Below are 57,063 nucleotides of genomic sequence, written 5' to 3'. Positions count from 1 at the left end.
CTGGATTGGGCGGATCAATGGTTCTGGTTTGCCGTACTGGGCCTCGTGCTGGCCGTACCGGCCTGGCGCTGGCTGCCGCCGCCTGCTGTCAGTGTGCCGGGTTCGGGTGGCCATGCGATGCAGGACAACCCGCCGAGCAGGCGTTTTATCTGGCTGATGATGGCGGCCTATTTCTGTGCCGGTTACGGCTATGTGGTCAGTGCGACCTTTATCGTCACCATTGTCGAGCGTGAACCGGATCTGGCCGGCATGGGGCAGTTGGCCTTCCTGGTGGTCGGGCTGGCGGCTGCGCCTGCCGTGATGGTCTGGGACCTGATTGCGCGGCGGATGGGCTATCTCGGAGCCCTGCTGCTTGCCTACCTGGTTCAGGTGGGAGGGATTGTCCTGCCGGCAATTGATCAAAGCCTGACTGTCGTCCTGATCAGTGCCGTACTCTTTGGCGGTACCTTTATCGGCTGTGTGAGTCTGGTATTGACCATGGCCGGGCGCCTCTACCCGTCAAAACCAGCCCGCCTGATGGGGCGCATGACCCTCTCCTATGGCCTGGCTCAAATTTTCGCGCCCGCGTTGACCGGTGTGATGGCGGAACACTTCGGCGATTATGCCCTGGGTCTATGGCTGGCAGGCGGGTTTTTAACCCTGGGGGCGGCGTTGATTCTGCTGCTGAAGTTCACTGATCAAACCGCCGCCGAGCTGGATAACACCAATCGAGCCAGTGCCTGAACCCGCTGAATCCTTAATACCTTGATCGTGCCACCATGTCCGGTGGCGTGATCACTGCTGGCAGGTCTGAGCAGTCTGCTTACGGGGTAATAGCCAGCTGCCCAGTACGTTACCCACCACCGTCATGCTCAACATCACCAGAATCATGGGCAGAGGGGTGCCATCACCCAGTAAGCCCACCAGTGAACCGGCCAAAGCCCCGCAGCCGAAGCCACAGGCCCCGATTAGCGCCGTCGCTGTTGCCGCCGAGTGAGGGAAAAACTCGCTGGTGCCGGCCATGCCGTTGGCGATAACAAAGCCCTGCACACCAATAAAGACCATGATCAGAGCAACGATCACCGGCAGCGGGGCATCGAGTACGACAAACGAAAGTGTCAGCAAGAGTGCGCAGGCAAGCTGAATGCGCTGCCCCAGCTGAAGCAGTTGCTGGGTGCTGAAACGGTGCAACAGACGAATATTGAGCTGGTTGCAGCCCAGCAGGGTAATGATGTTCAACCCAAACAGCACCGTATAGAGCGCCGGGCTGGCGCCGTAATAGTCGATATAGCTACCGGGTGAGCCGGTGATGAAAGCAAACATTCCGGCGTAGGCACAGGCCACCGAGCATAAATAGCCCAGTGCCGAGCGATGCGTCAGTACGTTCAGATAGGCACGGAACGGGTTGGGTTGAGGCGTGCTGCTTTTGCGGCGTGTTTCCGGCAGGCGCAGCATCAGCAGAACCAGAATGATGAAGGCATAGGCTGACAGGAAATAGAACACCAGCCGCCAGCTGCCAAGCTCCAGCAGCAGTGTTCCCAGGACCGGGGCCAGCAGTGGTGCCAGCATCAGAATACTGGCCATCTTGCCCATCGCCTGTGCACTTTCACGGCCCGAGTGACGGTCACGAATAATGGCCATGGAGTTCACGACACTCAGGCCACCGCCAAACCCCTGCAGGATTCGTGCGGTCCAGAGTGCAGAAATGCTGTCGGCCAGAGAGGCGAGCAGGGCACCAATAAAAAACAGACACAGCCCGCTGAACACCGCTACGCGACGCCCGTAGCGATCAGACAGAGGGCCGCCTGTCAGTTGTCCGCAGGAAAAGCCGCCTAAAAACAGGCTGACCGAAAGCTCAACGTCGTGAATGGACACCCCAAGGCCTTCAGCAATGGATGGAATGGCCGGCAGGTAGGCATCTGTCGATAGAGGGCCCAATGCTGTAAGACCGGCAAGCATGAAAATCAGGCCCGGAATATGAGCTTGAGGTGTTGTCATGGTGAACCTGTAAAAAAAACAGGGCTGTCAGTCTGGACTGGCAGGCCCGAAAAGAAGGGAGTAACATGAATGTAGTGTAATATACATTACATTAATCCTGCCTGTCCATTGATCCATGCAGGTTCTTTGGCGGGCTGTGCTGTTATAATGCGACAGCATTTCAACAAAGACAGACTCATGAGTAACGATCAAACAGGGCCAGCGACCCACCCTTGTGGGCTGACCCCCAAAGGACTGGAGCGTCAAAAACGCATTCTGGATGCTGCACGTGAAGTGTTTATTGAGCAGGGCTACGACAACGCCAGTATCAACGACATCATGTGCCGTGCCGGCGGATCCCTGAGCACGCTCTACCGCTTGTTTGGCAACAAGCTGGGGCTGTTTGAAGCAATGATGACGCAAACCTCCAATCGTGTTTTCAGTGCCTTTGAGGCGGTGGAATGTGCCATCAAGCGCCAGGAAACCCCCGAGCAGGCATTAAAGCGTTACGGGCATCTGATGCTGGAGCGTGTCCTCTCGCCGGAAGCGGTTGGACTGTATCGACTGGTCATGACCGATTGCAGCAGTGAGCGGGAGCGGATCCAGGCGCTGTTTTACGAACAGGGACCCAAGCGGATTAACGATAAGCTCAGTGCCTACCTGCAGTCACAGGTTGATCAGGGCGTGCTGAAGATCCGTGATACCGATCTGGCTGCGTTCCAGTTTCTTGAGATGGTGAAGGGCAACTTTCAGCTGCGTGCCATGTTGGGCATGCCTATTGGCGATCATGAGCGCGATGACGCGGTAGATCAGGCGGTGGAGCTCTTTCTTTATGGTGCAGCCCCGCGTCAGGGCGGCTGATCCGGGTGCAAAGCTGTTGTCGTCGCAGCAAATACGGTATCTTAGGCGGCAATTTTGTACCCGAAAGTACCGGTTACTATTTTCTGTTTCCAAAACAACGGCACCGAATCGAATATGATTATCAAACCGAAAATCCGTGGCTTTATCTGTACCACTACCCACCCGGTTGGCTGTGATGCCAACGTGCGTGAGCAGATTGAATTCACAAAGGCACAGGGCAAGATCGAAAACGGTCCCAAGCGTGTGCTGGTGATTGGTGCATCCAGCGGTTACGGCCTTTCCTCCCGCATCGCGGCAGCCTTTGGCAGTGATGCTGCAACCATCGGCGTGTTTTTTGAGAAGCCGGGTACCGAGCGCAAGCCGGGCACCGCGGGCTGGTACAACGCCGCTGCGTTCGACAAGTACGCCAAGGAAGCGGGCCTCTACGCCAAGAGCCTGAACGGCGATGCGTTCTCCCACGAAGCCAAGCAGAAAACCATCGACTTGATCAAGGAAGACCTGGGTCAGGTGGATCTCGTGGTCTACTCGCTGGCCTCTCCGGTACGCAAAATGCCCGACACCGGTGAAGTGGTGCGCTCAGTACTTAAGCCGATTGGTGAGCCGTACCGCTCTACCGCCATCGACACCAACAAGGACGTGATCACCGAAGCCGAGATCGAGCCGGCGACGGAAGAAGAAGTGGCCAACACGGTTACCGTGATGGGCGGCGAAGACTGGGAACTCTGGGTCAATGCGCTGGAAGACGCCGGTGTACTGGCTGAAGACTGCAAAACCGTTGCCTACAGCTATATCGGTACTGATATTACCTGGCCGATCTATTGGCATGGTGCGCTGGGCAAGGCCAAGCAGGACCTGGATCGTGCGGCAGGGGAGCTGAATGACAAGCTCTCCGGCGCTCATAACGGTCAGGCAAACGTGGCTGTTCTGAAATCTGTTGTGACACAGGCCAGCTCCGCCATTCCTGTGATGCCGCTATACCTGTCCATGGTGTTCAAGGTGATGCGCGAGCAGGGTCTGCATGAAGGCTGCATGGAGCAGGTACACCGTCTGTTCAAGACCGGCCTGTACGGTACAACTGCCCAGATGGATGACGGCAACCGTTTCCGCCTGGATGACTGGGAGCTGCGCGAGGACGTACAACAGGCCTGTCGTGACCTCTGGCCGCAGGTGACCAGCGAGAACCTGTTCGACGTGACCGACTACCAGCTGTACAAGGATGAGTTCCTGAAGCTGTTCGGTTTCGGCATCGACGGCGTTGACTATGAAGCCGATGTGAACCCGGAAGTGCAGTTCGACGTTCAGGACATCTAACGCCAGGCGAGCTGTGATAAAGAAGCCCTGCGGGTTACTCGACCCGTGGGGCTTTTTTGTGCTTAGAAGCAGGTACTTGCGGTGACTTCCATCACCCGAATCGCACCTGCTTCAAGGTTCTTGACCAGATTTTGCCCCATTGCCTTGAAGCGCGGTCCCAGTATCAATACAGGTGACAGAGGGGCGCGGACGGCCTTGCCTTGTGTTTCCTTATTGAGCTGCCGGCGGCGCCATTCCAGCGCGTCTTCACTCCAGTCCTCAAGCTGGACCTGATTGAAGCCGCAGTCGTGCAGGCGTTGCTCAAACGCAGTTTGAGACAACAGATGCGACTGCTGAGGGGTTTCTGCCCAAGGCACCGGGTACTGCATCTTTTCCGGGTGAGGGCCTTCCAGCACCTCATGCATGATCAGTTGACCGCCGGGTTTGAGGATGCGCCTGCACTCGGTCAGTACCGCCGTATCATCCGGCATGTTGAGCAGGCTGTGCTGAAACAGCACGCGGTCCATACTGTTGTCAGCGAAGGGCAGGTGGTGAGCGTCAGCGGTGAGTATCTCGGTATTGACCGGTGTATTAAGACAGTGGTTGAGCCCCTGGTTCAGCCGGTTGAGCTGATGAGTAATATCCAGCCCGATCATCTCGATACCGCGCAGGGCGGCTTGTCGCATTAACCCGCCTGCGCCGGAGCCAATATCCAGCACGCTCAACGGCTGTGACGGGTCCAGGTGCCTGAGCAGGCGTTCGGAAGCCTTGATGCCGCCAATGTGCAACTGATCCAGCGGTGCCAGCTGGTACAGATCGGCACCCTCGGGATAGTGGGTTCGGACCTGTTCTAGCAGGGCAGTGGTATCAAGTTGCTGTTCGTAGTGCTGTTCAATGCTCATGATCAAAAACGCCGGCTCAGAGGGAGCCGGCGTTTATCTCCTGTTACGTCAAAGATTGATCAGTCGTCCAGACCCAGCTCCTCGATGGAGATCTCGCGCATCTTGAACTTCTGAATCTTGCCGGTCACGGTCATCGGGAATTCCTGCACGAACTTGAAGTAGCGCGGAATCTTGAAGTGGGTGATCTTGCCCTTGCAGAACTCGCGCAGATCTTCGCCTGTCACGTCTTCTGCATCGGCATGCAGTTTGACCCAAGCGATCAGCTCTTCACCGTATTTCTTGTCCGGAACACCGGTAACCTGCACTTCAGACACGGCCGGGTGGGTGTACAGGAACTCTTCGATTTCCTTCGGATAGACGTTTTCGCCACCGCGGATCACCATGTCCTTGATACGGCCCACGATCTGAACGTAGCCTTCTTCATCCATGGTGGCCAGGTCACCCGTATGCATCCAGCCCGCTTCGTCAATCGCTTCGGCAGTGGCTTTTTCGTTGTTCCAGTACTTCAGCATGACACTGTAACCACGGGTGCAGAGTTCGCCGATCTCACCACGGGGTACGATCTGGCCGGTACCCGGATCCACAATCTTGGTTTCCAGGTGCGGCTGGGTGCGGCCGACGGTTGAAACGCGCTTTTCGATGCTGTCATCGGCGCCGGTCTGGGTTGAAACCGGGCTGGTTTCGGTCATGCCGTAAGCGATCTGAACCTCTTTCATGTTCATTTTGTTGATCACCTGCTTCATCACCTCGGTCGGGCAGATGGAGCCGGCCATGATACCGGTGCGCAGGGTGGACAGATCGAAGGTTTCAAACTCCGGGTGGTCCAGCTCGGCAATGAACATGGTGGGTACGCCGTAGAGAGCGGTGGCTTTCTGGGAGTGCACAGCCTTGAGGACGGAGGTCGGCTCAAAGCCTTCATCCGGGTAGATCATGGCAGCACCGTGGGTGACACAGCCCAGGTTACCCATCACCATGCCGAAGCAGTGGTAGAGCGGCACCGGAATGACCAGACGGTCTTCGCTGGTGAAGCCCATGCTCTCGGCCACGAAGAAGCCGTTGTTCAGGATGTTGTGATGGGACAGGGTGGCGCCTTTGGGGAAGCCGGTAGTACCCGAGGTGTACTGGATGTTGATCGGCTCATCGAACTGCAGGGTAGCCTGAAGATCGGCCAGGTCCTTTTCACTGACCTGATCGGCCAGTTCCAGCATGTCAGCCCAGCGCCACATGCCGGCGTGCTTTTCACTGTCCAGATTAATGATGCATTCCAGTTCAGGCAGCTTCTGGGATTTCAGCTTGCCGTCGGCACAGGCCTTGAGTTCCGGGGCCAGTTCAAACAGCATGCTGCGGTAATCAGAGGTCTTGAAGCTGTCTGCCGTAATCAGGAAGCGGGCGCCGGACTGGTTCAGCGCATATTCCAGCTCATGGGTACGGTAGGCCGGGTTGATGTTGACCAGAATGGCGCCGATTTTGGCTGTTGCGAACTGGGAAATGGTCCACTCGGAGCAGTTCGGGGACCAGACGCCCACACGGTCGCCTTTCTTGACACCCAGTGCCAGCAGGGCGCGGGCACAGCGGTTCACCTGCTCCTGCAGCTCACGGTAGGTCCAGTGAATATCCTGATGCAGGACAATCAGGGCGTCGTTGTCAGGGTACTGGTTGGCGATTTCGTCAAACTTGTCGCCAATGGTCATGCCGATCAGTGGCTTGTCGGCGGTGCTGCTGGTGTAGCTTGGCAGAATGTTGCTCATCGTTATGACTCCCGTTTTTTTTCTTATCCGGTCTGATGAAAAATCTCAATTCTCAACGGAAACGTGCGTGATATTCAGGGTTCGGCTGCATGTCGACTGCGCTGGCCACGCGGTTTGTCATGTTGTAGAAACCGGCAATGTTGGCGATATCCCAGATGCCGCGCTCGCTGAACCCGGCATCTCGCAGGGCCTGGCGATCATCTTCAGTTATCTCCGCGGGTGTGGTGGTCAGCTTCCAGGCGAAGTCGAGCATGGCGCGCTGGCGCTGATCCAGCTCGGCAACTCGGTAATTCATCACCATCAGCTCGCCCAGAGCCGGGTCGCCGGAGTATTCGCGAACAGCAGCACCGTGGGCGGTCATGCAGTAATAGCAGTGGTTCTCGGACGAGACGACCACGGCGATCATCTCGCGTTCCAGAGGGCTGAGCTCGCTCTCCCCGAACATGAGTTCGTTGTAAAAGCGGGTGAATACCTCGAACTGCGCCAGATTATGGCTGTAGGCCGTGAGGACATTGGGCACCATGCCCAGCTTTTCGTCACATTTGCCGAAGTACTTCTGTACGTCATCCGGCAATTGGTGACGTTCAGGTACCGGCAGTTCCAGAGCGGTTATATGGTCAGGCTGTGACATCCTTCCTACCCCTGATTATTGTTATGCGGGTTTAAAGACTGAATGGCGCTTCACTGGCTGCACTCGCCCAGCGCCTGCGCAACCTTGGAGCCATTATGACGCCCAAGCTCACGCGTAATCCAGTGACCGGTATCAACCACGGATTGAAGATTGATGCCGGTCTCGATTTCCAGGCCCTCCAGCAGGTAAAGCACGTCCTCGGTGGCCACGTTGCCCGATGCACCGCGTGCGTAAGGGCATCCGCCCAGGCCTGCAGTTGAGCTGTCGATCACTGCGACACCTTCTTCCAGCACAGCGTACAGGTTGGCCAGTGCCTGCCCGTAGGTGTCATGGAAGTGTGCGGCCAGCTTTTCCATCGGAATCTGGCGCGCCACGGCTTCCAGCATCTTCTTGGCTTTCAGAGGCGTGCCCTTGCCGATGGTATCGCCCAGCGATATTTCGTAGCAGCCCATATCCAGCAGCTCACGGCTGACGGCTGCAACCTGCTCGGGGGCTATGTCACCGGTGTAGGGGCAGCCCAACACGGTGGATACATAACCGCGCACGCGAATGCCGGCCTGTTGCGCCTGTTCAATGACAGGGACGAATCGCTCCAGGCTTTCGGCGATGGTGCAGTTGATGTTTTTCTGGGTAAACGCTTCCGAGGCGGCGCTGAACACGGCGACCTCGGATGCCTTGGCTGCAATGGCGCCCTCGATCCCTTTCAGGTTCGGTGTCAGGGCCGAGTAGGTGACACCCGGCTGGCGGTTGATGCCGGCCATGACAGCAGCGGCATCTCCCATCTGAGGCACCCACTTGGGGGACACGAAGCTCGCCGCTTCAATGTGACGGACACCGGCAGCAGCGAGTCGGTTGATCAGCTCGACCTTGGTTTCAGTCGGGATGATCGGGCCCGGTTCGTTCTGCAGGCCGTCACGCGGCCCCACCTCGACGATGCGCACCTGTTTCGGAAAGCTCATCAGGCCGCCTCCTCATCGTCCAGATCGACGGAGATCAGCTCGGCCCCTTCGGATACCAGGTCGCCCTCGGCGAAGAAGACATCGCTGACCGTACCCTTGGCAGGCGCCTTGATGGCGTGCTCCATCTTCATGGCTTCCATGATGACCAGTGTCTGACCCGCTTCGACCACATCACCCGGCTTCACCATTACCGCGACGACAGAGCCGTTCATCGGTGCCTGCAGGCCGCCTTCACTGGCCTGATCTTCAAGGCCGTACAGCTCGCGGTGCAGAGCACAGTGGAAGGTCTCGCCTTCATGGAACAGCACCAGCTGGTCCTGGTGGAGGTCACCACAGATGGAGAAGCGGTGGCCGTTCACGGTTGCCTGCAGGCGGTCATCCTGCAGTGATGCCCGTACTTCGTAGCTGCTGTCACCGATGCGGATTTCAAAGCGATCATCCTGCTCCAGGATGCTGAGTGCGTGCTCCACATCATCACTGAGCAGCTTCATGGGGCGCGCAAACTGCGAGTTCAGACGCCAGCTGTTCTGACGTGCAAAGGGCGACCAGGGGTCAGCCGGCAATGTCTGTTGCGCCTTGCTGCGCAGCAGGAAGAAACAGGCACTGAGTACCAGCCCCAGGTTCTCATCCAGCTGTGCCGGCGGGAACAGCAGGTCTTCGTGCTTGCCGATAAAGCCGGTATCCAGATCTTCGTTGCGGAAGGGCGCGGAATCGGCCAGTGCGTGCAGGAAGCGGATGTTGGTTTTGACACCGCTGATACGGTACTCCTCCAACGCCTGTACCATGCGGTTGATGGCACGCTCACGGTTATCGTCCCACACGACCAGCTTGGCGATCATCGGGTCATAATGGATGCTGACTTCATCACCTTCCACAACACCGGTATCCACACGCACATGTGCATTCTCATCCGGCGTGCGCAGGTAGCGCAGGGTGCCGGTGGCGGGCAGGAAGTCGTGGTCAGGATCTTCGGCGTAAATACGGGCTTCCAGAGCATGACCGCGCAGACGGATTTGATCTTGCTGCAGCGGCAGGGCTTCACCGTTGGCCACGCGCAGCTGCCACTCCACCAGATCCTGTCCGGTGATCATTTCGGTGACCGGGTGCTCTACCTGCAGACGGGTGTTCATCTCCATGAAGTAGAAGGAGCCGTCCACGTCGTAGAGGAATTCCACTGTGCCGGCGCCAACGTAGTCAATGGCCTGCGCTGCACGGACCGCGGCTTCACCCATCGCCTTGCGAGTCTCCTCGCTGAGGCCGGGCGCGGGCGCTTCTTCCAGTACTTTCTGGTGGCGGCGCTGAACGGAGCAGTCACGTTCGGCAAGGTACACACCATTGCCCTGGCTGTCGCAGAAGACCTGGATCTCCACATGGCGCGGCTGGGTCAGGTATTTCTCGATCAGCATGTCCGGGTTGCCGAAGGCATTTTTGGCTTCACGCTGTGCAGCGGCCAGAGCATCGTCAAATTCGCTCATCGACTCAACCACACGCATGCCCTTGCCGCCGCCGCCGGCAACCGCTTTCAGCAGCAGCGGGAAACCACACTTCTCGGCTTCGGCACGCAGCAGGTCGGCGCTCTGGTCGTCACCGTGGTAACCCGGTACCAGCGGCACACCGGCGTCCTGCATGATCGCCTTGGCTGCAGACTTGGAGCCCATGGCAGCAATAGCGGAAGCGGGCGGGCCGATGAAAACGATGTCGTTGGCTTCGCAGGCCTTGGCAAAGTCGGTGTTCTCGGACAGGAAACCGTAGCCCGGGTGGATGGCTTGCGCTCCGCTGGCCTTGGCCACTTCGATGATTTTGTCCGCACGCAGGTAACTCTCGCTGCTGGGTGCAGGGCCCAGCAGGAAGGCTTCATCGGCCATGGCGACGTGGCGGGCGTGACGATCTGCCTCGGAGTAAACGGCAACGCAGCGGATACCCAAACGGTGTGCGGTCTGGATCACGCGGCAGGCGATCTCGCCACGGTTGGCAATAAGGATTTTATTAAACATGGGAAGCCTCCGTGTCGAGATCGCCTGCATGCGCTGCGCGCTTCGGCATGCGATTTGGCTTTGCCGCCAGTTGCTGATGCAACTGGTCACCACGGTTGGCAATCAGAATCTTGTTAAACATGACTTATTCCTCGATCCAGTTCGGTTTGCGCTTTTCGAGGAAGGCACCCAGTCCTTCCTGGCCTTCGTCGCTGACACGGATATCCGCAATACGGCGGGCCGTATCATCAATGACCGACTGGTCTATCGGTTTCTGGCTCACTGCAAAAATGAGGTCCTTGGCGGCATTCATGGCCTGAGGACTGTTGCGGCGCAGTTGAGCAATGAATCGCTTGCTGGCTTCTTCCAGCAGGTCCGGGTGCGGCACCACTTCGTGCACCAGACCTGCATCGGCTGCGACTCGCGCACTGAAGGGTTCAGCCGTAAGGAAGTAGCGACGGGACAAGCGCTCGCCAATGGCCCGCACCACGTAGGGGCTGATCACCGCCGGAATCAGGCCGATCTTCACCTCACTGAGGCAGAACTGGCTCTGTTCGGTGGCAATGACGATGTCGCAGCAGGCCGCGAGCCCGACAGCGCCACCGTAGGCAGCGCCCTGTACCAGACCGATAGTGGGTTTGCTGTGGTTGTTCAGAGCTTCCATCAGCCGTGCCAGCTGACCGGCATCTTCGAGGTTCTCCTGATGACTGTTGGCGGCCATCCGCTTCATCCAGCCAAGGTCGGCACCGGCGGAGAAGTTGCGGCCGTTGGAGCGCAGCACCAGTACGCGCACCTCGGGGTCGCGGTCGGTGGCTTCAAGGGCCTCGATCAGGGCTGCGATGATGCTGTCATCAAAAGCGTTGTGTACTTCGGGACGGTTCAGCGTCAGGGTGGCAACACCCTGAGATGAGATGTCCAGCAGTACGGCGTTATTGTTATTGTCCATAGCGCATTCCTTCATCTCGGGCCCGCATTACATGCGGAAGACACCAAAGCGTGTTTCGTCAATCGGCTTGTTCAGTGCAGCCGAGAGGCCCATGCCGATAACATCGCGGGTTTGAGCCGGATCGATGACGCCGTCATCCCAGAGACGGGCGCTGGCATAATAAGGATGGCCCTGGTGCTCATAGGTATCGATGATCGGCTTCTTGAACTCGGCCTCATCCTCAGCGGACCACTCTTCGCCTTTACGCTCCATGCCGTCGCGCTTGACCGTTGCGAGCACGCCGGCAGCCTGTTCTCCACCCATGACGGAGATACGTGCATTGGGCCACATCCACAGGAAGTTGGGGCTGTAGGCACGGCCACACATGCCGTAGTTGCCGGCACCGAAACTGCCGCCGATCAGGACCGTCAGCTTGGGAACATTGGCGCAGGCCACAGCGGTAACCATCTTCGCACCGTGCTTGGCGATCCCTTCGGATTCAGCCTTCTGGCCGACCATGAAGCCGGTGATGTTCTGCAGGAAGAGCAGGGGGATCTTGCGCTGGCAGCAGAGCTCGATGAAGTGAGCCCCTTTCTGAGCCGAGTCACCGAACAGAATACCGTTGTTGGCGACGATGCCCACCGGGTAGCCGTGTACGTGGGCAAAACCTGTTACCAGCGTGGTGCCGTAATACTTCTTGAATTCGTCGAATTCAGAACCGTCAACGATGCGGGCGATCACTTCACGCACGTCAAAGGGCTTGCGCAGGTCGGTGCCAACGATGCCGTACAGTTCTTCGGCTGAATACAGCGGCGCTTCCGGCTTGCGCAGGTTAAGGTCGTTAAGCTGCTTGCGGTGGTTCAGGTTCTTGACGCAGTCGCGGGCGATCTGCAGTGCGTGCTGGTCGTTTTCTGCGTAGTGGTCAGCCACACCGGAGGTTTTACAGTGCACATCCGCACCACCCAGATCTTCCGCGCTGACAACTTCACCGGTGGCGGCTTTTACCAGCGGTGGGCCTGCCAGGAAGATGGTGCCCTGGTTGCGTACGATGATGGATTCGTCTGCCATGGCCGGGACATAGGCACCACCCGCGGTACACAGGCCCATCACGACGGCGATCTGCGGGATGCCCTTTGAGGACATGCGTGCCTGGTTGTAAAAGATGCGGCCAAAATGGTCACGGTCCGGGAATACATCGTCCTGACGCGGCAGGTTGGCGCCACCGGAATCGACCAGATAGATGCAGGGCAGGTGGTTCTGCTCGGCGATCTCCTGGGCGCGCAGGTGCTTCTTGACCGTGACCGGGTAGTAGGTGCCTCCCTTTACGGTGGCATCATTGGCAATGATCATGCACTCGACACCGCTGACACGGCCAATGCCGGTGATAATACCGGCTGCGGGCACATCTTCGTCGTAGACGTTATAGCCCGCCATCTGGGACAGCTCCAGAAAGGGAGAGCCCTCGTCAATCAGGGTGTTGATACGGTCACGGGGCAGGAGTTTGCCACGAGAGAGGTGGCGCTCCTGGTATTTGGGGCCGCCGCCCTGTTCAATCTGCGCAACCTTGTCACGCAGGTCGCCCACGGCGGCTGCCATGGAATCGTGGTTGGCGCGAAATTCATCCGCGCGCGGATTTACTTTGCTCTGCAGTTGAGTCATCGAAAGGCTCCTCGCTGCGTCGGGCAGGGGGCTGCCCGACGGCGGTCGGTTATTCTTATTTGTTGAGGAACAGCTCGCGGCCGATCAGCATGCGGCGGATTTCGGACGTACCGGCACCGATCTCATAAAGCTTGGCGTCACGCAGGAGGCGTCCGGTCGGGAATTCGTTGATATAGCCGTTACCGCCCAGCAGCTGGATGGCATCCAGTGCTACCTTGGTGGCCATCTCGGCGGAGTACAGAATGGCGCCGGCGGCATCCTTGCGGGTGGTTTCGCCGCGGTCAGCTGCCTGAGCGACCATGTAGACATAGGACTTGGCGGCATTCATCTGGGTATACATGTCGGCGATCTTGCCCTGTACCAGCTCAAACTCACCAATTGCCTGACCAAACTGCTTGCGATCACGCACGTAGGGCACAACGATATCCATGGCTGCCTGCATGATGCCCAGCGGGCCACCTGACAGAACCAGACGCTCGTAGTCCAGACCACTCATCAGAACTTTAACGCCGCCGTTGAGTTCGCCCAGAATGTTTTCCTTGGGTACCTTGGCGTCCTGGAACACCAGCTCACAGGTGTTGGAACCGCGCATCCCCAGCTTGTCCAGCTTCTGGGCCTGGGTGAAACCTTCGGTGTCACGCTCAACGATGAAGGCTGTGATGCCCTTGGGGCCGGCTGAAGGATCAGTTTTGGCGTAAATAACGTAGACGTTGGCGTCCGGACCGTTGGTGATCCACATCTTGTTGCCGTTCAGCACATAGTGGTCGCCGGCATCGCGCGCGGTCAGTTTCATGGATACAACGTCAGACCCTGCATTGGGTTCGGACATGGCCAGTGCACCGATGTGCTCGCCGCTGATCAGCTTGGGCAGGTATTTGGCGCGCTGCTCATCGTTACCGTTGCGGTGAATCTGGTTCACACACAGGTTGGAGTGAGCACCGTAGGACAGGCCAACGGACGCGGAGGCGCGGCTGATCTCTTCCATCGCGATGACGTGAGCCAGGTAGCCCATTTCCACGCCACCCCATTCCTCTTTAACGGTGATGCCCAGCAGGCCCATGTCACCAAACTTTTGCCACAGATCATTCGGGAAGGCATTTTCCTGGTCGATTGACTCGGCGCGCGGTGCAATCTCCTGGGCTGCAAAGCTGTTGATCTGCTCACGCAGCATGTCGATGGTATCGCCCAGACCAAAATTCAGTTCAGAGTATGCAGAGATCATTGTGTCCACCTTATTGTTATAGTGCCGATGCCCGGGGCTTACTCGGCAGTCATCTTTTTCTGTTCAAGTTCTTTGAGTGCTTCGCGACAGCGCGCTTCGGCGTTATCCAGTTCCAGTTGCACCATGGCGATGTCCTTCAACTGCTGCTCCAGCTCGGCGCGTTTGCCGTCAATGGTCTTCAGCAGCAGGTTGAGCTGCTTCTCACTACCGCTCAGGGAGTCATCCCAGAGGTCGAAGAGTTCTCGGGTCTCGGCCAGTGAAAAGCCCAGACGCTTGCCGCGCAGGATCAGTTTGAGTCGTACTCGATCCTTGCTGCTGTAGATCCGTGTCTGGCCGCGGCGAGACGGATGTAACAGTCCCTGATCCTCATAGAAGCGGATACTGCGGGTGGTTACATCAAACTCGGCAGCGAGTTCACTGATTGAGTAGGTCTTGCTAATCAAGGGTGCAATCCTGTTGTGATCGTTTTTACCGAGGCTAAATGAAGTTTACGTTAACGTAAAGTGTCACTTGTGCTTTTTTTGGGTGGCAAATGTTTTTGTGAAAATCATTAAAGCATTGAAATATAAGGGTATTGATGGCTATTGAGTGTGATGAAAGTACTAGTATTAGACTAAAGTAGTAATTGTATTCCCCTAAGGTAAATTGCTAGTTTGCATTCGTACCTTACGTGAAGGTAAAAAATTCGACGCCAAGTGCGAAAGCCAGCATAAAAACAACAAGAGGCTTGGTTTACACATGAGTGCAGACTATGTTCTCGAGACCCGTAACCTGATCAAAGCGTTTAAGGGTTTCACCGCGGTCGACGACGTTAACCTCCAGGTGACGCGCGGCCAGATACATGCCTTGATCGGTCCTAACGGTGCCGGCAAGACGACAGTATTCAACCTGTTGACCAAGTTCCTGACGCCTACATCCGGTCAGATTCTGTTCAACGGCAAGGATATTACCGCCATGAAGCCGGCTGCTATTGCGCGTGCCGGTGTCATACGATCTTTCCAGATTTCTGCTGTATTCCCGCACCTGACCGTGCTGGAGAATGTACGCATCGCCCTGCAGCGCAAGGAAGGTAACAGCTTCCACTTCTGGCGCCCGCAGGCTGTACTGAACAAGCTCAACGATCGTGCAATTGAGCTGCTCGACTCTGTTGGCCTGGCCGAATTTGCCGATGCGCAAACTGTCGACCTTTCCTATGGCCGCAAGCGTGCGCTTGAAATTGCGACCACCCTGGCACTTGAACCTGAACTGATGCTGCTTGACGAGCCGACACAGGGGATGGGGCACGAAGATGTGGGGCTGGTAGCGGATCTGATTAAAAAGGTTTCTGCTGATCGCACCATTCTGATGGTGGAGCACAACCTGCATGTGGTCTCCAAGCTTGCTGACCGTATTACGGTATTGCAGCGGGGTGCCATTCTGACCGAAGGTGATTATGCCACTGTGTCTGCCGACCCGCGTGTGCGTGAAGCATACATGGGGACAGCCGCCAGTGAAGAGCAGGATCGCATGAATGCAGAAGCGGCTGCCGCCGAGGGGCACAAGGAGGAAGTACAGGCATGAGTACGCACCGTGAAAAACTGCGCATTGCAGATCTGCATGCCTTTTATGGTGAGTCCCATATCCTGCATGGCATCGACATGCACGTGATGCAGGGCGAGCTGGTGACGCTGCTGGGACGTAACGGCTCCGGTCGTTCGACCACGCTGCGGGCCATTATGAATATGGTGGGGCGCAGGACGGGCTCCATTAACATCAACGGTACCGAAACGATCGGGCTTCCGGCCCACAAGATCGCACATTTGGGATTGGGTTACTGTCCGGAAGAGCGCGGCATTTTTTCCAGCTTGAACGTGGAAGAAAATCTGCTGTTGCCACCTCCTGTCCGCTCCGACGGCATGAGTGTGGAAGAGCTCTACGAGATGTTCCCCAACCTCTATGAGCGTCGATACAGCCAGGGCACCCGCCTGTCAGGTGGTGAGCAGCAAATGCTTGCACTGGCCCGTATCCTGCGCTCCGGTGCCAATATTCTGCTGCTGGACGAAATCACCGAAGGCCTGGCCCCGGTAATCGTTCAGAAGCTGGGCGAGGTACTGGTCAAGCTGAAGGAGCGTGGTTTGACCATTCTGTTGGTGGAGCAGAACTTCCGTTTTGCTGCCCCGATTGCCGACCGTCACTACGTTATGGAACACGGTCACATTGTCGAGGAAGTTCAGGCCGATGAGCTTGAAGCCAAGACAGAGCTCCTGAATACCTATCTGGGCGTTTAAAGCCCGTGTGAGACATAAAAATAAAAATGCTCGACAGGAGAGTATCGATGAAAATGATGAAGAAAACCCTGCTGGCTGCATCCGTTGCTGCTTTTGCCTCTACCGGTGCCATGGCCGAGATCTCTGACGGCAAGGTTAAAATCGGTGTTCTGGCAGACATGGGCGGTGTGTATGCCGATATCTGTGGTCAGGGTTGCGTAACAGCAACTCAGATGGCGGTTGAAGATTTCGGTGGTACCGTTCTGGGTGCGCCGATCGAGATTGTCAGTGCAGACGACCAGCTGAAGCCGGACGTAGGCTCTGCCATCGTGCGCAAGTGGGTTGAGAACGAGCAGGTTGATGCCGTGGGCGGCATGGTATCTTCGGCTGTAACCGGTGCGGCGACCAAGGTCACCACCGATGCCAAGAAGATCGCGCTGATCTCGACTTCTGCCTCTAACGCGTTCACCACCAAGCAGTGCTCGCCGTACAACGTTCATTGGACCTACAACGTAGTTGCGCTGGCCAAGGGTACTGTGAAGCCCATGGTTGAAGCCGGCAAGAAGAAATGGTTCTTCATCACTGCCGACTATGCCTTTGGTCACGCCCTGGAAGGCGTAGCGACCAAGGTCATCGAAGAGAACGGCGGTGAAGTTGTAGGTGCTGCGCGCGCTCCGCTGGGCACAACAGACTTCTCTTCTTATATTCTCCAGGCACAGTCTTCAGGTGCTGACGTAGTGGCACTGGCAAACGCCGGTAACGATACCGTTAACTCTCTGAAAGCGGCGTCCGAATTCGGTCTGACCCAGATGATGGATGTAGCGGGTCTGCTGGTATTCACCCCGAACGCTCAGGCAATGGACCCGAACGTGGCCGGTGGCATGCGTACCACAACCGGTTTCTACTGGGATCTGGATGAGAAGACCCGTGAATGGAGCAAGCGCTTCATGGAACGTCACGGCTCCATCCCGGCGATGGGTCACGCAGGTGCATACTCCATGACCATGCACTACCTGAAAGCCATCGAAGCGGCCGGTACCGATGACTCTGATGCAGTCATCCGCAAGATGAAAGAAATGAAGCCGGACGACTTCTTCTCCCGCAATGCAACCCTCCGTAACGACGGTCGTATGGTGCACGACATGTACTATGTCGAAATCAAGAAGCCTGACGAGCGTCGCGATGACAACGACATCTTCAAGGTTGTAAGCACTATTCCGGGCGACCAGGCGTACGCGCCGATGTTGCCGGAGTGCGACTTCAAATAAAAAATAAGCTTTAAACCGCTTAAGCAAGGCCGGCCACTGCCCTCAGGGCAGTGGTACGGACCTCTGCTGCCAAAAATAACTAAAAGCGGCGTGAACGGGACAAGGCTATGGCGACTTTTCTTGGAATCAACCTGTTTGGTTTGTTCGGCCAGTTGTTGGTCGGTCTGATCAATGGATCCTTCTATGCATTGCTCAGCCTCGGGCTGGCGATCATCTTCGGTCTTTTGAAAATCATTAACTTTGCTCAGGGTGCCATGTACATGCTGGGCGCGTTTGCGGCCTGGCTGGCTTTGAACTACCTGGGCATCAACTATTGGGCGGCCCTTGTGGTAGTGCCGCTGGTAGTGGGTCTTGTCGGCGTTCTGATGGAACGGTTCCTGATCCGTCCTATCGCAAATGAAGATCACCTTTACAGTCTGCTGCTGACATTCGGTTTTGCGCTGATGCTGCAGGGTCTGTTTACACACATGTATGGCTCTTCTGGCCTGTCTTACTCTATTCCGGAAGCGCTTAGTGGTGGTACCAAGCTGCCGTTCATGTATCTGCCGGATTACCGTGCCTGGATCATCTGTGCCTCTGTTGTAGTCTGTGGCCTGACCTGGTGGATGATTGAGAAAACCAAGCTGGGTGCCTATCTGCGTGCGGGTACTGAAAACCCACAGCTGATGCAGGCGTTCGGTATCAACGTACCGCTGATCGTAACCCTGACGTTCGGCTTCGGTGTTGCGCTGGCAGGTCTGGCCGGTGTCATGGCAGCACCCATCTACTCGGTAACCCCTGATATGGGTTCAAATCTCCTGATCGTCGTGTTCGCCATTGTGGTCATCGGCGGCATGGGCTCCATCGGTGGCGCTATCCTGACCGGTCTTGGCATGGGCGTGATCGAAGGTTTGACGAAGTACTTCTACCCGGAAGCCTCCAATACGGTGATCTTCCTGGTGATGGTGATTGTCCTGCTGCTCAAGCCTGCGGGCCTGTTCGGCAAGGAAGCGTAAGGGGATAGTAAAATGAAAATTAACAAGTTCTATGTCGTAATGTTGTTGCTGGCCCTGGTGGCGCCCTTTGTGCTCTACCCGGTGTTCCTGGCCAAGCTCCTTTGCTTTGCGCTCTTTGCCTGTGCATTCAACCTGATGCTGGGCTACGTGGGCCTGCTGTCCTTCGGTCACGCTGCCTTCCTGGGGACCGGTGGCTATATCACCGGCTGGCTGATGATGAACTCCGGCCTGACCCCCGAAATCGCCATTTTGCTGGGCACTGCCGCCGCCGGTGTGCTGGGGGCCATCTACGGCAAGCTGTCGGTCAAGCGTGAAGGCATCTACTTTGCGATGGTGACGCTGGCACTGTCCCAGCTGGTGTTCTTCATCTACCTGCAGGCGCCTTTCACCGGCGGTGAGGACGGCATGCAGGGTGTACCGCGCGGCAATCTGTTTGGCCTGATCGATCTGTCAGACAATCTGAACATGTACTACTTCGTACTGGCGATCTTCCTGTTCGGTTTCTGGCTGATTCACCGCACCATTCACTCGCCCTTCGGTCAGGTGCTGAAAGCGATTCGTGAGAATGAGCCGCGTGCCGTGTCTCTGGGCTACAACGTGAACGACTACAAATGGGTCGCCTTCACTATCTCGGCTGCTCTGGCCGGTCTGGCGGGTTCTACCAAGACGCTGGTGTTCCAGCTGGCATCCCTGACCGATGTGCACTGGCACATGTCCGGTGAGGTCGTGCTGATGACCCTGGTAGGGGGCGTAGGCACCATTTTCGGACCTGTCGTGGGTGCAGGTGTCATCGTTACCATGCAGAACTACCTGTCGGGTGGTGAGCTGGGTAACTACATCCACATTATCATGGGCTTCATCTTTGTGGTCTGTGTACTGGCGTTCCGTAGCGGTATCGTCGGTGAATTCCAGAAAGTCTGGAAGCGCAACTTCGGCTAAGCCTTTATCGTCGAGCCATTCGCCTGTCGGAGATGCCCCCGGCAGGCGTTTTTTCGTTTGAATACTGAACTGCTTGGCCCCTGTCCACGTATGGCCTAAGATTCGTCATCTACACACGCCATTCAGCAGGTCACAAGGAGTCAGTATGGGGTATCGCGGGGTCGAAGGCTTTAAGCATGATCAGCAGGATTTGACCGGGGTGCTGATCACCAACCTGGGCACACCCGATGCGCCAACCACACCTGCCTTGCGTCGTTATCTTAAAGAATTTCTGTGGGACCCTCGCGTGGTCGAGGTGCCGCGCCCGATCTGGTGGTGCATCCTCAACGGTATCATCCTGAACATTCGTCCCAGACGTTCGGCTGCCGCCTATCGTGAAGTGTGGACCGATCAGGGATCACCCTTGATGTTGCATACGCTGGCTCAGCGAGATGCATTACGCGAGCGGCTACAGGCCCGGTTTGGTGAAAACCTGATGGTCGAATGCGCCATGCGCTACGGCAATCCCTCCATCAGCAGCGTTATCGATCGCATGCAGCAGGCCGGCGTGAGGCGCCTGTTGGTGCTGCCTCTCTATCCGCAGTACTCCGGTGCTACCACGGCCTCTACCTTTGATGCGGTCGCCGATGACTTTCGCCAGCGTCGTTGGCTGCCCGAGCTTCGCATGATCAATCATTATCATGACTATGCCCCTTATATCGAGGCACTGGCCACGTCAATCGAAGCACACTGGGAAGTCCATGGGCGGCCGGACAGGCTGTTGATGTCCTACCACGGCGTTCCCAAACGCTACCTGTTGCAGGGTGATCCGTATTTCTGTGAGTGCCACAAAACCAGCCGTCTGCTGGCTGAACGCCTGGGTCTGCAGGAAGGGGAGTGGATGACCACCTTCCAGTCGCGCTTTGGTCGTGAGGAGTGGCTCAAGCCCTACACCGATGAAACGCTCAAGTCACTGCCTGGTGAAGGGGTCAAGTTTGTACAGGTCGTCTGTCCCGGTTTCTCGGCAGACTGTCTGGAAACCATCGAAGAGATTGGTCAGGAAAACCGTGAGTACTTCATGGAGGCGGGGGGCGAGCGCTACGAGTACATCCCGGCCTTGAATGCTGATGCAGCGCATATCAATGCACTGGAGGCGCTTGTGCTGGAAAACTTGGGAGGCTGGTCGGCCGGTGCGGAAATCGATGGTGCGAAACGCGCAAAACTTGCTCAGGCTCAAGGCGCGACGCAATAGGCATGCCTGAGCCATAAAAAAGGATTTTCCGAGGTGTAAAATACACCGATTAGCGGCAATGGGATGTCGCATCAGGAGCCCCCGTAAATGGAACTCGCAAACGAACTCAATAACCTGCCGGATGCCGTGTTCATTATCGAACCGGCGACTGCCAGAATCATTGATGTGAACGTGCAGGCCTGTCGCGATATGCATGCCTGCCGGGAAGACCTGCTGGGTAAAACGGTCATGCAGCTTCAGGATGATGTGCATGACCCTGCTCACTGGCACTCTCTGGTGGAAGTGATGCGCCGGGAGCGCAGTTATCTGTTCATAGGTCATCACCGTCGTCTCGACGGGACTCGTTACCCTGTTGAAGTGCATACGGCCTTTATAGAGCGCGAAGGCAGGGAGCTGCTCTGCTCCGTGGCCCGAGATATCAGCACCCGCGTGGAGGTCATGAATCGCTTCGCAGACTGTGAATGCGAAGAGTGGCAGGGGCTGCACGACATTGCGGATGGTGTCTGGGAGTGGAATCTGAAGGCCAATACACTCTATTTCAGCCCGGCCCTGAAGCGGATGCTGGGGTATGGGCCTGATGAAATGCAGCCAAGGCTCGAAACCTGGAAAGACAACATACACCCTGAAGATGCGCCGCTTGTGCTCAGTATTCTTGACGAGCATTTGAAAGGTCTGCGCCATCTGTACGAGGCCGAATATCGGCTGCGAAACCGCAACGGTCATTATATGTGGATTCGGGACCGGGGGCAGGTACGCGAGCGAGACGAGCGCGGCACTCCGCTGCGTGCCGTTGGCCTGGTCAACAATATTACCGACCTGAAACTGATCGAGCAGGACCTGCAGCAGCAGGCCGACTACGACGTGCTGACCGGCTTGTTGAATCGGCGCCGGGGTGAGTTGCTTGCCGAGCAGAAACTGGCGTTAATGCACCGCCAGGGCTGTCAGTTGGGTGTGTGCCTGATCGATATCGACGACTTCAAGCAGATCAACGATATTTACGGACACCTTGCCGGTGATCAGGCGCTTAAACGTGTGGCCGGTTTTATCCGCGATTTCGTGCGTCGTTCCGATCTCCTGTTTCGCTGGGGAGGTGAGGAGTTTGTGCTGATCTGTCCGGATACCGACAAGGAAGGTATGCGCGAGCTGCTCAGCAAGCTCTGCCGCGCAATCGAGTGCATGCGTCTGGACGGCGACCTGCGCGAGCATACCGTCACCATTAGTGCCGGGGTGTCGGTCTATCCTGACCACTCTGCCGACCTGCTGAACCTGATCGCTCGGGCCGATTCGGCACTTTACACCGCCAAGCAGCAGGGCAAGAACAGGGTGGTGCTGCATGAGCATGAGGTCGAAGGCCCAGCCTGCTCAGTCTCCCGTGTAGGATGATCGACCCAGCCGCATGGCACGATAGCGGCTGGGAGATATCCCCATCATCTTCCTGAAAATGCGCGAGAAGTAATACGCATCTTCATAGCCGACCGCCCAGGCCACTTCCTTGATGCCATTGTTGGTGACGTCCAGCAAGTGGCAGGCACGTTCGATCTTTAACTGAATAAAGTGGTTGATGGGTGTGGTGCCCGTCAGCGTTTTGTACTTCTTGATGAAGTGGTATTTGGACAGGCTGACAGCGCTTGCCAGGGTCTCCACATCCAGTTGTTCGTGCAGGCGGGTTTGCATCAGGCTATGCACTTTTTCCAGATCCAGACTTTCTTCCTGCTGCTGGCGGGCAATCGGCTTGAGCAGCGCAATATGTGTCAGCAGTTGCCGCAACTGGTTTGCGCTGTGCAGATAGGAGGCCAGGTGATGGCGTGCCTGACGTGCATCCAGCAAGGCTTCAAAATCAGCAACCAGTCGCGAGTGAATGCCCAACGACAGAACCGGACTTTCCAGGTCGGTTTCCAGTTGGCTTAAAAAATCGTCCGCCAGGCTGCCGTCAAAGTGCACCCAGTAAATACTCCAGGGGTTTTTCTGATCGGTCCAGTAGTGGTGTGGCGTATGCTGCGGTAGCACAATCAGGTCGCCGGGCCTGATGATGCGGCGCTTCTTCTGCGCACCATATTCCAGCCGCCCGCTGCCCTCAAGACAATAGATCAAGAGGTAGTCATCATGCTGCTCACGCGCCATTTCATGCCCGCGTGCCAGCTGATAATAGCCCACACCCAGCGGATACAACTGTTCGCTGAGCGGGTGTTGCTGCAGTCGCGAAACCATCTGCCGCGGCAGAACGAAGCGGATGCTGTCAGGCGGAAGTGGCCAGCTTGAAGGTGTGCTCATGGACTATACATCTTTTGTCTAAGGTACTAGTGAAAACCCTTATTATGCAGCAATATAATCCATCAACTGAGCAACATTATCAATCCTGAGCCATGCAGGGCTGTGTTACAAAATGCTCAACGCATTAACGTTAACGTAAACAGGAGCGGCAACCGGCCGCTTGTGAAACGGATAACAACAATAAATTAGACTCCAAAGGTGAAGCGAATGACTCAGCATGTCCCACTTCTGATCGGCGGCGAGCTCGTCCAGAGTGAAACCAGCCAGTGGCTGCCTGTAACCAACCCCGCGACTCAGGAAGTACTTGCGCAGGTGCCTTGTGCTACGGCTGATGAGGTTGAGCGTGCGGTTGATGCCGCCAAGGCCGCGTTCGAGACCTGGAAAGAAACCGCCATTGGTGACCGTGCTCGCCTGATGCTGCGCTACCAGCACCTGCTGAAAGAACATCACGATGAGCTGGCCGAGCTGCTGGCGCAGGAAACCGGCAAAACCTTTGAAGATGCCAAGGGTGATGTATGGCGTGGTATCGAAGTGGTTGAGCATGCCTGCAACATCGCCTCACTGAGCATGGGTGAGACAGTCGAAAACGTTGCACGCAAAATTGACTGTTACAGCGTGACCCAGCCGCTGGGTGTCTGCGTGGGTATTACCCCGTTCAACTTCCCGGCGATGATTCCTCTGTGGATGTTCCCGATGGCGATCGCCTGCGGTAACACCTTTGTTCTGAAGCCTTCTGAGCAGGATCCGCTGACACCGATGCGTCTGGCCGAGCTGTTCAAGGAAGCCGGTGCGCCGGATGGTCTGCTGCAGGTCGTACACGGCACCAAGGATGTGGTGAACCAGCTGCTGACACACAAGGATACACCCGCGATCTCCTTCGTGGGCTCCGTGAATGTCGGTGAGCATATCTACCGTACCGGTACTGACCACATGAAGCGCGTGCAGGCATTTGCCGGTGCCAAGAACCACATGGTTGTCATGCCGGATGCTTCCAAGAATCAGGTTATCAATAACATCGCCGGTGCTTCAGTAGGCGCTGCCGGCCAGCGCTGCATGGCGATCTCTGTTGCGGTATTCGTGGGCGAATCGCGCGAATGGATCCCCGAGGTGCGTGATGCGCTGGCCAAGGTACGTCCAGGCGCCTGGAATGATCCGGATGCCGGTTATGGTCCGCTGATCAACCCGCAGGCAAAAGAGCGTGTGCTGAATCTGATCCAGCAGGGCAAGGATGCAGGTGCCGACTGTATTCTGGACGGCAGCGAGTGTGTCGTGGAAGGCTACCCCGATGGCAACTGGGTGGGTCCGACCATGTTCCGCAATGTCACCCGTGACATGTCCATCTATCAGGAAGAGATCTTTGGTCCGGTCCTGATTGCGCTGGAAGTGGACACACTGGAAGAGGCGATCGCGCTGATCAATGAGAACCCGTACGGCAACGGTACGTCCATCTTTACCTCGTCCGGTGCGGCCGCACGCAAGTACCAGCACGAAATCAAGGTGGGTCAGGTCGGTATCAACGTACCTGTACCGGTACCCCTGCCGATGTTCTCCTTCACCGGCTGGCGCAAGTCGTTCTACGGCGATCAGCACGCCTACGGCAAGCAGGCGGTCAAGTTCTATACCGAGACCAAAACCGTGACTGCACGCTGGTTCGAGGATGACATCGCCTCCGGCCCGAACATGACCATCCAGCTGAAATAAACCACTGCTTTCATAAAGCTGCCACGGCCGTTGAGCGGCCGTGGCCATAACAATAAAAAGCATGTCCGAGGTATGGAATGGATTTTGAACTGAACGAAGATCAGGTTGCCTTTGCCGACATGGCACGGGCATTTGCCCAGAACGAACTTGAACCCAATGCGGGCGAGTGGGATCTGGATGCTGTATTCCCGGTTGAGGTCCTGCAGAAAGCGGGTGAGCTTGGCTTCTGCGGCCTTTATACCCCTGAAGAAGTTGGTGGTCTGGGCCTGAGTCGCCTGGATGCCAGTATTATTTTTGAACAGCTTTCCATGGGCTGCACCTCCACCACCGCCTACATCACCATTCACAACATGGTGAGCTGGATGGTGGCCCAGTTTGGCAGCCCGGCGGTGGTCGAGCAGTGGGGCGAAGGTCTGGCCGCTGGCCAGCTGCTGGGTTCCTACTGTCTGACCGAGCCCAATGCCGGTTCAGATGCAGCCTCCCTGAAGACCAGTGCGCGTCTGGAGGGGGACCACTATGTCCTCAACGGCAGCAAAATCTTCATTTCGGGCGCGGGCAGCACCGATGTGCTGGTTGTGATGGCGCGTACCGGAGGTGAAGGCGCTTCCGGCATCTCTGCCTTCGCTGTAGATGCCAAAAGCGACGGAATCAGCTACGGGCGCAAGGAAGAAAAGATGGGCTGGAACTCCCAGCCCACGCGCATGGTGACCTTTGAAGATGTCAAAGTCCCCAAAGAGTGCCTGATGGCGAACGAAGGCGAAGGCTTCAAGATCGCCATGAAAGGGCTTGATGGTGGTCGCATCAACATTGCGACCTGTTCGGTGGGTACTGCCCAGCAGGCACTGAACAAGGCGCGTGAATACATGCTGGAGCGCAAGCAGTTCGGCAAGCGTCTGGCTGATTTTCAGGCACTGCAGTTCCGCCTGGCGGACATGCAGACCGAGCTGGTAGCCGCGCGTCAGATGGTGCGTCTGGCAGCAAGCAAACTGGATAAAGGTCACCCGGACGCAACGACCTACTGCGCCATGGCCAAACGCTTTGCCACCGATGTGTGTTACAACATCTGTGATGAAGCACTGCAGCTGTACGGCGGTAACGGTTACATCAAGGAATATCCGATGGAGCGCTACCTGCGTGATACCCGCGTGCATCGCATTCTGGAAGGTACCAACGAAGTCATGCGACTGATCATCTCTCGCCGTGTGCTGGCGGAAGGTGCGGCCGAGCTATAAGGAGAGCAGGGGAATGTCTGAACTGATTCAAGTAGAAAAGCGTGGTCATGTTGCACTGCTGACCATGAACAACCCGCCGGCCAACACCTGGACCGCGGATAGCCTGCAGGCACTGACTCGCATTGTGGGCGAGCTGAATGAAGACCGTGACATCTGGAGCCTGGTATTGACCGGCGAAGGCGAGAAGTTTTTCTCTGCCGGTGCCGATCTCAAACTGTTTGCCGACGGTGATCGTGCGGTTGCCGGCGAAATGGCGCGCCTCTTTGGCCAGGCGTTTGAAACGCTGAGCCGTTTCCGCGGTGTTTCCATCGCTGCCATCAATGGCTTCGCCATGGGCGGCGGTCTGGAAGTGGCACTGGCGTGCGATCTGCGTGTGGCTGAAGCTCAGGCGCAGATGGCCCTGCCGGAAGCGAAGGTTGGCCTGCTTCCTTGTGCCGGTGGTACTCAGAACCTGACCTGGCTGGTCGGTGAAGGCTGGGCCAAGCGCATGATCCTGTGCGGCGAGCGTGTAAAAGCGGACAAGGCACTGGAAATTGGCCTGGTTGAAGAAGTGGTCGAGCAGGGGCAGGCGCTGGAACGTGCGCTGCAGCTGGCCGAGCAGGTTGGTGAGCAGAGCCCGTCAGCAGTTGCCGCGTGCAAGACGCTGATTCAGTCCGGTCGTAGCCGCCCGCTGGATCAAGGGTACATCATCGAGCGCGAACTCTTTGTGGATCTGTTCCACACCGAAGATCAGCGTGAAGGGGTCAACGCCTTCCTGGAGAAGCGCAAGGCCGAATGGAAGAACCGCTAATCCGGGAGCCCAAGCATGAGCTGTGTACTCTTTAGCGAACACGCGACAAAGGATGGTCAGATCATTGGCGAGATCCGCCTCAACGCGGAGAAGTCGCTCAACGCACTGACGCTGGACATGATCGACCTGATGCAACCCAAACTGGATGTCTGGCGTGATGACCCCAACGTGGTTGCCGTGCTGCTGGACAGTGAGGGTGACAAGGCGTTCTGTGCCGGTGGCGATATCGTCAACCTGTACAAGTCCATGGCTGCGAACGATACCGACTTTCCGGAGCAGTTCTTCACCCGGGAATACCGTCTGGACTATACCCTGCATACCTATCCCAAGCCGATTATCTGCTGGGGCAGCGGTATCGTGATGGGCGGCGGCATGGGTCTGATGAACGGCTGCAGCCACCGCGTCGTGACCGAAACTTCTCACCTTGCCATGCCGGAAGTGACCATCGGTCTTTATCCGGACGTGGGTGGCAGCTGGTTCCTCAACCGCATGCCCGGTGGGACAGGGCTGTTTCTGGGCCTGACCGGTAACCCGATCAATGCGGTCGATGCGCTCTATCTGGGACTGGCTGACCGGGCGCTGACCACCGACATGCGTGAAGGCATGTTGCAGCGTCTGCAGAACGAACACTGGGGCGAAGATGCCGGAGGCGTGGTCAGTCGCGTACTGCGTGAGCTTGAAGACGAAAGCCGAAGCGCCTTTGACGAGATGGCGGGGCCCATCCGTGCACACGAAGCACTGATCCGCGAGGTGACGGACCATGACTCTGTAGAAGAGATGGTCGAAGCCCTGTTGGCGATCGAGTCGGATGACAAGTGGGTCAAGCGGGCGCAAAAGGCGATCAGTCATGGCAGCCCGCTGTCGATCAAGATGATCCACGAGCAGTTGCACCGTTGCCGTCACATGTCGTTGAAGGAAGTGTTCCAGCATGAGCTGATCCTCTCCGTGCAGTGCTGCCGACATGGCGAGCTGCAGGAAGGGGTGCGAGCACTCCTGATCGACAAGGATGGCCAGCCGAAGTGGACCTTCGACTCGGTCGAGAAAGTGGATCCTGCGTTCCTTGAAGGCCTGTTCAAGCCGCTTTGGGACACGCACCCGCTGGCAGATCTCTAATTGATTCAGGCGCGCTCACCCTGAGTGCGCCAAAGGTTTACCACAGAATAAAAACAAGGAATTACATCATGGCAACTATCGCATTTATCGGTCTGGGAAACATGGGTGGCCCTATGGCTGCCAATCTGGCCAAGGCAGGTCACAGTGTTAAGGCGTTCGATCTTTCGCCGCAGGCGCTGGAACAGGCCGCGTCTCAGGGCTGTCAGATCGCCGACAGTGCGCAGCAGGCTGCATCCGGTGTGGACTTTGTCATTTCCATGCTGCCGGCCGGCAAGCACGTTGAAGGTCTGTATGTCTCCGGTGATCAGCCCCTGTTTGATCAGCTCGACAGCAGCACGCTGGTGATCGACTGCTCCACAATTGACGCCGATACTGCACGCAGTGTGGCAGCAGCCGGTGCCGAGAAAGGTGTTGGCTTTATCGATGCGCCGGTCTCCGGCGGTGTCGGGGGCGCTCAGGCCGGTACGCTGACCTTTATCGTTGGGGGTACGGATGCCCAGTTCCAGCAGGCCAAGCCGATCCTGGAGTGCATGGGCAAGAACATCTTCCACGCCGGTGATCATGGTGCTGGACAGATTGCCAAGGTCTGTAACAACATGCTGCTGGGCATTCTGATGTCAGGTACCTGTGAAGCACTGAACATGGGCGTCAAAAACGGCCTGGATCCCAAGGTTCTGTCCGACATCATGAAGCAGAGTTCCGGCAACAACTGGGCCCTGCAGGTGTACAACCCCTTCCCGGGTGTCATGGATGGCGTGCCTGCTTCCCGCGATTACCAAGGTGGCTTCCAGGTAGATCTGATGTTCAAGGATCTGGGTCTGGCCATGGATGTCAGCCAGAAGAGTGCAGCGGCGACCCCGATGGGCTCTGCGGCACGTGCACTGTTCAACCTTCACAAGTCCGCTGGCAACGGCGGGCTGGATTTCTCCAGCCTGATCAAACTCTATCAGGACGCGGACTGAGTCGGGGCACCTAGGCCTGACCTTGTCGATGGTGTCGCCTGGCACCATCGGCATATAACAAGAATAAAACGAGGTGGAGCATGGATTACAACGAACAGTACCGGGCATCAATCGAAAACCCGGAGGCCTACTGGGCTGAGCAAGCCAAGAACATCGCCTGGTTCAAACACCCTGAAACAACACTGACAACCACCGATTGGGGTACGCACAGCTGGTATGCCGACGGTGAACTGAATACCTGCTATCTGGCCGTTGATCACCAGATCGAGCAGGGGCGCGGGGAGCAGGTTGCACTCTATTACGACTCTCCGGTGACCAATACCAAGGAAGCCATCACCTTCAATGCGCTGAAGGACAAGGTAAGCCGTTTCGCCGGCACCCTCCGAAAGCTGGGTGTCGAAAAGGGCGACACCGTCGTTATCTATATGCCGATGATACCCGAGGCAGCCGTGGCCATGCTGGCCTGTGCCCGTCTGGGGGCCGTGCATTCGGTCGTGTTCGGCGGTTTTGCACCCAACGAGCTGGCTATCCGTATTGATGATGCCAAGCCCAAGGCCATTCTGACCGCGTCCTGCGGGATCGAGTTTGACAAGAAAATTGCCTACAAGCCCCTGGTCGACAAGGCGATCGAACTGGCTACTCATACGCCGCCGCACACGCTGGTTTGCCAGCGCCCCATGCTGAAGGCGGACATGGACCCTGCGCGTGACCTGGACTGGTATGAGGCGCAGGAAGGGGTAGAACCGGCTGAATGCGTGCCGGTCAAGGGCTCAGATCCGCTGTATATCCTCTACACCTCCGGCACCACCGGTCAGCCGAAGGGGATTGTGCGGGATAACGGTGGTTATGCCGTCGCGCTGCGATACGCGCTGAACAATGTCTACGGCATGGAAGCGGGTGATGTCTGGTGGGGCGCCTCCGACATCGGCTGGGTTGTAGGCCACTCCTTTATCGTTTATGGGCCCTTGATGGGTGGTTGCAGTGCCATTTTCTATGAAGGCAAGCCGATCAAGACGCCTGATGCGGGTGCGTTCTGGCGCATCATTGAAGAGTACAAGGTGAACTCCATGTTCTGTGCGCCGACGGCCTTCCGTGCCGTGCGCAAGGAAGATGCCGAGGGCGCTCTGGCGCAAAAATATGACCTGAGCAGCCTGCGCTGGATTTTTGTGGCGGGCGAGAAGCTGGATTCCTCTACCTATTACTGGCTCGACGATCTGCTGAAGGTGCCGGTGATCGACCACTGGTGGCAGACCGAAACCGGCTGGCCGGTCACTGCACCGATGATGGGATGGGATAACCCGTCCGAACCGCGACTGGGTTCAACCAACAAACCCATCCCGGGCTACGACATCCAGGTACTGGATGGGGATGGCGAGCCGGTTGCAGCAGGCGAAGCAGGCAATATCTGCATCAAGCTGCCGCTGCCGCCGGGGGTAGCCTGGAGCATCTGGAACAACAATGACCGCTTCGTCAGCTCCTATCTGACCGCCTTCCCCGGCTATTACCACACCGGTGACGGTGGCTATAAGGACGAAGACAACTACGTCTACATTACCGGCCGTACGGATGATGTCATCAACGTGTCCGGTCATCGTCTCTCAACCGGTGAGATGGAAGAGGTGGTATCGGCTCATGCAGCGGTTGCCGAGTGTGCGGTCATCGGTGTTGTCGATGAACTCAAGGGACAGGTGCCGGTTGGCCTGATCGTGCTCAAGGCAGGTGCCGAGATGGACGAGGAACAGCTTGAGAAAGAGCTGGTGGCCATGGTGCGTGAACAGGTTGGTGCTCTGGCCTGCTTCCGCCGCGCCGTAGTGGTGCAGCGCCTGCCGAAAACACGTTCGGGCAAGATTTTGCGCGCAATCCTGCGCAAGATCGCTGCACGTGAAGACTACAAGATGCCGTCAACCATCGATGACGAATCCATCCTCCCGGAAATCGAGGAGAAAATTCGGGCGGTAGGACTCGCCTGAATCGGGTCGGGGCCACCGGCCCCGGCCTTCTTGTGACATCCCGTTGTTGCAACTCTTGCCACGGACGGTCTCTCGGACCTTGAGGGAAGCAATTCCCTCTTTTTTGGTTACCTCACCCCGAACCCAATCGCTGCACACTTCCTGCTGGCCCTTCATCGCAAGCACAGGCACAATAGGCCCAAGCAGAGCGTCCCTGTCTCTGCGTGAGTGAGGAGGGTATACCCATGAGCCAAAGCACACCCCATCCCAAGTTTGTTGAGGCGATGCGCCAGCTTTCAGCAATGAGCGAGGAGGAACGGTTGTCAGAGGAAAACAAGGAACTCTTCGAGCAGGCGATGAACTATGCACCTCTCGATATTCAGCCTGCTTTAATGGCGATTCGGAAAAAATACGAAGACCCGATTCACTGATTCAAGGAATAGCCGCGGCCTGATTGATCGGGCCGCTTCATCTCGAACATGCCAGCAACAAGTCCCCCGTTAACCTCGTCCCCTCTGTTGGCAGGTCCCATCCTGCGCCGAATCACACCTGACGAACTGACGCTCTGGTGCCTTGCCACCGAGCCGCTGGAGTTCGCACTGACGCTGCAGTGTGCGAAGGACACCTTGTTCGACCGTGTATTGTCTGAGTCCGAGCGCTGGCATATGCCGCTGGGCACTCATGCGCACGCCTACCTGATTCACCTCAAGCCGGACACGCCCCTGCTGGAAGGGATTCGCATCGATTATGATCTGAAGTTCTCGGCCCGGGGTGGTCGCTGGGTTTCCATCGCCGAGTGGGGCGCTGACCTGCTGTATCCGGGTGAGCAACTGCCGGGCTTTGTGATCCAGCCACGACTGAACTCCATGCTGCACGGTTCCTGTCGCAAGCCGCATCATGATTCCAGGGATGGACTGGCGCGTGCCGATCAATGGCTGAGTGAGCGGCTGGATACACCTGAAGACTGGCCAGCCGTTCTGATGATGAGCGGCGATCAGCTTTATGCCGATGATGTGGCCGGGCCCCTGTTGCAGGCGGCGCATCAGCTCAGTGACCGGCTGGGGCTCTGGGATGAACAGCTTGAAGGCGGGGGTGTCAGCTCCAATGCCGAGCTGAGGCAGAGCCCGCACTGCTATTACGAGCGCGAGTGTCTGCTGCCGCGCGACCAGTTGAGCCAGAAGGTGAAGGACAAGTTCTTCAGTGGCGTGCGCAAGCCGATCTTCACCAGTGACTCCGCGCACAATCATCTGATTACCTTTACCGAAGTGATCGCATGCTACTGTCTGGTCTGGTCGCCCCGGGCCTGGGATGGCCTTGATCTGTCTCCCTTGTCGTTTTCGGCGCCGCACCAGGCGCGCTACACCCTTGAAGCGGATGCCATCGACGGTTTTCGGCAACAACTGCCCGCCGTGCGCCGGGTGATGGCGCATCTGCCCACCTACATGATCTTCGATGATCATGATGTGACCGATGACTGGAATCTGTCGGCGGCCTGGGAGATGTCTGCCTACGGGCATCCCTTTTCACGTCAGATCATCGGTAACGCTTTGATCGGCTACCTGGTCTGTCAGGGGGCCGGCAACGCCCCTGAGCGTATTCGGCGTCACCTGGGTGAATACCTGGATGCCTGGCTTGAGCGCCGGCGCAATGAGGATCATCAGGCGCTGATTACGGAGCTGATCGCGTTTGAGCGCTGGGATTACCTGATTCCGGTAGAGCCGGGTGTGCTGGTGCTGGACACTCGCACGCGCCGCTGGCGGGCTGAACGCAACCTGGCCAGCCCGTCAGGCCTGATGGACTGGGAAGCACTGACCGAGCTTCAGCAGCTGCTGCTGGGTCGCAAGGCCGTGATCATCGTTTCGCCAGCCCCGGTATTTGGCGTCAAGCTGATAGAGGCCATTCAGAAACTGTTTACCACCTTTGGTCAGCCTCTGATGGTGGATGCGGAGAACTGGATGGCACACCCGGGCTCGGCCAACGTGATGCTGAACATCTTTCGCCACACGCGCACGCCTGAACATTTCGTCATTCTCTCGGGCGATGTGCATTACTCCTTCGTGTATGACATCGAGATACGCTTTCGCAAGGGTGGTCCAAAGATATGGCAGATCACCAGCAGCGGCCTGAAAAATGAGTTTCCGAAAGGGTTGCTGAAGCTGTTTGACCGGGTAAACCGCTGGATGTATGCCCCCGCGTCGCCATTGAACTGGTTTACCAAGCGCCGGTTGATGAGGGTATCACCCCGCAGACCCGAGGGTGCGGCCGAAGGCTGCCGGCTGGTGAATAATGCCGGTATTGGTCTGGTGCGCTTTGCGGATGATGGCGAGCCCGAAGAGGTCTGGCAGCTCGGGGCTGACGGGGTGGATGTCCGTTTTGACCTCAGTGATGAAGAGGAACATTGGGGCTGATCGGGCACTGACGTATACTTTGCCGGTCCAAAATCCGTCAGATTTTGTCGTGGAGAATCAGTCTGAATGACCCAATACTGGAACCGCCTGCAGGACCGGATGGAACGCCTGCGCGCCAACAAGCTGTTTGAAACCTTCGTGATTGCCGTGATCATCGCATCTGCGCTGCTGATCGGAGCCAAAACCTACGAAGAATCTTCCCGCTTTGATCGCTGGATCAACTGGCTTGATCTGGGCGTCACCCTGTTTTTCCTGTTCGAGATCGTCGTGCGAATGGCGGCGGAAAAGCGTTTTCTGGATTTCTTCAAGAAAGGCTGGAACGTTTTCGATTTCGTCATCGTCGTGGCCAGCCTGGTGCCGATCAACGACTCGGAAATGGTGTTGATTGCGCGCCTGCTCAGGGTGTTCCGCGTCCTCCGTCTGGTGTCATTGATTCCGGAGCTGCGCATCCTGCTGGCGGCACTGGTTAAATCCATCCCGCGCATGGGCTATGTAGCCCTGTTGATGTTCATTATCTTCTACATCTATGCCGCGATTGGCAGTTTCATGTTCAGCGGTGTGGACCCGGTGCTCTGGGGCAATATCACCATCGCCATGCTGACGCTGTTTCGCGTGGCCACCTTTGAGGACTGGACCGATGTCATGTACGACACCATGGAAGTCTACCCCTACAGCTGGATCTTCTACCTGACCTTTATCTTCCTGACCGCCTTCGTGTTCCTGAACATGATGATCGGTATTGTGCTGGATGTGATGCAGAAGGAGAGTGCAGCCGAGCAGCTTGAAAGCGGCGAGGGTGAGGCAGCAGAAGTGCACTGGATGCGTGAGCGCATGGTGCTGATGAGTGAGCAACTCGATCGCATCGAACGCCAGCTGGGACAGCAGGACCGCGATTCCCGATGAGCAGCGTGCATGGACCGCTCAAGGCCTATCGGGACGCTCGTGCGGCCGGCTTTGTAGAGGACCCGGCACAGGCCGAGGCAGCGCGGTGGTTGCAGAGCTGTTTCGATGCCGTTCATCGCAATGAATCGGACGCCTCCGGGGTCTACCTCTGGGGGCGTGTCGGGCGCGGCAAAACCTGGCTCATGGACCTGTTTCACCGCCAGGTTGAGTGCCCGGCCCGGCGTCAGCATTTCCACCATTTCATGCGCGATGTTCACCAGCGGCTGTTCCGGTTGAATGGTACCGCTGATCCCTTGAGCGCGCTGGTGTCCGAGCTTGCCAGCGAGGTGAAGGTCCTCTGTCTGGACGAATTCTTCGTCAGTGATATTGGCGATGCGGTGATACTGGGTGGCCTTGTGCGGCGACTGTTTGAACAGGGAGTGGTAATGGTGATGACCTCGAACCAGCCCCCGCACAAGCTGTATGAAAACGGATTTAATCGTGAGCGTTTCCTGCCGGCCATTAAGGCGATTGAGGCCCAGATGCAGGTGGTTGCACTCGATGGTGAACAGGATCACCGCCTGCACCCGGGACAGGTGCAACAGCGCTACTGGGTCAGGCAGGGACGTGACTCACACCTTGCTGAGCTGTTTCGCTATCAGCAGCGAGGACAGGCCCGGTCCGGGCCGGTACTGGCGAATAATCGTACCGTCCAGAGCTTGCAGCACGATGATCACCAGCTTTGGTGCACCTACGCGCAGCTCTGTGAAGCGCCACTGGCCGCGGCGGATTATATCGAGCTTTGTGATCGCTTCTCGCATGTGTTGTTAAGTGATGTGCCCGTTCTGACAACGGAGAGGAGCCTGAGAGGGATTGCGCGCGGTACCGAGGACGGGGCTGAACTGGTCAGTGCCGGTGAGCGTGAGCTGCCGCGTTTGAGTGCGAAGGATAATGGCGTGAGACGGTTTATCGCTCTGGTCGATGAGTGCTACGACCGCCGTGTGCCGCTGTGGATTGAAGCTGAGGTCCCCATGGATGCGCTCTATCCTGATGGCCATCTTGGCTTTGCCTTTCGACGTACCCTCAGCCGGCTGAAGGAGATGCAGTTCAGCCGCTTTGGCACCGGCTGAAAGCCCCTTGTCCCTGGCGGGGATTTTCTTTTCCCCAACAATCATGTAGATACTGAGGGACTAATAATTTTAATAATGGGAGTAAGGGGTCATGCTGAGGCTGCTGGGCAATATTATCTGGTTTCTGCTGGGTGGGGTCGTGATGGGGTTGGCCTGGTACCTGGCAGGGCTGCTGGCCATGATAACCATCATCGGGTTGCCCTGGGCGCGGGCCTGTTTTGTGATCGGCACTTTCTGTTTCTTTCCGTTTGGCAAGGAAGCGGTCAGCCGTAAAGCCATTTCCGGTCATGATGACATCGGAACGGGAGCGCTGGGGCTTATCGGGAACATCATCTGGTTTGTGCTGGTGGGGATCTGGCTGGCAGTCGGTCACCTGATGTCCGCCGTCGCCTGCTTCATCACCATTATCGGCATTCCGTTCGGTATTCAGCACCTTAAGCTGGCACTGATTACACTTTCACCCATCGGGCAGACCGTGATCGACAGCGATCGTCCGCGATGGGTGGAGTGAGGCCGGTGGGCAAAGCCTAGTCGGCGATTTTATCCAGTGAATGAGCCAGTTGGTCGATGCGCTCACGTGTGGCATCAACCAATTGTGAAACTTGTGACGCAGCATCGGAAGAGCGGCCTGCCAGATCGCGGACCTCAGAAGCCACGACGGAGAACCCGCGCCCGGCTTCACCGGCTCGGGCAGCTTCAATGGCCGCGTTGAGGGCGAGCAGATTGGTCTGGTCAGCAATCCCTGAGATGCTGCCGATGATATTTCCGATCTCCTGACCGACGCGCAGCAGCTCCTCCATTGCCTGGTGTGTCTCCTGCACAGCAGCTTGACGGTCGGTCACGTCAACGCCAAACATCACGTAGCGCGTGACATTGCCTTCGAAGTCCTTGAGTTGACTCAGCCGAGCGTCAAACGCATGCTCCTTGCCGGTGTTGTCGGTAAAGCCGACCAGCATTTTGATCTGGTCCGAGCTGCCGTTGTCCCGATACTGCTTTTCGATCTGCTGCCAAAGAGACCGACAGGCCGCTTGAGCATCCTCCTGTGGACCTGCTTTGGAAGCAAACAGCTCGTTGTAGTGGACAGGGGTACCCTGTTGATCCCACTCAACCACCATCAGCGCTTCGTCCATCAGGTCCAGTCGGTCAAAGGAGTCCTTGGCCTGTTGGCGGGTATTGGTGATGTCGGCCTGAACCGAAATATATTTCTCGACACGCCCCTGGTCATTGAACACAGGGTTGATCGACATGGCGATCCAATAGGGTTTGCCGCTGCGTGTATAGTTCAAGATCTCTTCGTAGAAGGGTTCCTGTCGGCTCAGGCAGGTACCGATGCGCTCAACAACGGCAGGGTCAGTCGCCGGCCCTTGCAGGAAACTGCCCGGAATGCGGCCCCTGACTTCATCCAGCTCATAGCCGGTCATGTGGGTGAACCCCGGGTTGACGTACTCGATGGCACCCTTGCTGTCGGTGATCACCACGGCGTTGCTGGTGGTGTTGGCGACCAGTGACAGCATGGCGATCTCGTCACGGCGCTGAACATCTTCCGTAATATCCTTTACAAAGGCCGTAAAGAGTACGTCATCGCCAACCGCAACGCGGGCCAGCGTAAACAGCCCCCACTTTTTGCTGCCATCCTTGCAGTGAACCGGAAGCTCGACCGGCTTGCCGATTATGCGGTTGATGCCCGAATCACGGTTGCGGTTGACGTAGCCGTCATGGTTATCGCGATGCTCGGGGCTCACCAGCATTTTCACATTTTCGCCCAGCATCTCGTCGCGGCTATAGCCCCAGAGTTCAACGGCCGCATCGTTGCAGAACATGATCTTGTTGGCCTTGTCGATGGTGACAACCGCATCATTGGTCTGGGCCAGAATCTGCTCGACCATGTTGCGTTGTTCACGTTCCTTGCTGCAATCTCGCGCAAAGGCCGTGTAGTAGGTTTTGCGGCCAACCTTAATCTGAGAAATGGTGATGTTGATCCAGGTGTGACTGCCGTCTTTACGCTGAATTTCGATCTCGATGGAAGACCCGACGATACGGTCCTGACCGTCCTTGCGATGCCGATTGACATGGTCATCATGGTGATCCCGATGCGCGGGATGAACCAGTATTTTAACGTTCTTGCCCAGTACTTCAGTGGCGCTGTAACCCCATAGTGCTTCCGCAGCGGGGTTATAGTTCACGATCTTGTTCTGGTCATCGATAGTCACCACCGCAATGGTGCTTTGCTCCAGTGACTTTTCAGCCAGGCGCGAAGTGGTACTGAACATGTCATGCTCCTCTGGGGGGCGTGTAAGCTGAACGATTCATGGGTGTTCACTGCTTACGCGCAGGATCAGGTTTAGAGCATGCGAGTTGCAAAAAAGCGACAAGAAAAAATGTCAGGAGGGAGGGCAGGGGCCGACACCGGGGCCGGCCCCGAAAGATTACATGTTGGGGTAGTTGGGGCCGCCGGCGCCCTCAGGGACAACCCAGGTAATGTTCTGGGCCGGATCCTTGATATCACAGGTCTTACAGTGCACGCAGTTCTGCGCATTGATCTGGAACTGTGGTCCCTCGTCGCCCTCAACAACCTCGTATACGCCTGCCGGGCAGTAGCGCTGGGCCGGCTCGGCGAACTTCGGCAGGTTCTGGCTGATCGGGATGCTGGCATCCTTCAGTTGCAGATGGCAGGGCTGATCTTCCTCGTGGTTGGTATTGGAGAGGAAAACAGACGAGAGCTTGTCGAATGAGAGTACACCGTCCGGCTTCGGATACTGAATCTCCGTGCAGTCGCTGGCAGGCTTGAGCTGCTCGTGATCCTTGTGCGTGTCGTGCAGGGTGACGGGGATCTTGCCGCCAAACCAGTTCTGGTCGATGTAGTTGAAGGCGCCCCCCAGGTAGGGACCAAACTTGTGCATCGCAGGACCGAAATTGCGGGCACGATAGAGTTCGTCATACAGCCAGGAGGAGGTGTAGGCATCGGTAAACCCGGTCAGATCCTTGCCGCCTTCATCACCCTTGGCAAGGGCTTCAACGATGGATTCAGCCGCCAGCATACCGGACTTCATTGCCGTATGAATGCCCTTGATCTTGGAGAAATTAAGGGTGCCGGCGTCACAGCCGATCAGCAAGGCACCCGGCATGGTCATCTTCGGCAGGGTATTGAAGCCGCCTTTGGTGATGGCGCGCGCACCATAAGCAACACGCTTGCCGCCCTCGAGATACTGCTTGATCTCAGGGTGGTGTTTCATGCGCTGGAATTCATCGAACGGGCTCAACCAGGGGTTTGAGTAGTTCAGGTCAATGATCAGGCCTACAACAACCTGATTGTCTTCGGCATGGTAGAGGAAGAAGCCGCCGCTGGCGCCGTCACTCAGGGGCCAGCCGGAGCCATGTACGACCAGGCCGGGCTTGTGTTTGGCCGGATCGATATCCCAGAGTTCCTTGATACCAATACCGTAGTGCTGCGGGTCGGCATCCTTGTCGAGGGCAAATTTTTCGATCAGCTGCTTGCCCAAATGGCCACGGCAGCCTTCGGAGAAAATGGTGTATTTGGCATGCAGCTCCATGCCGGGCATATAGTTGGGGCCCTGCTCGCCATTGGCCGTTACGCCCATATCACCGGTGGCAATACCCTTGACGCTGCCATCTTCGTTGTACAGTACTTCTGCTGCTGCAAAGCCCGGGAACACTTCCACGCCCAGCTGCTCGGCCTGTTCCGCCAACCAGCGGGTGACGTTGCCGAGGCTGACAATATAGTTGCCGTCGTTGTGCATGGTTTTGGGTACGAAGGCATTGGGCAGTCGGGATGCGCTGTTTGCATCCTTCAGCATGAATACCTGGTCTTCAGTGACCGCAGTATTCAAAGGTGCGCCTTTTTCTTTCCAATCCGGGAAGAGTTCGTCGAGTGCACGTGTTTCCATGACGGCACCGGAAAGGATATGGGCACCGACTTCGGAGCCTTTCTCCACCACACAGACGGTGAGTTCCTGCTCGGCGGCTTGCGCCTGCTGCATCAGGCGGCAGGCAGCGGACAGGCCAGCAGGGCCGGCGCCGACGACGACAACATCAAATTCCATCGATTCACGATTCACGGTATTTCCTCCATCGGTGTGGATGCTGTGTTCTTATTGTTGTGTGCCACATCGTATGACATGTCTATCTGCGCTATCATAAGTAAAAACCCTTATTTGTAAAGCGCCAGCCCCTTTTGGCGAGGGATAAGGCTTTCAAATCAGGGTTATTGCTTATTCTGTGTCGCTGGTTATGATGCAGGACAGCACCCGCAAGCGGTGAGGCTGCAATACGCGGTCAAATACACAAGGTAAGGGTAACGCAATGAAGGTTCTGGTAACGGTTAAGCGAGTTATCGATTACAACGTCAAGGTCCGGGTCAAGTCGGACAACTCCGACGTGGATCTCAACAATGTGAAGATGGCGATCAACCCCTTCTGTGAAATCGCAGTTGAGGAGGCGGTTCGATTGAAGGAAGCCGGTACGGCAACGGAAGTCGTCGTTGTTTCGCTGGGGCCGCAGGCCGCGCAGGAGCAGCTTCGCACGGCGCTGGCGCTGGGTGCTGACCGTGCCATTCTGGTTCAGAGTGACGAGCCGCTGGAATCTCTCTCGGTTGCCAAGCTTTTGGCCAAGGTGGTGGAGAAGGAACAGCCTGATCTGGTGCTGATGGGCAAGCAGGCGATTGACAGCGATAACAACCAGACCGGCCAGATGCTGGCCGCATTGACCGGTATGGGTCAGGGGACCTTCGCGTCCGAAATCAAGGTTGACGGCAACACGCTGCAGGTAACCCGTGAAGTGGATGGGGGTCTGCAGACGGTAGAACTGAATACACCGGCTGTGGTAACCACCGATCTGCGCCTGAATGAGCCCCGCTATGCGTCTCTGCCCAACATCATGAAGGCCAAGCGCAAGCCGCTGGATACGCTGACACCGGCAGATCTGGGTGTGGAGATAAAAGCCAATACCCGGCTGCTCAAGGTTGAACCGCCGGCTGAGCGCTCTGCGGGTATCAAGGTGGCTGATGTGGCTGAGCTGGTCGATAAACTGAAAAACGAGGCGAAGGTGATCTGATGAGCATTCTGGTAATTGCTGAACACGATAATGAAACGCTCAAGCCCTCGACTCTGAGCACCCTGGCTGCGGCGGCACAAATTGGGGGGGACGTGACCCTGCTGGTAGCAGGCAACGGCTGCTCAGCGGCCGGTCAGGCGGCAGCCAGTGCCGAAGGTGTCGCCAAGGTTCTGGTGGCAGACAACAGTGCCTATGATCATGAGATCGCCGAGAATATGGCGGCGCTGATTGTGTCACTGGCAGAAGGCTTTACGCATATTCTGGCGCCCGCAACTGCCAACGGCAAAAACTTCATGCCGCGCGTGGCAGCACTGCTGGATGTAGGTCAGGTATCGGACATTATCAAGGTTGAATCTGCAGATACCTTTGCCCGGCCGATCTATGCCGGTAATGCCATTGCAACGGTTCAGTCGCTGGATCCGGTCAAAGTGATCACCGTGCGCGGTACTGCATTCGATGCTGTATCCGCCGAAGGAGGCTCGGCAGCCGTGGAATCGCTGGAACAGGTGGAGGACACGGGGCTGAGCCGCTATATCAGTGAAGAGATGGCGCAGTCTGATCGGCCGGAACTGACGTCGGCGCGTGTCGTTATTTCCGGCGGGCGTGGCATGGCTGACAGCGAACACTTCCACCTGCTCGAGAAGGTTGCCGACAAGCTGGGGGCTGCCGTGGGGGCTTCTCGTGCGGCGGTTGATGCCGGCTTTGCTCCCAATGACATGCAGGTAGGGCAGACCGGTAAAATTGTGGCGCCGGAGCTGTACATCGCCGTCGGTATTTCGGGCGCGATTCAACATCTGGCCGGGATGAAAGACTCCAAGGTGATTGTTGCGATCAACAAGGATGAGGAAGCCCCGATTTTCCAGGTGGCCGATTACGGTCTGGTGGCTGACCTGTTTACGGCACTACCGGAGCTGGATAGCTCACTGTAAATAAAAGGCCACGGCTTCATGCCGTGGCCAAGTTCTCTGGCGGCTTTGCTCTGGAGCCGCTATCTTCCCGACTGCTGCCTTGACGCCTGCTCGAATGATCTCAGGATGCCCGTGGAACCTGATGTGAGGGGTGAGTGGCAATGAAATGCTGCAGGGCGCTGTTCAGGAGTGCCTGCTTTTTCTGGTCGCCACACCGCTTGGCTCTTTCAATATCATCAATGATGAAGCGCTGAATGCGCTGCTCGCCATCATGGGTCACCAGGTAATGACCCAGCGCTACGGCGATCATGGGGTCCATATGCTCATGTTCCGCAATGGCTGCAATTTCGTCAGCCGACAGTTCGCTCATCTCCAGGCACTCTTCGTATGTCAACATGCCATTCCTCCTGCACCGTTTTGTGGGGGTGATCTGAGTTGAAACCAAAACCTGAGTTTCTCAGTTTAGAGGGGAGGGGATATTTTGCGAGCTGTGCGCGCTGCGTATTTTTCATCCACTCCAATCAAAGCTGAAGAATGTCTCATGCTGCGTTTGCGCACAAAAATCGGAGCGAAAGGGTAAAGGTGGTATTCTGTGCCACCCAGTGACATTGAGCAGGAGCAGCAATGATACTTCAGCCCGAAAATATGGCACCGGTCGATATTTACCATGCCTTGACCCAGATCATAATTCCCAGACCGGTCGCATGGTTACTGACGCCCAATGATGACCAGGCCAGCCAGTTCAACCTTGCCCCTTTTTCATTCTTTAACGTTGTCTGCAGCGATCCGCCCATTCTGATGCTCTCGATGGGCAACAAGACCAGTGGAGAGGCCAAGGACAGTGTACGCAACCTGACAGAAAGGCAGCGCGGCGTGGTACACATCGCCACGGACAGTCAGGCCCAATGGGTCACTGACTCTGCGCAAGAGATGGCTTTTGGCGAGTCAGAAGTGGAGCGGCTGGGGCTGGAGCTGGTGGGCTTCGAAGGCACCGGCCTGCAGCGGTTGGCAGCGGCACCCATTGCACTGGCCTGCAGGCTCTATCAGCACTTGGAGGTGGGTAACAAGCCTCAGAACCTGTTCCTGGTTGAGGTCGAAAAAGTCTGGATCGACGACCGGGTCTGCTTTGAAGACGGGAAGGGGCGGGTTCGGTTTGACGCTGACAGGATCAAGCCCCTGGCTCGCCTGGGCGGGTCCGAGTACGCCAGTCTGGATGAGGTGTTTCGCATCGACCGTCGCTGAGCGGTTTGACTTCTCCGGGTGACTGCTGCAGAGTGCGCGCTTTTTTGTATCTGGCTAGGCTTGCCTTGGGGGAGAAAAAAGATGAATGCTGTACTCGCGGCGGTTGTCGTGATGCTGGTTTTAAGCCTTCTGCGCACACCGGTGGTGGTGGCGCTGGTTGTCGGTGCATTGACCGCCGGTTTACTGTCGGGCATGGGGCTTGAGCATACGCTGGATGTGTTCAGTGGTGGCATAGGCGGTGGTGCCGAAGTTGCACTGAGCTATGCCATGCTGGGCGGCTTTGCTGTTGCCATTGCCCAGTCGGGTCTGCCGCATGCCATGGCGGACATGGTCCAGCGCAAGCTGGGGAACAGTGATGGCCATAAGGGGCGTATGGTCAAGTACGCGCTGGTGCTGGCGCTGGTGGCCGTGGCCATTTCGTCTCAGAACCTGATTCCCATCCATATCGCGTTTATTCCGCTGCTGGTACCGCCGCTGCTCATGGTGATGAGCAAAATGCAGCTGGATCGCCGTCTCATCGCATGTGTACTCACATTCGGCCTGGTGACGCCTTACATGTTCCTGCCGGTGGGCTTTGGTGGCATCTACCTGCATAACATCCTGCTGCAGAACGTGGCGGATAACGGCCTGGCGACCGATGGCATCAATGTGATGGCTGCCATGTGGATCCCGGCACTGGGCATGCTGGCCGGCCTTGTGCTGGCGCTGTTCAGCTACCGCAAGCCAAGACAGTACGACATGGAGCGACTGCAGGCAGCGGAGCGTGTCGAGGTCAACTACAGCCCCATGCGTCTGTTGTCAGTTGGTGCGGCCATACTGGCGGCCTTTGGTATTCAGCTCTGGAGTGGCTCCATGGTGCTGGGGGCACTGGCCGGGTATATGGTGTGTACACTGACCGGGATTATCCGCTGGAAACAGGCGGATGGGGTCCTGATTGACGGCATGAAGATGATGGCCATGATCGGCTTTATCATGATCACGGCAGCCGGCTTTGCCGAGGTGATGCGCGAAACGGGCGAAATTGCCACGCTGGTCAGTGGTACGGCTGATCTGATTGGTGGCAACAAGGCGCTGGCGGCCCTGCTGATGTTGGTTGTAGGCTTGCTGGTGACGCTGGGTATTGGCTCGTCGTTTTCGACCATTCCGATCATTGCCGCGATCTACGTGCCGCTGGCACTGTCACTGGGCTTCAGCCCGCTGGCGATTGTAGCCCTGGTGGGCACTGCCGGTGCGCTGGGCGACGCAGGCTCTCCTGCGTCTGACTCCACCCTGGGGCCAACCTCGGGTCTGAATGTTGATGGCCAGCATCATCATATCTGGGATACGGTTGTCCCGACCTTCCTGCACTACAACCTGCCTTTGCTGCTCGCCGGCTGGGCTGCGGCCATGGTGCTCTGACCCGCCTGTTCAATCGCCTGGCTGCTTGAACGGCAGCCAGGTGTTCAGCATCTCGATCTGCTCCTGCATCATTTCGCGCTCTTCATCCAGGAACCGATCAACTGCTCGGTGGAAGTCGGGATGCGCCATCCGATGCAAGGACCAGGTTCTGACCGGCTCAAAGCCCCGCTGTATCTTGTGCTCACCCTGCGCCCCGGGATCGAACCGTTGCAGTCGCCGTTCGATACAGAACTCGATTCCCTGATAGTAGCAGGCCTCAAAATGCAGGCTGTCATACTGTTCAATACAGCCCCAGTAGCGCCCGTATAGTGTTTGGTCATCCATGAAGTACAGTGCTGCCGCGACCGGTCGTGATTCAGGCTCCGCCTCGGCGGTTACCAGCAGCAGGCTGTCCGGCATGCGTGCGTGTAACAGGTGAAAAAATCGGGGCTCAGGTAGCCCTGGCGACCCCGCTTGAGATAGGTCATCTGGTAAAAGCGGTAGAACTGGTCCAGCCGCTCCCGCGTGATGTCAGCCCCCGTCAGTCGTTTAAGTAAAACTGACTGCTCCTGAACCTTGCGTCGTTCACGGCGCACCGACTTTCGCTTGCGTGATGTGAAGGTGTCGAGAAAATCATCGAAATGTTCATGGCCAGGGTTGAACCAGTGGTACTGGGTGCCAAGTCGACTCAGTACCGAGGGTTCGACATGCTCGCGTGCTGTCGCCTGAGGAAAGAGGCAGTGCCAGGATGAGGCGCTGATATCCTGCATGATCTGGTCCAAAATGACCGGAAGCAGCGCCCAGGCCTCAGCGGTCGGCAGGTTGCTGCCAAAGCGGGGGCCTGTTGCCGGCGTAAAGGGAATGGCGTTCACGAGTTTCGGGTAATAAGGCAGCCCGTTGCGCTCATAGGCATCTGCCCAGGCCCAGTCGAATACATATTCGCCCCAGGAGTGAGATTTCAGGTAAAGCGGGATCACCATGACGGGCCGGTCATGCTCATCGGTTACGCGCGCGTGCAGCGGCTGCCAGCCGGTGTCGCTGCCTACGCTGCCGGACTCTTCCAGTGCAGACAGGAATGCATGCTGGATAAACGGGTATCGGGTATTGCACAGCAGGTCCCACTCGTCGGCCGCTATGTCACTGATAGAGGGGTGCAGATTGACTTTATACATGCTGGCCTATACTAATCATGTCACTGTTTGGATTCTGATAAGGAGCCCTGAATGGACGAGTTGGAGCTTGAATTTGAGCTGGACCCCCGTCTTGTGACCGACACCATCGCCATTGGTGACTTCCCCCTGTGCCGGCTGTTACTGATGAATGATAGCCAATACCCCTGGTTCATTCTGGTTCCGCGCAGAGCCGGGGTGACCGAAATCTATCATTTGCCGGCCAGTGAGCAGCAGCAACTGATTCAGGAAGCCAGCGAGCTGTCGGAAACACTGGCGGACCTGTTTCAGGCACGCAAGATGAATGTGGCGACGCTGGGCAATATGGTGCCGCAGTTACACATGCATGTCATTGCACGCCGTGAATCGGATCCTGCCTGGCCCGGGCCGGTCTGGGGCAAAGTGCCGGCCGTTCCCTACACGGACGAAGCCCTTGCTCAGGTGCGTGGCAAGCTGGAGGTTTTGCTTCAGGGTGAACTGGCATTTGAACCTCATAACTGATCATCGGATGCATTCCCGCCGCCGGGCCTGTCAGGCCCGGCCAAATCGGTTATAATCCCCGCCTTTGAATTCCACGTTGCACACTCGGATACAGGAACAGGATACTATGCGCAGCCATTATTGCGGCGATCTCAGAGCAGAACACATTGGTGAAGATGTCACACTGAGCGGCTGGGTTCACCGCCGTCGTGACCACGGTGGCGTGATTTTCCTCGATCTTCGTGACCGCGAAGGTATCGCTCAGGTTGTTTTCGACCCCGACCGCGAAGAAAGCTTCAATCTGGCCGATAGTGTGCGCAACGAGTACGTTGTAGAGGTGCGCGGCACTGTGCGTGCGCGTCCTGAAGGCACCATTAACCCGGAAATGGGCACGGGTGAAATCGAAGTACTGGGTAAGGAACTGGTCATTCTGAACAAGGCCGAGACACCTCCGTTCCAGCTCGATGAACACCAGCAAGTGGGTGAGGATGTCCGTCTGCGTCACCGCTACATCGACCTGCGTCGTCCCGAAATCCAGCGCAAGCTGCGTTTCCGCTCCAAAATTACCCACAACATCCGCAACTACCTGGAAGAAAACGGCTTCCTGGATATTGAAACCCCGATTCTGACCCGCGCGACGCCGGAAGGTGCCCGCGACTATCTGGTGCCAAGCCGCACGCATGAAGGCAGCTTCTTCGCGCTGCCGCAGTCACCTCAGCTGTTCAAGCAGCTGTTGATGGTGTCCGGTTTTGACCGCTACTACCAGATCGCCAAGTGTTTCCGCGACGAAGACCTGCGTGCAGATCGTCAGCCTGAATTTACCCAGATCGACATCGAAACCTCGTTCATGGACGAGGAAGGCATCATGGGGCTGACCGAAGGCATGATCCGCGACCTGTTCAACGAGATTCTGGACGTGGATCTGGGTGAGTTCCCGCGTATGCCATACGCGGAAGCCATGCAGCGCTTCGGTTCCGACAAGCCGGACCTGCGTATTCCGCTGGAACTGGTTGACGTTGCCGACCTGCTGCAGGATATCGAGTTCAAGGTCTTTGCCGGTCCTGCCAAGGATCCGAAAGGTCGCGTAGCGGCGCTGAAAGTGCCGGGTGGTGCCGAGCTGACACGCAAGATCATCGATGACTACACCAAGTTTGTTGGTATCTACGGTGCCAAGGGGCTGGCGTGGATCAAGGTGAATGAACTGGAAAAAGGCGCAGAAGGCCTCCAGTCACCGATCGTCAAATTCCTGGGTGAAGACGTTGCCATGAAGGTGATGGAGCGTCTGGAAGCCAAGAATGGTGATATCGTCTTCTTCGGTGCCGACAAGGCACACATTGTCAACGAAGCGCTGGGTGCTCTGCGCATCAAGGTTGGCGAAGACATGAACCTGATCGAGCGTGAATGGGCGCCGCTGTGGGTCGTGGACTTCCCGATGTTCGAGGAAACCGACAATGGCGGTCTGACTGCGCTGCATCACCCGTTCACCGCGCCGAGCTGCTCGCCGGAAGAACTGATCGAGCAGCCTGAAGGCAAGCTGTCGCGTGCCTATGACATGGTGCTGAACGGTACCGAGCTGGGTGGCGGTTCTGTCCGTATCCACGACCAGGCCATGCAGAAGGCCGTGTTCAAGGTGCTGGGCATCTCTGACGAAGAGGCAGAAGAAAAGTTCGGCTTCCTGCTGAACGCGCTGAAGTTCGGTGCGCCGCCTCACGGTGGTCTGGCATTCGGTCTGGATCGACTGGTTATGCTGATGACCGGCTCTTCGTCTATCCGCGAAGTGATTGCCTTCCCGAAAACTCAGAGTGCTGCCTGTCTGCTGACTGATGCCCCGGGTGAAGTCAGTGCAGCACAGCTGCGTGAGCTGAACATCAAGCTTCGCAAGACTCCCTGATCGTTCCCGGTCAGGTCGGCCAGGCGGCCGCTAACCATACGAATAGATGAACAGGGCCTGCGGGCCCTGAAATCAATCGAGGATGTAGTTATATGGCAGGTCATTCCAAATGGGCTAACATCAAGCACCGCAAGGCAGCACAGGATGCCAAGCGAGGCAAGATTTTCACCAAGCTGATTCGTGAGCTGACAGTAGCGGCGAAAGAGGGGGGTGGAAACCCGGATGACAACCCGCGCCTGCGCGCCGCTGTCGACAAGGCGCTGGGTGCCAACATGAAAAAGGACACCATCGAAAAGGCGATCCAGCGTGGTGCCGGTGGTGGTGAAGGCGACAACTACGACGAGCTGACCTATGAAGGCTACGGCCCGAACGGTGTCGCGATTCTGGTTGAGTGCATGACCGATAACGTGAACCGTACTGTGTCGCAGGTACGCGCGGCCTTCAACAAGGCGGGCGGTAATCTGGGCACCAACGGCTCCGTGGCTTACCTGTTCGAGAAAAAGGGCCAGATCACCTTTGGTGAAGATGCGGATGAAGAAGCGATCATGGAAGCCGCGCTGGAAGCCGGTGCTGACGATGTGGTGACCAATGAAGATGGCTCCATCGATGTATTTGCACCCGCGCAGGACTTCATGGACGTCAAGCAGGGGCTGGTGGATGCCGGTCTGGAGCCCGTTTATGCTGAAGTTGGCATGATCCCGTCCACCACCGTTGAGCTGGACGTTGATGCAGGCATCAAGGCCCTTAAGCTGATCGATGCACTGGAAGATCTGGATGATACCCAGAACGTGTATCACAATGCGGAGATTCCGGAAGAGTCCATGCAGTAAGCACGGGGCAGTGTAGCGGACAAGACCGGGGGCAACCCCGGTTTTTTATGGGCGCAGTCAAGAGACACGCATGCGGATTTTGGGAATAGACCCGGGTTCACGTATCACCGGCTATGGTGTAATCGACATTCAGGGTGTGCGCATCACCTATGTGGCCAGTGGCTGTATCCGCATCAGCGGGGAACAGCTTGCCGACCGTCTGCAGCAGGTGTACGCGGGTGTCAGCGAAGTGATCGAACGTTACCGGCCTGATCAAATGGCCATCGAGCAGGTGTTCATGGCCCGCAATGCAGATTCGGCGCTTAAGCTGGGTCAGGCGCGGGGGGTGGCCATTGTTGCCGGCGCCAATCAGGCGCTGCCGGTATCGGAATACGCGGCACGGCGGGTGAAGCAGTCTGTTGTCGGGAATGGCGGGGCAGACAAGTCGCAGGTGCAGCATATGGTGGCACATTTGCTGAAGCTGCCCGGTCTGCCGCAGGCTGATGCGGCCGATGCGCTGGCCATAGCACTGTGCCATGCGCATACCTCTTCAGGACAGTCTCAGCCCGTACGGACGCGTGGTCGCTCCAGTGGCCGCTGGCGGTTATAGATGACAGGAGAAATCAGGAAGTGATCGGCTATTTAAGAGGGCGGATTCTGGAAAAGCAGCCGCCCTGGTTGTTGCTGGATGTCGGTGGCGTGGGGTATGAGGTTGAGGCCTCGATGAATACCTTTTACGGCTTGCCCGAGGTTGGAGCAGAAGTGGGGCTGCATACGCATTTCGTGGTGCGAGAAGATGCGCAACTGCTTTACGGCTTTGAGAACAGCCGTGAAAAGCTGCTGTTCCGTGCACTGATCAAGGTGAATGGAGTGGGGCCCAAACTGGCACTGTCTATCCTGTCGGGCATTTCGGCCGATGACTTCATTCGCACGGTGCACCATGAAGATACTACGGCGCTGGTGCGCATACCGGGTGTCGGCAAGAAAACCGCTGAGCGATTGATTGTCGAAATGAAGGACCGTTTGGCACAGCTGGAACTGCCAACACTGACCGAACTGGAACTGAGCGCCGGTAATCAGGTGGCTGCTCCGACAGAAGCCTCCGTTGATCATCGTGCCGAAGCCGAAAGCGCTCTGGTTGCGCTGGGCTACAAGCCGCAGCAGGCGACCCGTGCCATTGAGCAGGCTGCCGATGTACTGGGAGCGGATGCAGATACCGAGAACCTGATCCGTCAGGCGCTGAAAACCATGGTGACAGGCTAGAGGTCGGCATGAAGATCGAAGCAGATCGTTTTATCACTCCAGAAGCCAGTACGCCCACAGAAGAGGTGCATGATCGCGCCATTCGGCCCAAGCTGCTGCAGGACTATGAAGGGCAGCCCGCGGTGCGTGAGCAGATGGAAATCTTTATCCATGCTGCTCGCGCTCGCGGCGAAGCACTGGATCACACGCTGATATTCGGTCCGCCCGGACTGGGTAAAACGACCCTGGCCAACATTATTGCCCATGAAATGGGGTCTCAGATTCGCACCACTTCCGGCCCCGTGCTGGAACGGGCTGGGGACTTGGCCGCGCTGTTGACCAATCTGAAGCCGGGTGACGTTCTGTTTATTGATGAAATTCACCGCCTCAGCCCCAATGTGGAGGAGGTGCTGTATCCGGCCATGGAAGACTACCAGCTCGATATCATGATTGGTGAAGGGCCTGCCGCGCGCTCCATCAAGCTCGATTTGCCGCCATTCACGCTGGTTGGGGCCACCACTCGTGCCGGCTCGCTGACATCGCCCCTGCGTGATCGTTTCGGCATCGTGCAGCGCCTTGAGTACTACTCCATTGATGATCTGACCGGCATCGTGATGCGCTCGGGTCAGTTGACCGAGACGGAAGTTCAGCCTGAGGGTGCACGTGAAATTGCCCGCCGCTCTCGGGGTACGCCGCGTATTGCCAACCGTCTGCTGAGGCGAGCCCGGGATTTTGCCGAGGTGAAAGGCGATGGCTGCATCACCAAGGAGATAGCAGATTTGGCCTTGAACATGTTGAACGTGGATGAGCGTGGCTTTGACCACATGGATCGCCGTCTTCTGTTAACCATGATCGAGAAGTTTTCCGGTGGCCCGGTCGGGATCGACAACCTTTCAGCGGCCATCAGCGAAGAGCGCGATACCATTGAAGATGTGCTTGAGCCCTATCTGATCCAGCAGGGGTTTATCATGCGCACCCCGCGTGGACGTGTAGTAACCGATCATGCCTACGTCCACTTCGGTATCGAGCGGCCTGACTGATATCAATGGAAATGATGAAATAGTGACCAGTGGCGACTGCCTGACCAGGATCAACTTCCAATAGGACCATACTGCTTTAGCATGAAGCCGTCCATTCACTAAGAGGGTCGCTCCCATGTCGGCAGTCATGAGTCAGGATGAGCTGCAGGGTATCGCCGAGGAGTTGCATGAGCTTCTGGATACGCTCCACGAGGAGCTTGGCGAGGAGCTCAAGAAGATAGAGCATGCCCGTCACCTGCTGCGCCAGGTGCCCGAAGGCAAGACCGAGCGTCAGTCGGCACTGGAGCTGGCCCGTCGGCTTGAGCTTGAGCACCTGCGTCAGCACCTGGATACGATCGCGGCCTGTAACGAGGCACTGGAGCGAATCAATCGCGGCCACTATGGTCGTTGCGTTGAATGTGGCGAGGCGATCGAGCTCAATCTTCTCCGTGCAGACCCCTTGATCAGTACCTGTATGGCCTGTCAGGGGTGAACTCTTGTTTTAAAATCTGCGGCTGTTATTGTTGTCTGCCATCAGGGTTTTAGCAGGGCAACGGCATGCCGTTTCAATGGCCGGTCAGGGTATATATTGAAGATACCGATACTGGCGGTATCGTGTACTACGTCAACTACCTCAAATTCATGGAGCGGGCTCGCACCGAGCTGCTTCGTCACCATGGTGTGTCTCAGCAATCCCTCGCTGACGAAGACATCATCTTCGTTGTCACTCATGCCGAGTGTGATTATCGCAAGCCTGCCCGGTTGGATGATGAACTTCTGATAGATGTGGAAATCCAATCGGTTTCGCCAACCCGTGTCACCTTTTCGCAGCGGATTGTTCGGTCTTCAGATTCTGTTCTGCTTTGTCAGGGTAGAATCATCGTGGCATGTGTAACCGCGACGCAGATGAAGCCCCGGCGTTGGCCTGCAAACCTGATAGAACAACTAACGAATGGTTTTGGGCCGCAGCTGGCCGTTGAGGAGAAGTAATGGAAGATAAGCTGTCCATCTGGAGCCTGGTACTGAATGCGAGCCTTGTCGTGCAGCTGGTGATGCTGTCGCTGCTGCTGGCCTCCTTTCTCTCCTGGGTGATGATTTTCCAGCGCAATCAGGTGATGCGAAAGGCACGTCGATCATTGCGGCAGTTTGAAGACCGTTTCTGGTCCGGCATTGATCTGGGGCAGCTGTTTCGCGAGGTCAATCAATCTCCCAACGCGACCAGTGGTGCCGAAAACATCTTTCGTGCAGGGCTGCAGGAATATACCCGCCTGAGCCAGAAAAGCGGCAGCGACCCGGACATGATCATGAACGGCGTACAGCGTGCCATGCGGGTTGCCATGGCGCGAGAGGAAGAGCGCCTCGAACGACATCTTCCTTTTCTCGCGACCGTAGGTTCAACCAGCCCCTATGTGGGCCTGTTTGGCACGGTGTGGGGCATCATGAATGCCTTTCGAGGACTGGCCAATGTGCATCAGGCAACGCTGGCATCAGTGGCGCCGGGGATTTCGGAAGCGCTGGTCGCGACGGCGATTGGCCTGTTTGCCGCGATTCCGGCGGTCATCGCCTTCAACCGCTTCTCGGCACAGGCCGAAAGTCTGTTGAATGCATACGACACCTTTGCCGATGAATTTTCCAGCATTCTGTACCGTCGCGTTCACCGCGCGGCCTGAGGCTGACACATGATTCGTAAAGATCGCAAAAAGCGGCGTCTGAACTCGGAAATCAATGTGGTGCCGTACATTGATGTCACCCTGGTATTGCTGGTTATCTTCATGGTAACGGCGCCCATGCTGACCCAGGGTGTCAGTGTGGAACTGCCACAGGCATCGGCTGAACCGGTGGACGACCAGAACGAGGAACCTGTTATCCTGACAGTTGATGCAGAAGGGCGTTACTACATTAATGTCGGTGGCGATGAAGAAACGCCACTGAATGCCGGTCAGGTAGCCGAGCGAGTCGGCAAGGTGCTGCAGGCGGCCCCTGACAAGTTGCTGTTGGTCAGGGGGGATCGAGCGGCCAGCTATGATCAGGTGGTACAACTGATGGTCTTGTTGCAGGGTGCCGGTGCCAGCAGTGTTGGCCTGGTAACAGAATAGGCCTGATGGTGGATTTGAGAAGCTATATTCTGCCCACGTGTCTGGCGCTGTTGATTCATGGTGCGGTGCTCTTGCTGTTGAGTACCCACTGGATTGATCATGCCGAGCCAAGGCGCAATACACCTCGCCACATTCAGGCTCAAATGATCGAACTGAATGCGCTGGCGCAGCGCCAGGCTGAGCAGGAACAGGCCGCACAAGAAAAAGCCCGCCAGCAGGCTGCTGCCAAGGAGCGTGAGCGTCGCGAGCGTGAACGGGCCCTGGCTGAAAAGCGCCAGCAGGAGCTGCAGCGCAAGAAGGCTGAGGCTGAGGCCAAACGCAAGGCGGAGCAAGCTGCCGAGCGCAAGCGGCAAGAGGCACTGGCGCGCAAGCGGGAGGCCGAGCAAAAACGCCAGGCGGAACTGGCCGCTCGTAAAAAGGCAGAAGCTGAGGCACGCAAGCGCAAGGCGGAAGAGCAGGCACGCAAGGCGGAAGAGCAGGCCAGACGTGAGGCGGAAGCACTGGCGCGTCAGGAGGCTGAGCGACGCGAGCAGCAGGCGGCCGCAGAGAAAGAGCTTCAGCAGGCGCTGGAGCGTGAGCGCCAGGCGCGTGAGCAGGCTCAAGCGGCAGCGCGTCAGGCCTCACAGGCGGTTATCGGTGATATCCGCGGTTACATACAGGCGGTGCTGCAGGACAGTTGGCGTATACCCAGCACCGCTCGCAACGGTATGGAAGCGGTGGTGGCGATTCATTTCCTGCCCAGTGGAGAAGTGGATCAGGCCTATATCGATACCAGCAGTGGCAATGCGGCATTTGATAACTCTGCCGTGCAGGCAGTCTATCGGGTACAGACCTTTCCGCGGATTGCAGAGGTCGATCCGATTCTGTTTGAGCGCAGATTGCGTAAACTCCTAGTGAAATTCAGGCCGGAGGGGCTCAGGTGGTAAAACTGATACAGCTATGGACTTTCATGCTGGCGACGCTTTTTACGGTGCCGGTGCATGCTGAACTGGTCGTTGAAGTCACTCAGGGGGTGGAGTCCCCGACCCGCATTGCCATTGTCCCTTTTGCCAACGAGAGTGCACTCGCACTGAGTGAAGACGTGGCGCAGGTTGTTGAGCAGGATCTGGGTCGCAGCGGCTTTTTTGAGCCCATGTCACGTGACAACATGCTGGGCTTCCCCAGCCGGCAGCAGGACGTATTCTTTCGTGACTGGCGCATTTCGCGGATGGATTACGTCGTCATAGGGCGTGTGCAGGCAACGGGCTCCGGCGAGCTTTCGGTAACCTATGAACTGTTCGACGTGTTGCGGGAAACGTCCCTCCTGACAGAGAACGTTTCCGTCACGCCGGAGGGGTTGCGAGATGCTGCGCACTTTATTTCCGATCGCATTTTCGAAGAGCTGACGGGGCTGAAGGGTGCTTTCTCGACCCAGATTGTCTACGTGACGGCGGAGCAAATGGGCGCTGATCGACAGCGTTTCCGTTTGATGCTGGCGGATTGGGACGGTGCGCGGGCACAAACCATTCTGGAGTCACCTCAGCCGATCCTGTCTCCGGCCTGGTCGATGGATGGCAGCAAGCTGGCCTATGTGTCGTTTGAGACCGGCAAGCCCTCCATCTATGTACAGCATCTGGCAACCGGTCAGCGTGAGCGTATTCAGTCATTCCCCGGCTTGAATGGCGCGCCTGCCTGGTCACCTGATGGGCAGCGATTGGCGCTGGTCCTGTCCCGTGACGGAAACCCGGAAATCTATTTGCTGAACCTCCAGACACGCGAGCTTCAGCGCGTCACTCGACATTATGGTATCGATACAGAGCCGAGCTGGTCTCCGGATGGCCAGTCGCTCATCTTTACCTCCGACCGGGGCGGGCAGCCACAGATCTACCGGCTCAATCTGGCAACCCGCAACCTTGAGCGACTGACGTTTGAGGGCAACTATAATGCGCGTGGCCGTCTGACACAGGACGGGCGCTTTCTGACGATGGTTCATCGCAGTCAGGGCGGCGGGAACGGCTTTGATATCGCGGTACAGGATTTGAAGACTGACCGTGTCGATATCCTGACACGCTCAGGGCTGGCTGAGTCTCCGAGCATCGCCCCCAATGGCAGTGTGGTCATCTATGCAACCCAGGAAGGTACACGTGGAGTGCTGGCGGCCGTATCGCTTGATGGTCGCGTACAGTTCCGCATGCCTGCCAGCACGGGTGATGTGCGTGAACCGGCCTGGTCGCCCTACCTGCGATGAGGCCCCTTTAGCCGGAACAATTAACGTTAATAACTTAAAATGAATGAGTAGAGGAAACAGCATGCGCGTAGCCAATTTCACTAAAGCCGTAGCCATTACTTCCGCCATGATCTGGGCGGCGGGCTGTAGTACCACCAGCACGACCACAGACGGTGGTTCAGCCGGCTCGGCCAATGGCGGTCAGTCCGGTTCAGGCGCCAGTAGCTATGGTGCTTCCTCCGGTGGTGTGTCCGCAGGTCAGGTTGTGACCCGCGAAGATCTGAACCAGTTGCAGACCGTTTTCTACTTCGACTTCGACAAGGCTGTCGTTCGCCAGCAGGGCTTTGCCGATCTCGAGGCGCATGCCCGCTACCTCGCGCAGAACCCGGGTGCTGCCGTTCGTCTGGAAGGTCATGCGGATGAGCGTGGTACCCGTGAATACAACATGGCGCTGGGTGAGCGTCGTGCCAAGGCGGTTGAGCGCCTGCTGATGGTCAATGGCGCGGCATCCGGCCAGGTTGAAAGCGTCAGCTTCGGTGAAGAAAAGCCGGCTATGATTGGTCATGATGCTGCTTCATGGGCCAAGAACCGCCGTGTTGAACTGAAATACCTGAGCAAATGATTGCGCGCAGGCATTGGCTGGGTCTGGCGGGGTGGCTTAGTGTCACCACGCCGGTCTGGGCCGAGGTTCCAGTCATCGAAATACGCGAGCCTGCATCCGTAAATGGTACGGGTCAGTCGTCGGTGGCGCTGGGTAATCCTGCCGGCAACGAGATGGTGTTGCTGATTCAGCAGCTGCAGGATGAGGTGCGCACCCTGCGCGGTACGGTTGAGCAGCAACAGCGAAGAATTGATCTGCTTGAGCAGCAGCAGCGTGACCGCTATCGCGACGTGGATCGCCGCTTGAGTCTGCTGTTCCAATCCCTGTCGGTCGATGCGGCGTCGGCCTCAGCAGAGGGCAGTGCAATACCTGAAGTCGGGCAAACGCCTCAACAGGCTGCTCCGGCCACGGGTCAGCCTGCTCAAGGTGGTTCTGTGAAGGCTGAGGAGTCCGCTGCAAACACCCCGAACGAGTCAGTCGAGCAGGCCGGTGGCCGTGCGGATCGTGAGGCCTATGAAAGGGTCTATGCCCTGATCCGTGAGCGCCAATTTGAGCAGGCCAATGCGGCCCTTGAAGCGTTCATTCAGGACTACCCCGGCAGTGACCTGGTGCCCAACGCCTGGTATTGGAAAGGGGAAGTGCACCTTGCACGGCAACAGCTTGAGCCGGCACAAACAGCGTTTCGGCATGTGATCGAGCAGTTTGCGGGCCATGGCAAGGCCGCTGATGCGCTCTATAAACTGGGCGTGCTCTTTGGCCGCAGTGGTGATAGGGTTCAGGCCGAAAATACCATGCGGAAAGTGATCGAAACCTATCCGCAGTCATCGGCGGCAGATCTGGCTCGTGGCTACCTGGCGCCTTAATCAGCAGCTTGAGTTTTAATTGGCAAAACCTTGATGAAACAACGTGAAAAGCGAGCGGTCGTACTGTTGTCCGGCGGTCTTGATTCAGCAACTGCTCTTGCAATGGCCAAGGCTGAAGGCTATGCCTGCTTCGTCTTGAGCTTTGATTACGGACAGCGTTCTTTAACCGAGCTGAATGCGGCTCGGGCCATTGCCGCACAGGTGGGCGCGGTCGAGCACCGTGTACTGCGCCTGAGTCTGGAAGACTTTGGGGGTTCGGCGCTGACGGATAACAGCATCGATGTCCCTGAAGATGCGTGTGAAGGGGTGCCAGTCACCTATGTCCCGGCACGTAATACGGTGTTTCTGTCACTGGCGCTCGGCTGGGCCGAAGTGCTGGATGCAGATGCCATTTTCATCGGTGTGAATGCCGTGGACTATTCCGGGTATCCGGACTGCAGATCCGAGTTTATTGAAGCCTTTGAAAAAATGGCAAACCTGGCGACCCGCCGGGGGGTAGAAGGCGATCCGATCAGCATCAAAACGCCGCTGATGCACCTTACCAAGGCTGATATTATCGAAAAGGGCACGGCGCTCGGGATCGACTACGCGCTCACTGTATCCTGCTATCAGGCCGATGATCAGGGGCGTGCATGTGGTCGTTGTGACAGCTGCCGCCTGCGTGCCAAGGGCTTTGAAGACGCCGGTGTCGAGGATCCGACGCGGTATATGTAAAAAGTCTCTGGCAGGGGTTGCCATTTGCCGATTTAAGGGTAAAATGCGCAGCCCATTGGGTCGTTAGCTCAGTTGGTAGAGCAGTTGGCTTTTAACCAATTGGTCATAGGTTCGAGTCCTATACGACCCACCA

At 57.3% G+C, this 57,063-nt stretch carries 55 protein-coding genes, 1 tRNA gene and 1 pseudogene (1 of these 57 only partly in view); 41 read left to right on the top strand and 16 right to left on the bottom strand.

The window, feature by feature from the left end:
* Positions 1-723, top strand: the 3' portion of a protein-coding gene (locus tag H9C73_RS13240) for a YbfB/YjiJ family MFS transporter (protein ID WP_209288376.1). Its footprint begins 483 nt before the window's first position; 723 of the gene's 1,206 nt are visible here — the last part of the coding sequence; its start codon lies beyond the left edge, outside the window; its stop codon occupies positions 721-723.
* 51 nt (positions 724-774) lie between these two features.
* Here H9C73_RS13240 and H9C73_RS13235 read toward each other — a convergent pair whose 3' ends face one another.
* Positions 775-1,977: a multidrug effflux MFS transporter gene (locus H9C73_RS13235; protein ID WP_209288375.1), complete on the bottom strand. Its 1,203-nt coding sequence runs from the start codon at positions 1,975-1,977 to the stop codon at positions 775-777.
* Positions 1,978-2,154: 177 nt separating this feature from the next.
* Between H9C73_RS13235 and H9C73_RS13230 the strand changes: the two genes are divergently transcribed.
* Together H9C73_RS13230 and fabV are read left to right on the top strand one after the other, a co-directional pair.
* A complete protein-coding gene (locus H9C73_RS13230; protein WP_209288374.1) occupies positions 2,155-2,817 on the top strand; it encodes a TetR/AcrR family transcriptional regulator in 663 nt (220 codons plus the stop codon).
* A 114-nt stretch (positions 2,818-2,931) separates the two neighbouring features.
* Entirely contained in the window at positions 2,932-4,128 is a 1,197-nt protein-coding gene (fabV, locus tag H9C73_RS13225; RefSeq protein ID WP_209288373.1) for an enoyl-ACP reductase FabV, read from the top strand.
* 62 nt (positions 4,129-4,190) lie between these two features.
* On the opposite strand, the gene H9C73_RS13220 is transcribed toward fabV, so the two are convergent.
* The 10 genes from H9C73_RS13220 to H9C73_RS13180 are packed head-to-tail and all read right to left on the bottom strand — an operon-like array spanning position 4,191 to position 14,566.
* Positions 4,191-5,009: a class I SAM-dependent methyltransferase gene (locus tag H9C73_RS13220; protein WP_209288372.1), complete on the bottom strand. Its 819-nt coding sequence runs from the start codon at positions 5,007-5,009 to the stop codon at positions 4,191-4,193.
* A 59-nt stretch (positions 5,010-5,068) separates the two neighbouring features.
* The gene (locus H9C73_RS13215) at positions 5,069-6,757 is read right to left on the bottom strand and encodes an AMP-binding protein (RefSeq protein ID WP_209288371.1); all 1,689 of its coding nucleotides are present in this window, start codon (positions 6,755-6,757) and stop codon (positions 5,069-5,071) included.
* A 52-nt stretch (positions 6,758-6,809) separates the two neighbouring features.
* On the bottom strand, positions 6,810-7,388 hold the full coding sequence (locus H9C73_RS13210; RefSeq protein ID WP_209288370.1) for a peroxidase-related enzyme: 579 nt from the start codon (positions 7,386-7,388) through the stop codon (positions 6,810-6,812).
* Between the two features lie 50 nt (positions 7,389-7,438).
* Positions 7,439-8,347 (bottom strand): hydroxymethylglutaryl-CoA lyase, encoded by a 909-nt coding sequence (locus H9C73_RS13205; RefSeq protein WP_209288369.1) that lies wholly within the window; start codon positions 8,345-8,347, stop codon positions 7,439-7,441.
* A complete protein-coding gene (locus H9C73_RS13200) occupies positions 8,347-10,341 on the bottom strand; it encodes an acetyl-CoA carboxylase biotin carboxylase subunit (RefSeq protein WP_209288368.1) in 1,995 nt (664 codons plus the stop codon). Before H9C73_RS13200 ends, H9C73_RS13205 begins: the two co-directional genes overlap by 1 nt.
* Positions 10,334-10,462, bottom strand: a complete 129-nt coding sequence (locus tag H9C73_RS16290) for a hypothetical protein (RefSeq protein WP_268927249.1) — start codon at positions 10,460-10,462, stop codon at positions 10,334-10,336. Before H9C73_RS16290 ends, H9C73_RS13200 begins: the two co-directional genes overlap by 8 nt.
* Positions 10,463-10,465: 3 nt before the next feature.
* Positions 10,466-11,266, bottom strand: a complete 801-nt coding sequence (locus H9C73_RS13195) for an enoyl-CoA hydratase/isomerase family protein (RefSeq protein WP_209288367.1) — start codon at positions 11,264-11,266, stop codon at positions 10,466-10,468.
* A 27-nt stretch (positions 11,267-11,293) separates the two neighbouring features.
* Positions 11,294-12,904: a carboxyl transferase domain-containing protein gene (locus tag H9C73_RS13190; protein ID WP_209288366.1), complete on the bottom strand. Its 1,611-nt coding sequence runs from the start codon at positions 12,902-12,904 to the stop codon at positions 11,294-11,296.
* Positions 12,905-12,959: 55 nt separating this feature from the next.
* Positions 12,960-14,126 (bottom strand): isovaleryl-CoA dehydrogenase, encoded by a 1,167-nt coding sequence (locus tag H9C73_RS13185; RefSeq protein WP_209288365.1) that lies wholly within the window; start codon positions 14,124-14,126, stop codon positions 12,960-12,962.
* 38 nt (positions 14,127-14,164) lie between these two features.
* Positions 14,165-14,566, bottom strand: a complete 402-nt coding sequence (locus tag H9C73_RS13180) for a MerR family transcriptional regulator (protein WP_209288380.1) — start codon at positions 14,564-14,566, stop codon at positions 14,165-14,167.
* 298 nt (positions 14,567-14,864) lie between these two features.
* Here H9C73_RS13180 and H9C73_RS13175 point away from each other — a divergent pair, with 298 nt between their 5' ends.
* From H9C73_RS13175 to H9C73_RS13145, 7 genes are all read left to right on the top strand, one after another.
* Positions 14,865-15,686, top strand: coding sequence for an ABC transporter ATP-binding protein (locus tag H9C73_RS13175; RefSeq protein WP_209288364.1), 822 nt, complete (start codon positions 14,865-14,867; stop codon positions 15,684-15,686).
* Positions 15,683-16,393, top strand: a complete 711-nt coding sequence (locus H9C73_RS13170; RefSeq protein WP_209288363.1) for an ABC transporter ATP-binding protein — start codon at positions 15,683-15,685, stop codon at positions 16,391-16,393. Before H9C73_RS13175 ends, H9C73_RS13170 begins: the two co-directional genes overlap by 4 nt.
* A gap of 47 nt (positions 16,394-16,440) precedes the next feature.
* Entirely contained in the window at positions 16,441-17,640 is a 1,200-nt protein-coding gene (locus tag H9C73_RS13165) for an ABC transporter substrate-binding protein (protein ID WP_209288362.1), read from the top strand.
* 107 nt (positions 17,641-17,747) lie between these two features.
* Positions 17,748-18,635 carry a branched-chain amino acid ABC transporter permease gene (locus H9C73_RS13160; RefSeq protein ID WP_209288361.1) on the top strand — a complete coding sequence of 296 codons (888 nt, stop codon included), beginning with the start codon at positions 17,748-17,750 and terminating at the stop codon, positions 18,633-18,635.
* Positions 18,636-18,647: 12 nt separating this feature from the next.
* Positions 18,648-19,574, top strand: a complete 927-nt coding sequence (locus tag H9C73_RS13155) for a branched-chain amino acid ABC transporter permease (RefSeq protein WP_209288360.1) — start codon at positions 18,648-18,650, stop codon at positions 19,572-19,574.
* Positions 19,575-19,719: 145 nt separating this feature from the next.
* On the top strand, positions 19,720-20,805 hold the full coding sequence (gene hemH / locus H9C73_RS13150) for a ferrochelatase (RefSeq protein WP_209288359.1): 1,086 nt from the start codon (positions 19,720-19,722) through the stop codon (positions 20,803-20,805).
* 87 nt (positions 20,806-20,892) lie between these two features.
* Complete coding sequence (locus tag H9C73_RS13145; protein WP_209288358.1) at positions 20,893-22,188, top strand: sensor domain-containing diguanylate cyclase; 1,296 nt, start codon at positions 20,893-20,895, stop codon at positions 22,186-22,188.
* Here H9C73_RS13145 and H9C73_RS13140 read toward each other — a convergent pair.
* Positions 22,168-23,076, bottom strand: coding sequence for an AraC family transcriptional regulator (locus H9C73_RS13140; RefSeq protein WP_209288357.1), 909 nt, complete (start codon positions 23,074-23,076; stop codon positions 22,168-22,170). The genes H9C73_RS13145 and H9C73_RS13140 overlap by 21 nt on opposite strands.
* 207 nt (positions 23,077-23,283) lie before the next feature.
* Here H9C73_RS13140 and H9C73_RS13135 point away from each other — a divergent pair, with 207 nt between their 5' ends.
* The 11 genes from H9C73_RS13135 (at position 23,284) to H9C73_RS13085 (ending at position 35,754) form a co-directional block, all read left to right on the top strand.
* Entirely contained in the window at positions 23,284-24,777 is a 1,494-nt protein-coding gene (locus tag H9C73_RS13135) for a CoA-acylating methylmalonate-semialdehyde dehydrogenase (protein WP_209288356.1), read from the top strand.
* Between the two features lie 77 nt (positions 24,778-24,854).
* Entirely contained in the window at positions 24,855-26,009 is a 1,155-nt protein-coding gene (locus H9C73_RS13130) for an acyl-CoA dehydrogenase family protein (protein ID WP_209288355.1), read from the top strand.
* A gap of 13 nt (positions 26,010-26,022) precedes the next feature.
* Positions 26,023-26,799 carry an enoyl-CoA hydratase gene (locus tag H9C73_RS13125; protein WP_209288354.1) on the top strand — a complete coding sequence of 259 codons (777 nt, stop codon included), beginning with the start codon at positions 26,023-26,025 and terminating at the stop codon, positions 26,797-26,799.
* Between the two features lie 15 nt (positions 26,800-26,814).
* Positions 26,815-27,912 (top strand): enoyl-CoA hydratase/isomerase family protein, encoded by a 1,098-nt coding sequence (locus H9C73_RS13120; RefSeq protein ID WP_209288353.1) that lies wholly within the window; start codon positions 26,815-26,817, stop codon positions 27,910-27,912.
* 68 nt (positions 27,913-27,980) lie between these two features.
* On the top strand, positions 27,981-28,874 hold the full coding sequence (mmsB, locus tag H9C73_RS13115; protein WP_209288352.1) for a 3-hydroxyisobutyrate dehydrogenase: 894 nt from the start codon (positions 27,981-27,983) through the stop codon (positions 28,872-28,874).
* 80 nt (positions 28,875-28,954) lie between these two features.
* The gene (locus H9C73_RS13110; RefSeq protein ID WP_209288351.1) at positions 28,955-30,844 is read left to right on the top strand and encodes a propionyl-CoA synthetase; all 1,890 of its coding nucleotides are present in this window, start codon (positions 28,955-28,957) and stop codon (positions 30,842-30,844) included.
* Between the two features lie 224 nt (positions 30,845-31,068).
* On the top strand, positions 31,069-31,254 hold the full coding sequence (locus tag H9C73_RS13105) for a hypothetical protein (protein WP_209288350.1): 186 nt from the start codon (positions 31,069-31,071) through the stop codon (positions 31,252-31,254).
* 48 nt (positions 31,255-31,302) lie between these two features.
* Positions 31,303-33,231 carry an alkaline phosphatase D family protein gene (locus H9C73_RS13100; RefSeq protein ID WP_209288349.1) on the top strand — a complete coding sequence of 643 codons (1,929 nt, stop codon included), beginning with the start codon at positions 31,303-31,305 and terminating at the stop codon, positions 33,229-33,231.
* Between the two features lie 66 nt (positions 33,232-33,297).
* Positions 33,298-34,134 (top strand): ion transporter, encoded by an 837-nt coding sequence (locus H9C73_RS13095; protein WP_209288348.1) that lies wholly within the window; start codon positions 33,298-33,300, stop codon positions 34,132-34,134.
* Entirely contained in the window at positions 34,131-35,243 is a 1,113-nt protein-coding gene (zapE, locus tag H9C73_RS13090) for a cell division protein ZapE (protein WP_209288347.1), read from the top strand. The genes H9C73_RS13095 and zapE overlap by 4 nt, the downstream gene beginning before the upstream one ends.
* 91 nt (positions 35,244-35,334) lie before the next feature.
* Positions 35,335-35,754 (top strand): YccF domain-containing protein, encoded by a 420-nt coding sequence (locus H9C73_RS13085; protein WP_209288346.1) that lies wholly within the window; start codon positions 35,335-35,337, stop codon positions 35,752-35,754.
* A gap of 16 nt (positions 35,755-35,770) precedes the next feature.
* Here H9C73_RS13085 and H9C73_RS16385 read toward each other — a convergent pair whose 3' ends face one another.
* A complete protein-coding gene (locus tag H9C73_RS16385; RefSeq protein ID WP_209288345.1) occupies positions 35,771-37,513 on the bottom strand; it encodes a PAS domain S-box protein in 1,743 nt (580 codons plus the stop codon).
* A gap of 156 nt (positions 37,514-37,669) precedes the next feature.
* The gene (locus H9C73_RS13075; protein WP_209288379.1) at positions 37,670-39,304 is read right to left on the bottom strand and encodes an electron transfer flavoprotein-ubiquinone oxidoreductase; all 1,635 of its coding nucleotides are present in this window, start codon (positions 39,302-39,304) and stop codon (positions 37,670-37,672) included.
* A gap of 259 nt (positions 39,305-39,563) precedes the next feature.
* On the opposite strand from H9C73_RS13075, the gene H9C73_RS13070 reads away from it, so the two are divergent.
* Positions 39,564-40,313 carry an electron transfer flavoprotein subunit beta/FixA family protein gene (locus H9C73_RS13070; protein WP_209288344.1) on the top strand — a complete coding sequence of 250 codons (750 nt, stop codon included), beginning with the start codon at positions 39,564-39,566 and terminating at the stop codon, positions 40,311-40,313.
* Positions 40,313-41,242: an electron transfer flavoprotein subunit alpha/FixB family protein gene (locus H9C73_RS13065; protein ID WP_209288343.1), complete on the top strand. Its 930-nt coding sequence runs from the start codon at positions 40,313-40,315 to the stop codon at positions 41,240-41,242. Before H9C73_RS13070 ends, H9C73_RS13065 begins: the two co-directional genes overlap by 1 nt.
* A 100-nt stretch (positions 41,243-41,342) precedes the next feature.
* On the opposite strand, the gene H9C73_RS13060 is transcribed toward H9C73_RS13065, so the two are convergent.
* Positions 41,343-41,618, bottom strand: a complete 276-nt coding sequence (locus H9C73_RS13060; RefSeq protein WP_209288342.1) for a hypothetical protein — start codon at positions 41,616-41,618, stop codon at positions 41,343-41,345.
* 227 nt (positions 41,619-41,845) lie between these two features.
* Between H9C73_RS13060 and H9C73_RS13055 the strand changes: the two genes are divergently transcribed.
* Both H9C73_RS13055 and H9C73_RS13050 read left to right on the top strand, forming a co-directional pair.
* Positions 41,846-42,463, top strand: a complete 618-nt coding sequence (locus tag H9C73_RS13055) for a flavin reductase family protein (protein ID WP_209288341.1) — start codon at positions 41,846-41,848, stop codon at positions 42,461-42,463.
* Between the two features lie 81 nt (positions 42,464-42,544).
* A complete protein-coding gene (locus H9C73_RS13050; protein ID WP_209288340.1) occupies positions 42,545-43,861 on the top strand; it encodes a Na+/H+ antiporter family protein in 1,317 nt (438 codons plus the stop codon).
* A 9-nt stretch (positions 43,862-43,870) separates the two neighbouring features.
* Here H9C73_RS13050 and H9C73_RS13045 read toward each other — a convergent pair.
* Positions 43,871-45,012 (bottom strand): annotated as a pseudogene (locus H9C73_RS13045) (GNAT family N-acetyltransferase).
* 51 nt (positions 45,013-45,063) lie between these two features.
* Here H9C73_RS13045 and H9C73_RS13040 point away from each other — a divergent pair.
* The 16 genes from H9C73_RS13040 to H9C73_RS12965 all read left to right on the top strand — a co-directional run bounded on the left by H9C73_RS13040 (position 45,064) and on the right by H9C73_RS12965 (position 57,063).
* Entirely contained in the window at positions 45,064-45,510 is a 447-nt protein-coding gene (locus tag H9C73_RS13040; RefSeq protein ID WP_209288339.1) for an HIT family protein, read from the top strand.
* A 106-nt stretch (positions 45,511-45,616) separates the two neighbouring features.
* Positions 45,617-47,380: an aspartate--tRNA ligase gene (gene aspS / locus H9C73_RS13035; protein ID WP_209288338.1), complete on the top strand. Its 1,764-nt coding sequence runs from the start codon at positions 45,617-45,619 to the stop codon at positions 47,378-47,380.
* A 92-nt stretch (positions 47,381-47,472) separates the two neighbouring features.
* Positions 47,473-48,210 carry a YebC/PmpR family DNA-binding transcriptional regulator gene (locus tag H9C73_RS13030; protein WP_209288337.1) on the top strand — a complete coding sequence of 246 codons (738 nt, stop codon included), beginning with the start codon at positions 47,473-47,475 and terminating at the stop codon, positions 48,208-48,210.
* A gap of 70 nt (positions 48,211-48,280) precedes the next feature.
* Positions 48,281-48,799, top strand: coding sequence for a crossover junction endodeoxyribonuclease RuvC (gene ruvC / locus H9C73_RS13025; protein WP_209288336.1), 519 nt, complete (start codon positions 48,281-48,283; stop codon positions 48,797-48,799).
* 20 nt (positions 48,800-48,819) lie between these two features.
* Positions 48,820-49,452 (top strand): Holliday junction branch migration protein RuvA, encoded by a 633-nt coding sequence (ruvA, locus tag H9C73_RS13020; RefSeq protein WP_209288335.1) that lies wholly within the window; start codon positions 48,820-48,822, stop codon positions 49,450-49,452.
* Positions 49,453-49,460: 8 nt separating this feature from the next.
* The gene (ruvB, locus tag H9C73_RS13015; RefSeq protein ID WP_209288334.1) at positions 49,461-50,471 is read left to right on the top strand and encodes a Holliday junction branch migration DNA helicase RuvB; all 1,011 of its coding nucleotides are present in this window, start codon (positions 49,461-49,463) and stop codon (positions 50,469-50,471) included.
* Between the two features lie 115 nt (positions 50,472-50,586).
* Positions 50,587-50,943, top strand: a complete 357-nt coding sequence (locus H9C73_RS13010) for a TraR/DksA family transcriptional regulator (protein WP_209288333.1) — start codon at positions 50,587-50,589, stop codon at positions 50,941-50,943.
* 65 nt (positions 50,944-51,008) lie between these two features.
* Complete coding sequence (gene ybgC / locus H9C73_RS13005) at positions 51,009-51,440, top strand: tol-pal system-associated acyl-CoA thioesterase (protein WP_209288332.1); 432 nt, start codon at positions 51,009-51,011, stop codon at positions 51,438-51,440.
* The gene (tolQ, locus tag H9C73_RS13000) at positions 51,440-52,120 is read left to right on the top strand and encodes a protein TolQ (RefSeq protein WP_209288331.1); all 681 of its coding nucleotides are present in this window, start codon (positions 51,440-51,442) and stop codon (positions 52,118-52,120) included. Before ybgC ends, tolQ begins: the two co-directional genes overlap by 1 nt.
* Positions 52,121-52,129: 9 nt before the next feature.
* Positions 52,130-52,546 carry a protein TolR gene (gene tolR / locus H9C73_RS12995; protein ID WP_209288330.1) on the top strand — a complete coding sequence of 139 codons (417 nt, stop codon included), beginning with the start codon at positions 52,130-52,132 and terminating at the stop codon, positions 52,544-52,546.
* A 5-nt stretch (positions 52,547-52,551) separates the two neighbouring features.
* A complete protein-coding gene (gene tolA / locus H9C73_RS12990) occupies positions 52,552-53,472 on the top strand; it encodes a cell envelope integrity protein TolA (RefSeq protein WP_209288329.1) in 921 nt (306 codons plus the stop codon).
* Positions 53,466-54,773, top strand: coding sequence for a Tol-Pal system beta propeller repeat protein TolB (gene tolB / locus H9C73_RS12985; RefSeq protein WP_209288328.1), 1,308 nt, complete (start codon positions 53,466-53,468; stop codon positions 54,771-54,773). Before tolA ends, tolB begins: the two co-directional genes overlap by 7 nt.
* A 61-nt stretch (positions 54,774-54,834) precedes the next feature.
* Positions 54,835-55,374 carry a peptidoglycan-associated lipoprotein Pal gene (pal, locus tag H9C73_RS12980; RefSeq protein ID WP_209288327.1) on the top strand — a complete coding sequence of 180 codons (540 nt, stop codon included), beginning with the start codon at positions 54,835-54,837 and terminating at the stop codon, positions 55,372-55,374.
* Positions 55,371-56,216: a tol-pal system protein YbgF gene (gene ybgF / locus H9C73_RS12975; RefSeq protein WP_209288326.1), complete on the top strand. Its 846-nt coding sequence runs from the start codon at positions 55,371-55,373 to the stop codon at positions 56,214-56,216. Before pal ends, ybgF begins: the two co-directional genes overlap by 4 nt.
* 33 nt (positions 56,217-56,249) lie before the next feature.
* On the top strand, positions 56,250-56,930 hold the full coding sequence (queC, locus tag H9C73_RS12970) for a 7-cyano-7-deazaguanine synthase QueC (protein ID WP_209288325.1): 681 nt from the start codon (positions 56,250-56,252) through the stop codon (positions 56,928-56,930).
* Positions 56,931-56,987: 57 nt separating this feature from the next.
* Positions 56,988-57,063 (top strand) — tRNA-Lys (locus tag H9C73_RS12965).

This window comes from Marinobacterium alkalitolerans (genome assembly GCF_017776525.1).
Taxonomy (GTDB): Bacteria; Pseudomonadota; Gammaproteobacteria; order Pseudomonadales; family Balneatricaceae; genus Marinobacterium; species Marinobacterium alkalitolerans.
The sequence above is the reverse complement of the archived record's forward strand: the minus strand, read 5'-3'. Positions and strand labels throughout refer to the sequence as shown.

Bases quoted from the DNA above. Each gene is read 5' to 3' on its own strand.
- H9C73_RS13210 (WP_209288370.1), bottom strand. From the start codon at position 7,388: ATGTCACAGCCTGACCATATAACCGCTCTGGAACTGCCGGTACCTGAA.
- H9C73_RS13085 (WP_209288346.1), top strand. From the start codon at position 35,335: ATGCTGAGGCTGCTGGGCAATATTATCTGGTTTCTGCTGGGTGGGGTC.
- H9C73_RS13125 (WP_209288354.1), top strand. From the start codon at position 26,023: ATGTCTGAACTGATTCAAGTAGAAAAGCGTGGTCATGTTGCACTGCTG.
- H9C73_RS13055 (WP_209288341.1), top strand. From the start codon at position 41,846: ATGATACTTCAGCCCGAAAATATGGCACCGGTCGATATTTACCATGCC.
- H9C73_RS13120 (WP_209288353.1), top strand. From the start codon at position 26,815: ATGAGCTGTGTACTCTTTAGCGAACACGCGACAAAGGATGGTCAGATC.
- ybgF (WP_209288326.1), top strand. From the start codon at position 55,371: ATGATTGCGCGCAGGCATTGGCTGGGTCTGGCGGGGTGGCTTAGTGTC.
- ruvB (WP_209288334.1), top strand. From the start codon at position 49,461: ATGAAGATCGAAGCAGATCGTTTTATCACTCCAGAAGCCAGTACGCCC.
- H9C73_RS13070 (WP_209288344.1), top strand. From the start codon at position 39,564: ATGAAGGTTCTGGTAACGGTTAAGCGAGTTATCGATTACAACGTCAAG.
- H9C73_RS13065 (WP_209288343.1), top strand. From the start codon at position 40,313: ATGAGCATTCTGGTAATTGCTGAACACGATAATGAAACGCTCAAGCCC.
- pal (WP_209288327.1), top strand. From the start codon at position 54,835: ATGCGCGTAGCCAATTTCACTAAAGCCGTAGCCATTACTTCCGCCATG.
- H9C73_RS13215 (WP_209288371.1), bottom strand. From the start codon at position 6,757: ATGAGCAACATTCTGCCAAGCTACACCAGCAGCACCGCCGACAAGCCA.
- H9C73_RS13050 (WP_209288340.1), top strand. From the start codon at position 42,545: ATGAATGCTGTACTCGCGGCGGTTGTCGTGATGCTGGTTTTAAGCCTT.
- H9C73_RS13235 (WP_209288375.1), bottom strand. From the start codon at position 1,977: ATGACAACACCTCAAGCTCATATTCCGGGCCTGATTTTCATGCTTGCC.
- ruvC (WP_209288336.1), top strand. From the start codon at position 48,281: ATGCGGATTTTGGGAATAGACCCGGGTTCACGTATCACCGGCTATGGT.
- H9C73_RS13030 (WP_209288337.1), top strand. From the start codon at position 47,473: ATGGCAGGTCATTCCAAATGGGCTAACATCAAGCACCGCAAGGCAGCA.
- zapE (WP_209288347.1), top strand. From the start codon at position 34,131: ATGAGCAGCGTGCATGGACCGCTCAAGGCCTATCGGGACGCTCGTGCG.
- mmsB (WP_209288352.1), top strand. From the start codon at position 27,981: ATGGCAACTATCGCATTTATCGGTCTGGGAAACATGGGTGGCCCTATG.
- tolQ (WP_209288331.1), top strand. From the start codon at position 51,440: ATGGAAGATAAGCTGTCCATCTGGAGCCTGGTACTGAATGCGAGCCTT.
- H9C73_RS13130 (WP_209288355.1), top strand. From the start codon at position 24,855: ATGGATTTTGAACTGAACGAAGATCAGGTTGCCTTTGCCGACATGGCA.
- H9C73_RS13230 (WP_209288374.1), top strand. From the start codon at position 2,155: ATGAGTAACGATCAAACAGGGCCAGCGACCCACCCTTGTGGGCTGACC.
- H9C73_RS13200 (WP_209288368.1), bottom strand. From the start codon at position 10,341: ATGTTTAATAAAATCCTTATTGCCAACCGTGGCGAGATCGCCTGCCGC.
- H9C73_RS13145 (WP_209288358.1), top strand. From the start codon at position 20,893: ATGGAACTCGCAAACGAACTCAATAACCTGCCGGATGCCGTGTTCATT.
- hemH (WP_209288359.1), top strand. From the start codon at position 19,720: ATGGGGTATCGCGGGGTCGAAGGCTTTAAGCATGATCAGCAGGATTTG.
- H9C73_RS13110 (WP_209288351.1), top strand. From the start codon at position 28,955: ATGGATTACAACGAACAGTACCGGGCATCAATCGAAAACCCGGAGGCC.
- H9C73_RS13175 (WP_209288364.1), top strand. From the start codon at position 14,865: ATGAGTGCAGACTATGTTCTCGAGACCCGTAACCTGATCAAAGCGTTT.
- H9C73_RS13040 (WP_209288339.1), top strand. From the start codon at position 45,064: ATGGACGAGTTGGAGCTTGAATTTGAGCTGGACCCCCGTCTTGTGACC.
- H9C73_RS13170 (WP_209288363.1), top strand. From the start codon at position 15,683: ATGAGTACGCACCGTGAAAAACTGCGCATTGCAGATCTGCATGCCTTT.
- H9C73_RS16385 (WP_209288345.1), bottom strand. From the start codon at position 37,513: ATGTTCAGTACCACTTCGCGCCTGGCTGAAAAGTCACTGGAGCAAAGC.
- ybgC (WP_209288332.1), top strand. From the start codon at position 51,009: ATGCCGTTTCAATGGCCGGTCAGGGTATATATTGAAGATACCGATACT.
- H9C73_RS13075 (WP_209288379.1), bottom strand. From the start codon at position 39,304: ATGGAATTTGATGTTGTCGTCGTCGGCGCCGGCCCTGCTGGCCTGTCC.
- H9C73_RS13100 (WP_209288349.1), top strand. From the start codon at position 31,303: ATGCCAGCAACAAGTCCCCCGTTAACCTCGTCCCCTCTGTTGGCAGGT.
- aspS (WP_209288338.1), top strand. From the start codon at position 45,617: ATGCGCAGCCATTATTGCGGCGATCTCAGAGCAGAACACATTGGTGAA.
- H9C73_RS13140 (WP_209288357.1), bottom strand. From the start codon at position 23,076: ATGAGCACACCTTCAAGCTGGCCACTTCCGCCTGACAGCATCCGCTTC.
- tolR (WP_209288330.1), top strand. From the start codon at position 52,130: ATGATTCGTAAAGATCGCAAAAAGCGGCGTCTGAACTCGGAAATCAAT.
- H9C73_RS13185 (WP_209288365.1), bottom strand. From the start codon at position 14,126: ATGATCTCTGCATACTCTGAACTGAATTTTGGTCTGGGCGATACCATC.
- H9C73_RS13060 (WP_209288342.1), bottom strand. From the start codon at position 41,618: ATGTTGACATACGAAGAGTGCCTGGAGATGAGCGAACTGTCGGCTGAC.
- H9C73_RS13105 (WP_209288350.1), top strand. From the start codon at position 31,069: ATGAGCCAAAGCACACCCCATCCCAAGTTTGTTGAGGCGATGCGCCAG.
- H9C73_RS13155 (WP_209288360.1), top strand. From the start codon at position 18,648: ATGAAAATTAACAAGTTCTATGTCGTAATGTTGTTGCTGGCCCTGGTG.
- H9C73_RS13160 (WP_209288361.1), top strand. From the start codon at position 17,748: ATGGCGACTTTTCTTGGAATCAACCTGTTTGGTTTGTTCGGCCAGTTG.
- H9C73_RS13205 (WP_209288369.1), bottom strand. From the start codon at position 8,347: ATGAGCTTTCCGAAACAGGTGCGCATCGTCGAGGTGGGGCCGCGTGAC.
- H9C73_RS13190 (WP_209288366.1), bottom strand. From the start codon at position 12,904: ATGACTCAACTGCAGAGCAAAGTAAATCCGCGCGCGGATGAATTTCGC.
- H9C73_RS13135 (WP_209288356.1), top strand. From the start codon at position 23,284: ATGACTCAGCATGTCCCACTTCTGATCGGCGGCGAGCTCGTCCAGAGT.
- H9C73_RS13195 (WP_209288367.1), bottom strand. From the start codon at position 11,266: ATGGACAATAACAATAACGCCGTACTGCTGGACATCTCATCTCAGGGT.
- fabV (WP_209288373.1), top strand. From the start codon at position 2,932: ATGATTATCAAACCGAAAATCCGTGGCTTTATCTGTACCACTACCCAC.
- H9C73_RS16290 (WP_268927249.1), bottom strand. From the start codon at position 10,462: ATGTTTAACAAGATTCTGATTGCCAACCGTGGTGACCAGTTGCATCAG.
- queC (WP_209288325.1), top strand. From the start codon at position 56,250: ATGAAACAACGTGAAAAGCGAGCGGTCGTACTGTTGTCCGGCGGTCTT.
- H9C73_RS13095 (WP_209288348.1), top strand. From the start codon at position 33,298: ATGACCCAATACTGGAACCGCCTGCAGGACCGGATGGAACGCCTGCGC.
- tolA (WP_209288329.1), top strand. From the start codon at position 52,552: ATGGTGGATTTGAGAAGCTATATTCTGCCCACGTGTCTGGCGCTGTTG.
- H9C73_RS13165 (WP_209288362.1), top strand. From the start codon at position 16,441: ATGAAAATGATGAAGAAAACCCTGCTGGCTGCATCCGTTGCTGCTTTT.
- H9C73_RS13220 (WP_209288372.1), bottom strand. From the start codon at position 5,009: ATGAGCATTGAACAGCACTACGAACAGCAACTTGATACCACTGCCCTG.
- H9C73_RS13010 (WP_209288333.1), top strand. From the start codon at position 50,587: ATGTCGGCAGTCATGAGTCAGGATGAGCTGCAGGGTATCGCCGAGGAG.